Source organism: Collinsella sp. CLA-JM-H32B, from assembly GCF_040098065.1.
Lineage (GTDB): Bacteria > Actinomycetota > Coriobacteriia > Coriobacteriales > Coriobacteriaceae > Collinsella.
This window is the reverse complement of the sequence record NZ_JBBNNA010000019.1, coordinates 1-44289: the sequence shown is the minus strand read 5'-3', so window position 1 is coordinate 44289 and position 44289 is coordinate 1. Positions and strand designations below refer to the sequence as shown.

The window sequence follows — 44289 nt, the reverse complement described above, 5'->3', positions numbered from 1 at the left end:
GAAGCTAAGCCCCATCGCGCCGAGAGTACTGCGGGGTCAGCCCGTGGGAGGCCAGGGCGCCGCTGACCGGTGGACGGCACCGAGCCGTGCGCTTGAATTGAGAAGGGGGAGGCCTCGCGGCCTCCCCTTTTTTTGCGTTTACACTTCACAATGTCGTTGCATTTCACCTGTAACCCGGTTGGGCTTATGGGTAATGAGCTTTTATTTAAAGACAATAAATCGAATCATAAGTGCAACTGCTATGACCACAATGATCAAAAGCAGGATTGTCAGTCGATGCTGCTTGCGTCGTTTATTTGACGAAACGAAGATTGATTTTCCCTGTTTTGGCGTTTCGAGATAACGAGCCGAATGCGTTAAGGTTTGCTTAGGTCGGGGACCTCTTTGCTGCCGAGTTATGGGCGTTTTCGTCGGGTCGTCATTGATTGCGCTGTTTTTTGATAACGGTGCATCTTTTAGATATACGGGATCGCCCGATGCGACGCCCATATGCTTACGTCCCGTTTGGGCATCCTCGAGCGTTTGATATCGATTTCTCGTCACATATTCGGGCTCTGCATCATTAATGGGCTCTTGCGAGATGTGGGGGCGATGGAACCGTGGCGGCTGCGTGGAAATATCTTCCCCCTGCGTCGGCATAAACATATTGTTCTGGTTTTGGTCGTCCATGATGCCCTTTAGCTCGTTACCAACAACGTGTACGCGCTCATTGTAAGCCCCTTGTAATTTGTAGCTGTGGACATACTCGTTATTTAAGCTCTGGTTCAAAGAACCTTAACCTTCCTAAAATCTTAGTGCTACACACTTAGATATGCTTATGGTACTGGACTCAAAAAACTTTATAGTCGATGTATATATGAGCATCGGGTGGGCATATATAAGAGCGTCAAAAGAAGTCCCAGTCACCTGGAAGATGACTCGGCAGTCCTATAAAGGAGTGGTAAACATGGCAAGCATGGTTCCTTATCGTTCGGTTTTTGGCGTTCGTCCCTCTGCAAGCTCGCTGTTCGATCTGTTTGATGATATGAGCGACCTAGCGAACAGCTCGATTGCCTCTAAGGCGTTCCCCGTTGACGTTGAGGATAAGGGCGATGGCTATGAGGTTAAGGCTTATCTGACCGGCGTCGCCAAGGACGATATCGATGTCGAGCTTAACGAGGGCCGTCTGTCCATTAGCGTGAATGTCGAGGAAGACGAGGAGAACGAGGGTAAGAACTTCCTGCAGAAGGAGTTCAGCTCGTACAGCGCGACGCGTGGCGTGTATCTTAAGGACGCTTCGAGCGAGGGTCTCTCGGCTAAGTACGCTGACGGCATCCTTACCGTTACGGTTCCCAAGATCGTCGAGAAGAAGAACGTTACGAAGATCTCCATCGACTAGCTTCGTTGGTGTTCTTCGCTATTAAATGACAACAAAAGGGGCTGGGAAGCGATTCCCGGCCCCTTTTGCTGTTTAGGACAGTCTATTGAATGGTTGCTGGCCGATACTGGCTTGCGGGGCGTATCGAGAGATTTCGCGATCCTTGGAGAAGGGTGGCGGAGCTGCCGACCTCGTCATCCAGGGTTGCGGCTAGAGCTTTGGCATAGTTTTTGACGGTAAGACTCGGGCGATTGTTATCTTGGCTGATATGCATGGCAATGAGCTGTTCGGTGCGATCGGTAACAAGCTCGCGTGCGGCTTCGGCGGCCTGATCGTTGGACAGATGCCCTTTTGTAGATAGGATGCGCTCCTGAAGAAAGCGGGGATATTCTCCCTCGCGCAGCATGGTCACATCGTGGTTGCTTTCGAGCGCGAGGACTCGACAATCTTTGAGGGTGTTCATGGCCTGGCTCGATAGCTCTCCGGTGTCGGTGGCAAAGCCGATGGAATCATCGAGGGCGTCGAATCGATAGCCGACTGGATTTATGACATCGTGTGATGTTGAGTAGGTTTGCACCTGGATGCCGGCAATGGATAGGGTGTCACCGGGATCGAATTCCTCGACAGACAGATGCGAAAGATTTTCTTTGCTCGAAAGTGTGCCCCTGCTGGCAAAGAGGGGGCCGTGCCAGTGCTTGCACCAGACATCGAGGCCCTTGATGTGATCGGTATGCTCATGAGTAATGAGAAGAGCCGAGACGTTGTCTGCCGAGAGTCCCAGTTCTGTCATGCGCTTTAATGTCTCGCGGCGAGAAAGACCGTCGTCAATCATGATGAGCCCCCGGGGGCCTTCGATGAGCGCGCAGTTGCCTTTTGAGCCGCTGCCAAGGATATGAAGGTGCAGACGAGACATAAGATTCCAAAGGATACAATGGGTGCGAACGAATAGAGGAGGAAGCAAATGCCAACGGTATCTCAGCATTATGGACACCATGCTGCATCGTGGGCTGATGATAAAGCTCTGGCAACGCGGCAGACGGCTGCCCCCGTGGTGCTCATGGTATCAGGTGGCGCGGACTCGACGGCTTTGCTCCTTATGGCGTGCACATCAAAGTTGGATATTCAGGATGGGCGTGGTGTAGCTCCCATCGCGCGCGAGCGACTGCACGTGCTGCATGTGAACCATCATCTGCGCGGTGAGGCATCCGATGGCGACGAGGCCTTTGTGCGCGGCCTATGCGCACAATATGGCTTGCCGCTGTGTGTTGAGCATGCCTATTTTGATGATGAATCGGGCAATATCGAGGCGGCTGCCCGCGAGGTGCGCTATGCCGCGGCGCGGAGGTATGTCCGCGAGCTCTGCGACCAGACGGGGGCACCGCGAACGGCGGCTCGTATCTGCACTGCGCACACGTCTTCTGATCGGGCGGAAACGTTTTTGATGAACGCGATTAAGGGTTCGGGCCCCGCTGGCCTATCGAGCATTCCTCGCCGGAGGAACATCGTGGTGCGTCCCTTGCTCGACCTGACTCATGATGAGCTCGTGGGCTATCTGCAGGTGCATGGTCAGCCGTGGCGAGAGGACGAGAGCAACGAGGACGTGTCGTACTTGCGTAACTACGTGCGCCATCGAGTGATGCCGGTGGTGGCGCAGCGCAACGCGAGCGTCTGCAAGACGATTGGCGCCGCCTGCGAGATCTTAGGCGATGAGGATGCCTTTCTTTCCCAGCTTTCCGCACAGGCGTTTCGAAGCTGCCTGCGTAAGGAGGCGGTGGGCGCACTGGTCCTCGACGCTCGCCGACTGGCCGCGGCCGAGGTGGTGATTGCTCGGCGCATGGTGCGACTGGCAATTAAGCGTATCGACCCCGACGCTCGCCCGGAGATGCGGCATGTGGAGCGCGTGCTCGCCTGTGTCGCCGAGGGCTCGGGTTCGGTCACGCTGCCGGCGGGAATCGATGCGCGCGTGGAGTTTGGCATGCTGTCATTCAAGGCCCCGGCGGCGCGCGAGGGGTTAGTTGCCGATTGGGTCACCATTCCCGGTCGATTGCCGCTGGGGGCGGGCCGCATCCTGGTGGCAGAGCCGATGGCTGTGGAGCCGGGGTGTGATATTGTGCGCCGTGCCCGCGAACTTGCGGGTGCCGGAGGGGTGGTCGCTATGGTGGATGCCGCGACGCTGGGCTTTGCCGATCGCGATAGCGAACGGATGCTCGCCGGCTCGCGCGGGGAGATTCCCGCCGAGGCGCGTTTGGCGCGTCTGTGGGTAGACGGTCCCGTGCCGGGGGATGTGATGTGTCCGTTGGGCATGAGTGGGCGAAGTAAGAAGGTATCCGACCTACTCAACGAGGCTCGTATTCCCGTTTCTGAGCGCGCAGGCGTTCCCGTGGTGAGAACGGCTCCGGGAGGTGCCGTGGTATGGGTCGCAGGCGTTCGCACGGACGAACGTTTTAAATGCACGGCCGCAACGCGCGTGGCGTATCTGCTTCGTGTGGTCGATGCGGAATAGCGTCCCACGCCAGCTATTCTGTGCGACGTTGACGGTATTCCCGCGCTGATGGCGTACGGGCTGGAAAATATACCCCGTGCGCTGCTAGAATGTGAAGTTCGCGTCCATACGGCGGTGTGTGGGCGATAAGCACAAGAAAGGGTTGTCATGGCTTCTCAACATCCGGATATCGAGAAGGTTCTGTTTACGCAGGAGGATATCGACGGTATCGTCTCTCGCCTAGGCGAGCAGATTACTCGTGACTACGCGGGTAAGGATCTGGTGCTGATTGCGGTCCTGCGCGGCGCCGTGGTCTTTATGGGCGACCTGATGCGCAAGATCGAGCTGCCGACCAACATCGATTTCATGGCTGTTTCGAGCTATGGCGACGGCGTGAAGTCCTCGGGTATCGTGCGTATCATTAAGGACCTGGATATCGACATCCGCGGTCGCGACGTGCTGATCGTCGAGGACATTCTGGACTCGGGCCTGACGCTCAAGTATCTGATGAAGAACCTCGAGAGCCGCAAGCCCGCTTCGCTGGAGGTCGCTGCCTTCCTGTGGAAGGACGTTGAGGACCGCACCTCGGCCATCACGCCCAAGTATGTTGGAACCCATTGCCCCGATGCCTTTGTGGTGGGCTACGGCCTCGACTATGCCGAGCGCTATCGTAACCTTCCGTATCTGGGCATTTTGAAACCGGAGGTTTATTCGTAAGATGCCCGACGACCGTAACGATAACAATTCCCAGACTCCCCGGGAGCCTAAGATCCCGGGGATGCCCGGAGGCAAGAAGCCCACGCGTACGGGCTGGCTGTATTTTATTTTGGCTTGCGCGCTTCTGGGCTACGCCTTCTTTAACATGGGCTCCGGCTTTGCCAATTCTAGCAATACCGTAAAGCTCGCGACGAGCGAGATGGTGAGCGCCATCAAGCAGGATCGCGTCGAAGATCTGACCTATACGGTTCAAGACGGAAGCGTGACGGGTCATTACTGGAAGACGAAGAAGGACAAGGGCGATACGAGCGAGCTCAAGAGCTTCTCCTCGACCTATGTCGGCTCCGATTCGCTTGCCGAGCTCATGGCGGAACACCCCGATACCAAGTACATCGTCAACACCAATGACCCCGATTTTTGGGGCGACTTGGCGATGAGCGTGCTTCCGACGATCGCCCTGATCGCCATCATGTTCTACTTTATGCGCCAGATGATGGGCGCCAACAACAGGAACATGCAGTTTGGCAAGACCAACGCCAAGACCAACGAGGCCACGCGCCCCAAGGTCAAGTTTGAGGACGTTGCCGGCGTGGACGAGGCAGTCGAGGAGCTCGAGGAGATCCGTGACTTTTTGAGCGATCCGGACCGCTATCGCAAACTGGGCGCCAAGATCCCGCGTGGCGTGTTGCTGGTGGGCCCTCCGGGCACCGGTAAAACGCTGCTGGCCAAGGCCGTTGCCGGCGAGGCGGGCGTGCCGTTCTTTAGCATCTCGGGTTCCGACTTTGTCGAGATGTTCGTGGGTGTCGGCGCCAGCCGTGTGCGCGACCTCTTTAAGGAGGCCAAGTCCCAGGCCCCGTCGATCATCTTCATCGATGAGATCGATGCTGTGGGACGTCAGCGCGGAGCTGGCTTGGGCGGCGGTCACGACGAGCGCGAGCAGACGCTCAACCAGCTGCTGGTCGAGATGGACGGTTTTGAGGAGAGCGAGTCGGTCATCCTGATTGCTGCGACCAACCGTCCTGACATCCTGGATCCGGCGTTGCTGCGCCCCGGTCGTTTTGACCGTCAGGTTACGGTTGACCGTCCGGATGTGAAGGGCCGCGAGCAGATCTTGCGCGTGCATGCCGAGAACAAGCCGATGGACGAGGACGTGAAGTTTGAGAAGCTCGCCCAGATGACCGTTGGCTTCACCGGCGCCGATCTGGCAAATCTGCTCAACGAGTCTGCGCTGCTGGCTGCCCGCCGCCATCGTTCCGTGATCTCGATGGACGAGGTCGAGGAATCGATGGAGCGCGTGATTGCCGGTCCGCAGCGCAAGGGTCGCGTGATGACCGAGGCCGAGCGCACCACGATCGCCTACCACGAGAGCGGCCACGCCCTGGTGGGTCACATCCTGGAGCATTCCGATCCGGTTCACAAGATCTCGATCGTCAGCCGCGGCCAGGCGCTGGGCTACACGCTGCAGCTTCCGCAGGAGGACCACTTCCTCAAGACCAAGAACGAGATGCTCGACGAGCTTGCCGTGTTCTTGGGCGGTCGTGTTGCCGAGGAACTCATGTGCGACGATATCACGTCGGGCGCGAGTAACGATCTGGAGCGCGCGACCAAGATGGCACGCGAGATGGTCACGCGCCTGGGCATGAGCGAGGAACTGGGCACGCAAGTGTTTGGCGAGGCGCAGCACCAGGTATTCCTGGGACGCGATTACGCCGATCATCAGGATTACTCCGAGGAGACGGCGCGCCGCATCGATATCGAGGTTCAGCGCATTATGCGTGAGGCCCATCGTCGTGCGGCCGAGATTTTGGATGCCCGTCGCGATCAGCTTGACCTGATGGCGAAGGTGCTGCTTGAGCGTGAGACCGTCGAGGGTGACGCCGTAAACGCCCTGCTCGACAACAAGTGGGACGCCTACCTTGAGCGTGAGGGCGATATCCTGGCGGCCAAAGAGGAGCGCAACGCTAAGGCGGCCGGCATGCCGACCAAGAAGCGTGCGCCTCGCATGAGCGAGGAGGAGCTGGCGGCTGATGCCGCGGCATTTGCGCAGGCGGCTATGCAGGAGGATGCCGAAGCCACATCCGAGACTGCCGATGATGACCGTGCCGTCAATGCCGGTGCCGACACCGACGACGACAAATAGTCTTTGTGGTGAAAGCCTCCGCGGGGAAACCTGCGGAGGCTTTTTCTTTTTGTTGATTGGGGACAGACTTAAATGAGCGTTTTCACGCATTTAAGTCTGTTCCCAATCAACATTGCTGCGGCGCTTTGCTCGGCTAAAGCGTACAATAGCGCCTATGCGAAAGGGGAACAGATGATCAACGAAACTATGTATGCTCGCGGTGCGGAAAGCTCCATCATCCGCGAGATTTTTAGCTATGGCCTTGAGCGCAAGGCGCAGATTGGTGCGGAAAATGTATTCGATTTTTCGCTGGGTAACCCGAGCGTTCCGGCGCCCGCTGCCGTGGCGGAGTCCATTAAGAAGGCCTTGGAGCTGCCGAGTGACCAGCTGCACGGATACACGCCCGCACCGGGCCTGCCGCAGTGCCGTACCGCCGTGGCTGAGTCGCTCAACCGCCGCTTTGGTACGAGTTATGAGGGCAAGGATGTCTTTATGACCGTGGGCGCCGCGGCTTCGCTCACCTGCACGCTCAACGCCGTTACGAACCCGGGCGATGAGGTTATCGTCATTGCACCGTACTTCCCGGAGTATCGCGTGTGGATTGAGAAAGCCGGCTGTACGTGTGTCGAGGCGCTCGCCAATGAAGATACGTTCCAGCTGAGTGTGGACAACGTGCTCAAGGCGATTACCGATAAGACGACTGCCGTCATCATCGACTCGCCGAATAACCCGACCGGCGCCGTGTATACGCGCGACACGCTGACGCGACTGGCCAGTGTTTTACGCGAGGTCAACGCCAAGCGCGATCCCGAGAACCCGATTATGCTCATCTCGGATGAGCCGTATCGCGAGATTGTCTATGGCGCCGAGGTGCCTTGGGTGCCTTCGATCTACGAGCACACCATCGTGTGCTACTCGTATTCCAAGTCGCTGTCGCTGCCGGGCGAGCGCGTGGGTTGGATTTTGGTTCCCAACACCAATCCGCAGGCTGCGCGTCTGATGCCGGCTGTTGCGGGTGCCGCCCGTACGCTGGGCTTCGTGTGCGCGCCGGCGCTCTTCCAGCGCGTAATTATCGACTGCATCGATGAGCCGAGTGACGTTGAGGCCTATGCACGCAACCGCACCGCGCTTACCGATGCACTAGCGGAGTACGGCTACACCTATGTTGAGCCGGATGGTGCATTCTACCTGTGGGTGAAGGCGCTGGAGCCCGATGCGAACGCTTTCTGCGAGCGCGCGAAGAAGTATGAGCTGCTCGCGGTGCCCTCGGACAGTTTTGGTATGCCGGGCTGGTTCCGCTTGGGCTACTGTGTGAGCTACAAGACTATTGTTAACTCACTGCCCGCCTGGAAGCAGCTGGCCGACGAGTATCGTTAAAAGTAAAGCGCTCTGCTTACAATGTTTTACGTGAAACGGGGTTTGGTTTAAAGCCAGACCCCGTTGTCTGTGCCGTTGTGTGGTTGGGATGAAGCAGTTTTACGACTGCCGAAAGCTATGCGTACAATGAATATACGCGACGGCCATACCGGATAAGGAGACCCGATGCCCTACCTTCTTTCTTGTGATATTCATACTCATACGCTGTTCTCCGCGCACGCGTACTCAACCATTGAGGAGAATGTGTACTGGGCGGCGGAACGTGGCCTGCAGGTGCTCGGATCTGCCGACCATCTGAGCTCTATGGTTACGGCTTGCCCCAACGACCTGCGCAGTTTCCAGTTCTTTATTAACCAGGATATCTGGCCGCGCATTTGGAGCGGCGTGCTGGTGCTTCGCGGCGCCGAGGTCGATATCGTTTCGCTGGACGGAAGCTTGTTTGGCGAGGACATTCCCGTGTCGCTCGATATTGCCGGCGATTCGTACAGTCGCCAGCATTCGCTGTTCGATTTGGTGACGCGTAATTTGGATTATTTGGTGGCAAGCGTGCATAATCCACAGTTTGCCGAAGGCGCGACGCTCACCCAAACGACCCAGATGTACATCAATGCCCTGGAGCACCCCAAGGTGTTCATGCTTGGGCATACGGGTCGTTCGGGCGTGCCGTTCGATATCGATGAGGTGCTGCTGGCGGCCAAGGCCAAGCACAAGATCATTGAGATCAATAACCATAGTCTTGAGCACGGTGCCGACACTGAGCATTGGGCCGTATGCCGCAAGATTGCCGAGCGCTGCGCCGAGCTGGGCGTGGGTATTGGTGTGTCGACCGATGCCCACATTGGTATGGCCATTGGCAAGCTCGAGCACGCCCGCAAGTTGCTCGACGAGATTCACTTCCCGCTGGACCTGATCGTGACGCGCGACCGCGAGACGCTGCTGCGCGAGATGGCGGCAGCCGGCGTATGCGACCTGCGCAAGGGGATGTAACGAGACTCATATGCCCAATGAAAGGGGGCGGTCCAGGCGGGCCGCCCCCTTTCCCGTGCCGGAGAATTAGCGGCGCTCGAGGACCGCGACGGTCTCGGTGTGGTCGGTATGAGGGAACATGTCGACCGGCGTGATCTTGAGCAGGCGATAGCCACCGTCGAGGAGCTGGTGTAGGTCGCGCTCTTGGGTCACGGGATTGCAGCTGATATAGGTGATGCGGCGCGGCTTAAGTGCGCAGGCGGCCTCAAGAAACTCGGGCGTTGAGCCGGCGCGCGGCGGGTCGATGGAGAGGACGTCGACGCGCTCGTTGTTATCGGCGGCATCTAGGATGTAGTCGGTGGCATCGTCGGCCATAAACCAAGCGCTGCGGGTGAGGCCGTTGAGCTCGGCATTGCGACGTGCGTCGGCAATGCCCGCCGGGTTGCGCTCCACGCCGAGCAGCATAATGCCGACACCTCTGTCCCGGGCATCCTTCGCGGCGCACAGACCGATGGTGCCGCTGCCGCAGTAAGCGTCCATAAGAATGTCACCCTGCTGCAGGTCCATGCCGTCAATCGCGAGCTGATAGAGTAGCTCGGTCTGCTGCGGATTGGTCTGATAGAACGCGGTAGGGGAGATATCGAATTCGCAACCGAGCAGCTGGTCGCGCATGCACTCGGCGCCATAGACGATACGAGTCTCCTCACCCAAGATGGCGTTACCGGGACGGCCGTTGATATTTTGGGCAACGGTGACGATATGCGGATCGAGCGCCGCGACGGCCTCAAAGAACTCCTGCGCATGCGGTAAGTCACGCTGGGCGGTCACGAGCGTAACCATGACCTGGTCGGTACGCCAACCGCAGCGGACGACGGCATAGCGAAGCAAACCAAGATGCTTGTCCTCATTAAAGGCGGGAATATGCAGACGCTCAGCTTCGCGTGCGATGCCGTTGAGAATCTGACGGGCACCCGGCGCCTCGACAGGACACTCGGGTACGGCAACGATCTTGTGCGTGCCGCGCTCAAAGAAACCGCAACGGACAGCGCCCTCCTTACCGGGAGCAAAGGGAGTGGCAGCCTTATGGCGAAAGCCACGCGGCGCAGGATATTTACCCGGGTCGCCCAGGGTGACGCCCATACCGCGAATAGGATCAACGGCGATACCCTCACGCTCACAAAGCGAAGAAAAAAGCTCCTCCATAGCAGCTTGCTTGGCTGCCAACTGCTTTTTATAAGGACGATTGAGCGCCGTGCACCCACCGCAAGATTTCATGATCGAACAGGGAGACTTGGGGTCCACAGCCTTACGTGCAGACGAAACCGGATCTTTATGCGGGCGCTTGGTGCGAGTCTGAGGTGACTTGTCCTCACCCCGACGAGAGCCGGGACGCTTGGCCTTAGCTCTGCTCTTGGTCGATTTGCTTTTTGCAGTTTTGGAAGACTTGGATTTCGTAGAAGATTTCTCCTCCTTCGACCCCTCAGCCGCCTCCACCAAAGCACGACGAGCCCTACGCTCCGCACGAGATTCTGCCATGAATTAACCCCACTAATTTATAAATTTAAAGCCACAAGCATTGTACCGTGCCAAGCCAACAGACGATATGCAAGCGGTTTATTGGTATCAGTGATAGGTACAACGATGATTGCCCGCTGGGCTCCGGGGCGGGGGTTAAGTTTATCGCGAGTTCCGCACGAACAGGAGGCCACTTAATGTGGCCTCCGTCGTGAGCAGGACTGTAGAGCAGGAAACTTAACCCCCGCCCCGGAGCCCAGCGGGCAAACCCTCCCTTGTACTCCATCTCACTAAAGTGTATGATTCTGAACGTTACATGATTCACTTTACCTAACTAAAGTGCTACCAAGGGGGATACCATGAATGCCGATATGTCTCGTCGTCAGTTTGTTGGTCTAGCCGGCTCACTCGCTACGGTTCTAGGCCTTGGCCTGGTTGGCTGTGGCGGTGCCGATAAGGGCACTGCTGCCGGTTCTGCCGCAGCCAAGGACATGAAGGGTGCTGCGGAGTCCAAGAAGCTCGTGGTGGGCTTTGACAAGTCCTATCCTCCGTACGGCTTTGTAGGCGACGATGGCGAGTACACCGGCTTTGACCTCGACCTTGCCAAGGCCGTTGCCGACAAGCAGGGCTGGGATGTTGAGTATGAGGCCATCGACTGGGACGCCAAGGACACGCTGCTCAACTCGGGTGCCATCAACTGCATCTGGAACGGCTTTACCATGGAGGGCCGCGAGGACGACTACACGTTCTCCGAGCCTTATATGCTTAACGAGCAGGTGCTCGTGGTCAAGAAGGACGCGGGTATCAAGAGCTGGGACGATCTTGCCGGCAAGACCGTGATTACGCAGACTGATTCCGCTGCACAGGATGTGCTCGAGGGCGACCAGAAGGATCTGGCCGCGACGTTTGCCACGCTCGATACCATCGGTGAGTACAACACGGCATTTATGCAGCTCGAGAGTGGTGCAGTCGATGCCGTTGCCTGTGACCTCTCGATCGCTCAGTATCAGCTTGCCGCCAAGCCCGATGCCTATACGCAGCTCGACAAGCCGCTGTCCAGCGAGCACTACGCCGTTGGCTTTAAGAAGGGCGACACCAAGTCCGCCGATGCCGTGACCGAGTCGCTCAAGGCGCTCTACGAGGATGGCACGGTCAAGGACCTCTGCGATAAATATTCAAGCTATGGTCTATCTTTCGATAATTGGGTGCTCAAGTAATGTCTATCCAAGTAATGATGCAGATGCTCGGCCAGGGTTTCTTGGTCAGTTTGCAGTTGTTTGTGCTGACGCTGTTGGGGTCGATTCCGCTGGGAATCCCCGTGGCGTTCATGCGCATGAGCAAAATTGCGCCGCTTCGCTGGATCGCGCGTATCTATATTTCGGTGATGCGTGGCACGCCGCTCATGCTACAGATGTTCGCCATCTACTTTGCTCCGTACTACGTGTTCGGCATCTCGCTCACGCCCGATTCCAAATGGACGGCATGCGTCGTGGCGTTCATCATCAACTACGCCGGCTACTTTGCCGAGATCTATCGCTCGGGTTTGCAGTCCATTCCGCGCGGTCAATACGAGGCTGCCGAGGTGCTGGGCTATTCGCGCGTGCAGACGTTTCTGTATATCGTGATGCCTCAGGTCGCCAAGCGTATTCTGCCGGCGATGGGCAACGAGATCATCACGCTGGTCAAGGACACGTCGCTGGCGTTTGCCATTGGCGTGGGCGAGATGTTCTCGACGGCCAAGGCCCTGGTTGCCTCGCAGGTGAGCATGGTACCGTTTGCGATCGCGGCGCTGATTTACTGGGTCTTTAACTTTGTGGTCGAGATGCTGCTGGGCGCCGCCGAAAAGAAGCTGGACTATTATCATGACTAGATCGTTCCGCCGTTCTAACGAACGGCGGACTGCTCGACGCTGCGCGTGTGCCTGACGGCCAATCTGCTCCTCAAACCGTCGCTTGCGTACAGAAGTACGCGGCGCTCCTCTTTCGGAGCACATTGTCTCGCCAGTCACACGCTCGCTGTCTTTTTAAACACATGGAGGTTCCCGTGTCCGGAACGGTAATGAATATAGCGAACGCGCGCAAGGCGTTTGGCGGCAATGAGGTGCTCAAGGATATCTCGCTTGAGGTGAAGCGTGGCGAGGTCGTGGCGATTATCGGGCCTTCGGGTGGCGGCAAGTCCACGCTGCTGCGGTGTGCCACGCTGCTCGAGACACTCGACGGAGGCTCGCTCTCGTTTGGTGACCTTGCCGTTGCGACGGATGCGGGTTCGGGCGCAGTCTATGCGAAGGGCGATGTGCCCAAGCGGGCACGCTCGCGATTCGGCCTGGTGTTCCAAAATTACAACCTGTTCCCGCACTATACCGTGATGAAAAACATCATCGACGCGCCGATCCGCGTGCTCAAGCGCCCGCGCGAGCAGGCGGAAGCTCGTGCGCGCGAGTTGATCGCGCAGATGGGGCTTACGGGCAACGAGAACAAGGTTCCGTGTGAGCTTTCGGGCGGTCAGCAACAGCGCGTGAGTATTGCCCGCGCCCTGGCGCTCGATCCGGAAATCTTATTCTTTGACGAGCCAACCTCGGCACTCGATCCCGAGCTGACGGCCGAGGTGCTGCATGTCATTAAAGACCTTGCCGCGCAGAATATGACGATGGTAATCGTGACCCACGCGATGCAGTTTGCGCGCGATGTTGCCGACCGCGTGGTCTTTATGGATGGCGGCCGCATTGTCGAGGAAGGTCCTGCCGAGCAGGTCATCGACCATCCGCGTGAGCAGCGCACCCGTGAGTTCTTGAGCCGTATCGAGGGATAGGCTCAGGTATTTACTCAACTATTAATTGAGGTGAAGCCGTCGCAGGTCTTACGGTCTGTGGCGGCTTTTTGTTTGCATCGACGGGGTTCAATAATCGCCTCACAAGCTTGTCTCTTCCTCTCGCCGCCTGTATTCATACGTGCGCCGAAAGGTATGCATGGACGGCCGCCCGTGAGGGTAGGGTGGTGGCATAGGACATTTGGAGGGTGAGTCGGCTCGGTTGCCGACCATGCTGCTCCCGGGATGGCACCGACCGCGAACTCTCCCCGTTGGCGTCGCGCATTGCGCGCGGCCCTGCAAGGAGGTCATCATGGGTGCTCCCAAGACCGGCAATGTAAGGAACGTGGTGCTCGTAGGCCAAGGCGGGGTGGGCAAGACTTCACTCGCCGAGGCCATGCTCCACCTTTCCGGCAAGACCGCCCGCCTGGGCGGCCACGACGGCACCAAGCCCACGCTCGACTATGACCCTGAAGAGGTCAAGCGTTCATTCTCCATCTCGACGACCATCGCGCCGATCGACTGGAAGGGCGCGCGCATCAATGTGCTCGATGCCCCGTGCTACCCCGATTTTATCGGCGACGCCTTTGCCGCGATGAGCGTCTGCGAGACGGCTCTGTTTGTGGTCGACGCCGAGGCCGGCCCGCAGCCTACGACGGTTAAGCTCTGGTATGCCGCTGAGGACCTGCGCTTGGCGCGTGCGGTGTTCGTAAACCGCCTGTCGCGCTCCGAGGCCAGCTTTGCGACCACGATGGACCTGCTGCAGGAGCGCTTTGGCACGCGCCTGGGCGCCGTGACCCTTCCCTGGGGCGAGGGCGAGGACTTTGACGGCATCATCGACCTGGTGCGCATGAAGGCGCGCCATTGCAACGGCACCGAAGCCGTTGAGTCGGAGATTCCCGAGGAGTATCGTGCCCAGGCCGAGGAAGCCCATGACCATCTGTGCGAGCTGGTGGCCGAGACTGACGACGAACTGATGATGAAGTACTTGGAAGGCGAGGAGACGCTGACGCAGGAGGAGCTTGAAGGCCTGCTGTCGAAGGCGATCGCCGAGCGCGTCTTTGTGCCGGTCTTTGCGGGCGATTGCATTAAGGAGCAGGGCGTCAACTCGCTGATGGACGACATCGCCACATACTTCCCGGCGCCGACCGACTACGGCGAGATGCCGCTTATCGGCGGCGATTCGCTCAAGATCTCGAGTGACGATGACCGTCCGGTGGCGTTTGTGTTTAAGACGCTGGCCGATCCGCAGCAGGGTCGCATCAGCTTTATCAAGGTGCTGACGGGCACGCTTGAGCCGGGCCTTGAGCTGATCAACGCGCGTACCCGCAAGAGCGATCGTCTGGCCCACCTGTATGTGATGTGCGGCCGCGATATGACCGAGGTTGGCCACGCTTATGCCGGTGACATCATCGTGGCACCCAAGCTGGCGGCCGAGACGGGCGATACGCTCTCGATTACCGGCAAGGTCGAGGCTGCGGCGTTTAAGTTCCCCAACTCGCAGTACCGCATTGCCATCGAGGCCGAGAATCGCGGGGACGAAGAGAAGCTCTACACGTTTATTGAGAAGGCCTGCAAGGCCGATCCGACCATGAGCATCGATCGTGACGAGGAGACCGGCCAGACTATCATCTCCGCCGTGGGTGAGGCGCAGGTTTCGGTCCTGCTCAATCGCCTTGAGGATCGCACCAAGGTCGTGGCCAAGAGCGTGCCGATCCGCATCCCGTATCGCGAGACTATTCGCCGCACGGCAAGTGCCCAGGGTCGCCATAAGAAGCAGACAGGCGGCGCCGGCCAGTATGGTGACTGCTGGCTGCGCGTTGAGCCGCTCATTGGACCCGACGGCACGAGCGATGGCTATGAGTTTGTGGACGAGGTCGTGGGCGGTCGCATTCCGCGCTCGCTGATCCCCGCCGTGGACAAGGGCGTCCAGGAGACCATGAAGGACGGCATCATTGCCGGCTATCCGCTCACGGGCATTCGCGTGGCTGTGTACGACGGCTCGTATCACAGCGTCGACTCCAACGAGATGGCGTTCCGCGCGGCAGCTCGCATCGGCCTGCGCAAGGCGTGTGCCGATGCCGACCCGGTGGTGCTGGAACCCATCGAGGAAATCACGGTGACGATCCCCGAGAGCTACGCCGGCGCCGTGATGGGCGACATCTCGGCCTCGCGCGGTCGCGTGACGGGTATGGAGACCGATGAGCGCGGCGATACCGTGGTCATCGCCCAGGCGCCTCTCGCCGAGCTGACGGATTACTCGACGCGTCTGCGCTCTATCACGCGCGGCACGGGCGACTTTACCATGAAGCCTGCAGGCTACGAGCAGGTGCCTTATGACGTTCAGGCCAAGCTGGTTGAGCGCTATGAGGAGGGCCGCGCCAAGTAGCGTGTGACTTTGCCTGTAATATACATGCCGATGCAAGGGCCGCTCTGGGCAATCCAGGGCGGCCCCTTTTGATCCCTAGGGGGCGGAGGAAAACGGATCATGGTAGGTTTTGGGGCAGCTTGGTCGGCCCTAGTCTCCCGAGGCCTGATTGCGGCCGGTGGCGTAGTCGATCTGCACATGCGGCTGCAGGTTGTAGCAATATACGTGGAAACAGAGGGTCCTGCCGTGGTCCTCGACCGATTGCGCCTCAAGGCGCACGCCACGGCAGACGAGTTCCTCTTCGTTATACATGGGCGTGACGCGATAGAGAACATGGTTGCCCGTGTCGTGGATGTAGTTGAGAATCTGCTCTTCAAACGGTAGCATGCCCGTCTCGTTGAGATAGCGCGTGCCGGTGAGGAGATTCTTGCGATTGGCGTTTTCGCCGCAGAGCGACCAGGCGATAAGGTGGCAGCGGTTGTAGAGGCTCTGGCCCGGAATAAAGTCGTAGCGCTGCTGGCGCCAGCCGGCGGGGTGGATGCGCGAGATATCGCCGCGCTTGCCCTGGCCGAGCGATTCGGGGCCTACGCAGGCGAGCGCTTTGCGGGTGCGGCCCAAACTGTCGAGCTTGGAGAACTTCTTAAAGCAACCCTCTTCTGTAGCGCGCTCGTATTCATCGAGCGTGAATGATGGTGTGCCGAGCGGGTGCGTGCTGTCGGCGCGAAGGGCAACGTAGGGGTTGCCGGCGTAGTCGGGAATGCTGCTGAGATAAACACCGCGGGCGCGGTTGAGGTCGGGGTTTTCGACCTCGTCGATGGGGGTGGCGGCGCTGCCTGTGGAAGTGTCGTCACCGGTGTCAATTGCGGCGGATTCAGAGCCATCGTCGGAGTCCTCGGAGCTGGCTGTTCCCGATTCGAGCCGGGCGACCAGGTCTGCCTCGTTGCCGGTGCGCTTGGGACTCTCGTTTTGCTTCTCGGCCAGAGCTACCGCCTGTTCATCGCTTTGCGGCGACAGCAGCTTGGGAGCTCCGTCGAGCGATCCCGTAAACAGCGCAAACCCCAGCACCACGGCGGTGCCGATGGAAAGGACTTGCTTGTAGGCGGACTTGCGCGACATTGAGGCTCCTGGATGGACGGTTGGGAATCTACCAGTCTAGCAGGAGCCGCCGAGGGTCGTTCTATCGAACAAATACTCAAGATTTGGGATAGACGCTACAGATTCATTTGTCTCATATGGAGCTGCGGCAGTTGTTGATGTGGGGCTATTCGGCGTTTCCCCAGATAAAACCTGCCAAAATAAGCCTGTCCCTTTTTGGCAGGTTAATCGTGAGTTATTTCACCGCAGCTTAAGGTACGGTTGGGATGTGCGCACTTTAAAGAGAGGAACCCATGATTAGAGAGGTCGCGTTCGTCTCTCTAAATGTCTCTCTAAAATAAGATGCTTATCTCTCTAAAGTTAGAGAGATAAGCTATACTTTAGAGAGATAAATCTATCGTTTTAGAGAGACGGAATGCCAATGCTGCTGGATGAACCTCTTGGCCTTATTGTTGAGCGCCTTCGCAGGCGGGGGACTGATGACGCATCGGTAGAAGTTAAAGCCTGCACGAATAAATTGAGCGCAGACGTATGGGAGACAGTGAGCGCTTTTGCGAACACTGCGGGTGGGCTCATTATTTTGGGCCTGAACGAAGCCGAAGGATTTGTTCCTTCGGCTAACTTTGCTATCGATAGGGTGCGCGATCAGTTTGTTTCGGGTATCGGAGACGGAGGCTCAGCGGCAGTGGTGACCCATGCGCCGCGGTACGAGCTTGATCGAGGCGAGGTCGACGGGCTCCAGGTGCTTCTGGTGCGCATCTTTGAACTTGAGCTTAAAGCGAAGCCTTGCTATATCGGCGCGCGCGGCGTGCAGAACGGTAGCTACAAGCGCGTGGATGATAAAGATATCAAGATGTCACCCGCTGAGCTATATGAGCTGCAGAGTGCGTTGCTTCCGAGCGATGCAGACGGCACGGTGGTTTCGGAGGCAACGGTCGAGGATTTGGATCCAGATGTCGTGCGGTCTATTATCGCAAATCGCCGGCTGCAGACCCCGCGCGTTTTGCGCGGGGCCGATACGCTGGAAAAGCAGCTGGTCAGACTCAATATCACTACAAAGGATGGTGCCGTGAAGCTCGCGGGGCTTCTGTCGGCGGGAATTTACCCCCAGCAGTTCTATCCCAAACTGATGATCGATGTCGCCGTTCATTCCGATGTGGAAAAATCTGCACCCGGGCAACCCCGGTTTATTGACCGCCAGTTGTGCGATGGCCCGATTCCGGCTTGCATCGAAGATGCCCTTGCCGCGATTGGACGAAACTTGCGCAAAGCGACGATAGTGCAAGGCGCTGGCAGAAGGGAGGATTGGGAAGTTCCCCAGGAGGTTTTGCGCGAGGCCTTGGCAAATGCCTGCATCCATCGAGAATATTCGCCCGTGTTTGTGGGGCAGGCCGTGAGTGTCGATATCTATCCAGACAGAATAGAGATCAAAAACCCTGGCGGGCTTTGGGGCGGAAAGACGGTGGACAATCTTGCAGACGGGGAATCGCGCTGCCGAAACCCAAAGCTCATGAGCCTAATGGGGGCGACGCCGTTAGAGCATGCCGAGGGGGCCGTTGCGGAAAGCCAGGGATCTGGTATCCCGGCTATGATTCGCGAGATGGAGTCTCGTTCGCTTGGCAGGCCGAAATTTATCGTTAAGGCTGATTCGTTTACGGTGCTGCTTTCCCGGCACGGGGCGGAGCTTGCTGAAAACCGCACGTGGATTCAGAGCCATGTGGGCGCCGAGCTGACGGATCGCGAAGAAACATTGCTCATGTTTATGCGGGAGCATGGGTGCGTATGCGATGTTCAAAAAATACGAGAGGCCCTGAAGTGGGATTCGGATGACATTCGTCTGATCTGCGGGGACCTTGTCGATAAACATGTCCTGTCAAAATGTGGCAAAGACACGTTTGAGATTATCGATATGAGCAGAGAACCGTCAGCTTCGACAGCGGATAGGATCCTGGAGGCTCTCAGCGCCGAAGTGGATATGACGGCGCGAGAAATAGCGGTTGCATCGGGGGTCAAAATTTCGTCCGTCCGCTACCATCTGCCAAAAATGGCGGATAAAGGGCTCATCGAAGTAATGGGTTCATCGACGAGCCGCAACCGCCGCTATCGGAAGAAGTAGATGCAGCCGAGTCGCCCCTCTTGTGTCTCTCGAAGTTAGATGGGTGCTAGGGGGGCGACTGCCTCGCGATATTTCCCCAGATAAAACCTGCCAAAACAAACCTGTCCCTTTTTGGCAGGTCAGTTAACGCAGCGCAGGTTGAGCATATGCGAGCGAGCGGGCTCCGGGTGCGGCAAGGTGACGTGAAACAAGCGGGCGCTGACCTTTTGGTCGCGCCCGTGAAGTTGAACGTCAGATTGCCGTGCCCGGAGCCCGTGCAGCGCCGAGCAGTTGCGCCGTTTGTAAAACGGCGCAACCTACAGGTTCATGTTGCCGTGGATGTAGGGGGTGACCTCAGGGGAGATATGGTCGCAGCCCAGCTCGCGCAGCGCGGACTCGATAACGGCGGGCAGCGGGGTCTTGCCCTTGTCGTCGATGGCGGCACCGCCGAGGGCGGCAATCTTGGCAACATCTGCGGGTGCGGCCTCGATATGCATGCAGCCGCTGATCAAGCGCGCGCGTACCTGTGCCAGATCAAGATCGTGCAGGTAATCCTCGCAGGCGCGGATTAAATCGACCTTCTCGCGCGTAAGCTCCTCGCCCGTGGGAACGCGCGTGGCAAGACATGCTCCCGCCGGCAGGTTCCAAACGGGATAGCCCCATGCGCGCAGCAGCTCGCGCTCTTCGTCCTTGGTAAAGCCGACCTCCATAAGGGGTGAGCGTACGCCGAGCTCTTCTGCCGCACGCATGCCGGGGCGGTAGTCACCGCGATCGCTTGCATTGCTGCCATCGATGACGGTGGGAAAGCCGAGCGACTTGGCGTGGTTGACGATGGCGGTAAAGCCGGCGTGCTTGCAGTGGTAGCAGCGATTGGCATCGTTGCAGGCTACCTGGGGGAGCTGCAGCTGATCGACCGAAAGATTGAGCACGGGGAGCTTAAAATGCGGCCCCTCATTGGCCTGTCCATCAACGGACTGCTCAAACGAAGCCTGTTCGGGCGTGCCGATGAGCGGCGTGGTGAGATGGACGAGGAGGGTATTGGTAGGCATGATGCGGGCGCAGACCGCGGCCAAAAAGCTGCTGTCGACACCACCGGAAAAGCCGATGGCGACGCGTCCGTATGCCAAAAGCAGCTGCTCGAGTGCTGCGAGTTTGCCCTGAAGCTCCTCTGCGGGTGCGGCGGTGTCTGAAAGCATGAAAGTTCCTTACAGTTATTAAAGCTCGGATGAAACTATAATCCCACCGAGCTGCTTGTCATAAGACTTCCAGCTATGTAACGAAAGTGCAATATGCTATATACGTTATATACAAGCTTGTAAAGTGCGGTAGAGTGGCAGTAATGCAATCCGGCGAGGGGGACCGATATGATCAAGGCTGTTATTTTTGACATGGATGGAACGCTGGTCGATACCGAGCGTTTGGGGATTAGGGCCTGGAAGGCAGGCGCCGCTGAGCTGGGGCTCGCGATTGATGATGCGCTGATCCATCAGTTTATCGGTCGCACGCTACCCGATGTCATGGACATCCTCGATAAGCATTACGGCAGCCACGAGACCGCCGAGGCGATCTATGTCCGCCACAAGGAGATTCGCGACGAGATGGTCAAGACCGATCTGGAGCTTAAGGCCGGCGCCGCCGAGTGTCTAGACGAGCTGCTGGCGGCGGGCTATCACGTGGGCCTTGCGACGTCGTCGCGCCACGTTACCGCCGAGCGCAACCTTAAATCATTCGGTCTCTTTGACAAGTTTGAAACGGTGACCTGCGGCGAGGACGTCGTGCACGGCAAGCCCGACCCCGAGATGTATCTGCTCGCCTGCGAGCGCGCGGGCTTTACTCCCGAGGAATGTGCCGTGGTCGAGGATTCGCGCAACGGCTGCGTCTCGGGCATTACGGCTGGCTGCCACGTCTTTGCCGTTCCTGATATCGTGCCGCTGCCGCAGGACGTGGTGGATGGCTGCGAGGCCGTGCTCGATACGCTGTTCGACCTGGCGGCGGCAGTCAAGGCCGTGCGCTAGACAATTGCGGTGTTGAAACGAGCGATTGCTCACGTTTGCGCTCAAGCAAAAGGGGCCCGGCAATGGTCGGGCCCCTTTTGCTTGAGCGGCGACTTAGCATACTTGCGTGCGTGCTATAGATACGCACCGAGGTTGATGGCCGTGGCGTCGGTCTGGCTGCTTGCCTGGGTGCTGGCGCGTTCCAGCAGGAACGGCCGCACGAGTTCTTGGCGGTTGATGTCCTCGATGGCCGTGACCGCGGTGACGGTGCGCGCGGCAGAGCCGATGTGGACGTGCTTGGTCTTTGCCGGGGCCTTGTTCTCGATTTGCTCCATGAGCAATTGAACGCCCTTGCGGCCAATCTCGTAGCCCGGGGGCGCTACCGTAGTGAGCGGGACCGATCCACTCCAAGCGAGCGGGTTGCCATCGCAGCCTGCTACGCGTACTTGCCCGGGGACAGAGATGCCCTTGTCGACCAGCGCCGAGATAACGCCCGAGGCCAACACGTCGGTCAGGCCGACGACAAAATCGGGGCGTTCGTTCGCGGGGCGCTCGGCGATTTGGGCACCGATGCCGTAGCCGTCGGCAGCGGTATTCCATTCGCCAGCGTCGATGACTTCGATCTTGATATCGGGGTGCAGGGCGAGGGCCTTGTGAATGCCAAGCACGCGTAGGGTGAGCTGCATAAATGCTGCTCGGCCGACGACGACAATATGGTGTGCGCCGCGGGCGATGGCGAGCTCGGCAATGATGCGACCTTGGGCCTCGTTGTCGGCCGCTACGTAGTAGCCGGGCTCGGAACAGTGGATGTCCAGATGGACGATCGGCACGGGCATTTTAGTCATGGCCGGATGCCAGTCGGGGGACGCCATGGGCTGAACCATGACGCCGGACATCTGCGTGCCCATAAAGTAGCGCAGGTAATGGTCCTCGAGAATATCGTCGTTATCGGCGTTGGCGATGAGCAAGTCGTAGCCGTGCTTGCGGGCCTCGTTGTGGGCGCCGCTGGCGATTTGGAGCGAAAAGCCGTGATCGAGACGGGGGAGCACCAGGCCAAAGGACTTGGTGGCGCCGCCCGCGAGCTGACGGGCGCTTTGGTTGGGCAGGTAGCCAAGGCGATTGATGGTCTCGTTGATGAGCTTGAGGGTCTCGGGGCGCAGCTTTTCGGGGTGGTTGAGCGCGTTGGAAACCGTGCCCAACGAAACCCCGGCCTCGCGCGCGACGTCGCTGATTTTTACCTTTGCCATAGCGGCCCCTTTGATGCGTTTCAAGTACAAGCCAGATTGTAGCATCCCAAACCTACCAAAAAGGGACAGGTTTATTTTGGCAGGTTTTATCTGGGGAAACGCCGTTGCTAGCGCGACCACCACGAAGGTGCCTGTCCCCATTGTGGTGGTTTGGACCGGCTGGACGTGTGTGCATCGGGTGGTATCTAAGTTGAGATACCACTTCTGGTATATCAGCTTGCGTTTGCGTGAGTACAATACTCGAACGTTATACGTCTCAGCGCCCCCTGTGCGTGGACGTCTTGCAGTCACGCGAACGAAGGGATTTATCCTATGTGCGGAATCGTCGGCTACACCGGCTCTGATATTGCAAAGAACATTCTGGTCACGGGCCTTAAGCGTATGGAATATCGCGGTTATGACTCCTCGGGCGTCGCGCTCGAGGTGGGCGAGGGCGCCGCGGCTCACCTCGACGTCATCCGCCGCGTGGGTAAGGTTGCGGGCCTGGAGAGCGAGCTTTCCAATATCGACAGCGACGCTACCTGCGGTATCGGCCATACCCGCTGGGCCACTCACGGCAAGCCTTCCGTTGTCAACGCCCATCCCCACACCAGCTGCGATGGTCGCATCGCCATCGTCCACAACGGCATCATCGAGAACTTCGCCGAGCTGCGCGAAGAGCTGGAGGGCCGCGGCCATCACTTTAAGAGCGAGACCGATACCGAAGTTTTCGCGCACTTGATCGAAGAGGCCTATGCCGAGACGCGCGACCTGATGGCTTCCGTGCGCGAGGCCTGCACCCACGTGGTGGGCGCCTATGGCCTGGCCGCCGTGTGCGCCGACGAACCTGGCGTGATCGCCGTTGCCCGCAAGGACTCCCCGATTGTGGTCGGCGTGGGCGAGACCGGCTCCTACGTTGCCTCCGATGTGATCGCGCTTATCGATGCCACCCGCGATGTCGTGGTGCTCGAGGACGGTCAGTTTGCCAAGCTTACGCCTGCGGGCGTCGAGTACACCGACGAGGCCGGCAATGTCATCGAGCCCAAGGTCACCCACATCGATTGGGATCTGGACATGGCCGAAAAGGGCGGCTATCCCGACTTTATGCTCAAGGAGATTCACGAGCAGCCGCGCGTCGTGCGCGACACGCTGGTTGGCCGTATGACGCCTGCCGGCGAGCTCGATATCGATGAGCTGGGCCTGTCCCTCGAGGAGCTCAACGACATCGACCGTGTCTACGTGATCGCCTGCGGCACCAGCTATCACGCAGGACTCATCGCAAAGAACCTTATTGAGGGCTGGGCTCGCATTCCCACCGAGGTTGAGGCTGCCAGCGAGTTCCGCTATCGCAACCCCATCATCACGCCGACGACGCTCGTCGTTGCCGTGTCCCAGTCGGGCGAGACGGCCGATACCCTCGCCGCCATTCGCGACGCGCGTATCAAGGGCGCCAAGGTCTTTGGCATCACCAACGTGGTGGGCAGCCCCGTGGCGCGTGAGAGCGACGGCGTCATTTATACCAAGGCCAACAAGGAGATCGCGGTCGCCTCGACCAAGAGCTTCATCGGCCAGGTTGTGAGCCTGACGCTGCTGGCTCTGCTGCTGGCGCAGGTCAAGTACCGTCTGACCACTAAGCAGACGCGCATGATGTTCCGCGAGCTTTCCGATACGGCCGAGCAGATCCAGTGGATTTTGGACACGCAGACCGAGGCCGTGCACGAGGCCGCCCTGCTATGCAAGGACGCGCAGTCGGCGCTGTTCGTGGGACGCGGTATGGGCGCTGCCATCTCCTACGAGGGCGCACTCAAGCTCAAGGAGGTCAGCTACCTGCACGCCGAGGCGTATGCTGCCGGCGAGATGAAGCATGGCCCCATCGCGCTGATCGATCCGGGCTTCCCCGTCATCGCCGTGGCCACCAAGAGCGCCACCTACGACAAGACCGTGTCGAACCTTATGGAGTGCAAGGCGCGCGGTGCCAAGGTCATCGTCGTTGCTACCGAGGGCGACGAGGAAATCAACAAGATTGCCGACTGTATCATTCGCGTGCCGGCCGTCCGCGACGTGTTCAGTCCCATCACCGCGAGCGTCCCGCTGCAGCTGCTCGCCCGCGAGGTTGCCATTCTGCGAGGTTGCGACGTCGATCAACCCCGTAACCTGGCGAAAAGCGTTACTGTCGAATAATCGAGTTCCGTCATCCTTACGATTAAGGCCCGACTCCGCGTCATCAGACGGAGCCGGGCCTTTTTGTGTGGAGAAACCACTACAAAGGTGCCTGTCCCCTTTGTGGTGGTTTTGGCAGGTTAGCGGAGCTTGCTGGTCTCGAAGTACTTGGGATATTGGTCCAGGACCTCGGTCTGGTTGCGGAACATCATATGCAGGTGCTTGCTGACCAAAAAGCTCGCCTCGATGGGGTCGCGGCCGGCGATGGCGCGGCGGATTTGCTTGTGCTCGTTAACAATCTCCTGATTGTCGAGCGTCTGCGTGGCGGCGCGCAGCCAGCGGAAGCGCTCCAGGTCGGCATTGGTCTCTTCGAGCCACGACCATACGGTGCTGCGGCATGCGATGCTAAAGATCATGCGGTGCATGAGGTTGTCGCTTAAAAAGAAGCCGATGCGATCCTCCTCGGCCATGGTCTTTTCCTGCAGCGCGATGGCTCGGTCGAGCTGCTCGATGCCTGCCGAGGTGGCACGGGCGCAGCACTCCACAATCACCTGCTTTTCCAGATGCTCGCGAATGTAGCAGGCGCTCTCGGCAAGAGTGAGGTTGATGGGCGAGACATAGGTGCCGCTTTGGGGCACGGTGCGCACCAGGCCCTCTTGCGCCAGACGCACCAGCGCCTCGCGCACAGGGGTGCGCCCCATATCCAGGTCGTCGCAAAGCTGCTTGACGCCCAGCTTTTCGCCCGGCTTGTAGTCCAGGTAGACGATTTTGCGTCGAATGGTGTGGTAGGACTGATCCTGTAGGCTCGTTTCCTGCTCGCCGACGTGCATCGATTCTTCCATAGTGCCTCACAACCGTTCTATCACACTCATATATCAGCTGTTAATTATGCCGCGAATCAGCTTTCCGCGGTGGGTAATTCGGCTGTCGCCCGAGAACTATTGCGGCATCTTAGTCTGTATTTGCGCAGGGCTGTGCTCAATGTTGCCGTATCATAAGCCGTCGCAAACGTGAAATAGAAAGAAGGAATCCCATATGCAACTGGCGAATATCGTACGCGAGCGCTGGAAGGGTGTCTTGTTCTGCCTGATCATCGCTATCCCCGCGACGTTACTCGGCAAACAGGTTGAGGTGGTCGGCGGGCCGGTGTTTGCCATCCTCTTTGGCATGGTTCTGGCGCTTGTCTTTCCCAAGAATCGTCGCGAACAGCTCGCCGCCGGTGTCACCTATACGTCTAAAAAAGTCTTGCAGTACGCGGTAATCTTGCTTGGCTTTGGCATGAACCTCTCGCAGATTCTGTCCAAAGGCGCTCAGTCGCTGCCGATTATCGTGGCGACGATCTCGACCTCGCTTGTCATTGCCTTCGTGCTCTGCCGCGTTATGAACGTGCCGGGCAAGATCGCGACGCTTGTGGGTGTGGGTTCGTCGATTTGCGGCGGTTCTGCCATCGCCGCGACCGCGCCCGTCATCGACGCCGACGATCGTGAGATTGCCCAGGCTATTTCGGTCATCTTCCTGTTTAACGTTATCGCGGCGCTCGTGTTTCCGACGCTCGGCGGCATGCTCGGGCTGACTAACGAGGGCTTTGGCCTGTTTGCCGGCACCGCCATCAACGACACCTCGTCGGTAACGGCTGCGGCGAGCGCCTGGGACAGTATGCATCCCGGCGCCAATGTGCTCGAGAGCGCCACGGTGGTCAAGCTCACCAGGACGCTGGCCATTATTCCCATTACGTTGGTTCTCGCATGCTGGCAGATGCATCTGGCGCGCAAGGCCGGCGGCGACGCCAAAAGCACGTTCTCGCTTAAACGCGCGTTTCCCATGTTCGTGCTGTTCTTTGTGCTGGCGAGCGTAATCACCACGGTGCTTCAGCTTCCTGCATCCATTACGGCGCCCATCAAGGAGCTGTCGAAATTCTTTATCGTGATGGCCATGGCGGCTATTGGCTTTAATACCGATATCGTCGAGCTGGTCAAAAAGGGCGGCAAGCCCATCGCATTGGGCTTTTGCTGCTGGATTGGCATTGCGTGCATGAGTTTGGGAATGCAGCACGTGCTGGGAATCTGGTAGGGAAGTAGCTTATTTGCGTGCTGCGTGCTGGCGAGCGCATCCTTACGGTGGAGCGATAGGAGCTCTTGCGGGTATGGCTTGTCCGCAGGTTTATAGGTCCCGAAGAGCTCTTATCGCCCCGCCAGGATGGCGATGCGGGGCAACTCATATACTCGCAGGACGGCGGCTTCTGCCCTATAGTGTTTGGTGAGCAATATCGTTCAATTTTGAAACACTCGCCCGCGCGGCCGTCGCCGGCGGCGTGGCGCCGAGGACGGGGCGCAATATGAACAGTGACGCCAAGCTACAAATCTTGATCGAGGCCTTGGCTGCTGCCGGGGCCTCGGCGTTGGCAATCGATGGGCATGGACACGTGGCGATTTCGACCATGGACGATGTCGCGCTCGAGCAAGATGTCGCGGCATTTGTCGCCGAGCGCCTGGGGCGCGTGGGCAACGGCACGCGCCTGGTGATGGGGCATGCGGGAGGGCGCTTAAGTCTCACGGTGCGTCCGGTCGCCAAGGAATACGGCGCGCTGTGGGTGGTCGTGGTCCGCGAGGTGCACGGTGCGGCGGCACACGCGGGTATTGAGTGGCTTAACGCAGATGAGGTCGAGGCGCGCTACGAGGCAAGCGCGTACGGCATTGTCGAGGGCGCCGCTGCGGTCGCTGGCCTCGTCTGCGAAAGCTATGCCCGCGGCGTGCCCCTCATGTTGGAGGGCGAGCTGGGTGCTGGCCAGGCAGAGATTGCAAAACGCCTCTATCTGGATGGGCCTTATGCTGACGAACCCTTTGTGTCCGTGGCACTTGACGAGCTCACAGATCGCGGCTGGCGCCATCTGCTCAAAAGCTCGGAATCGCCGCTGTTCCAGGCAAGGTTGACCCTTTGTATTGACGGCTGGCATGCACTTTCGCCGCAGCGTCTGCGCGAGCTTGTCTCTACGATGACCGACACGGCGCTGGCCACACGTTGCCATGTGGTTCTGACGGCAAACGATATGCCGGGCGGTGGCGAAAGCGATCAGGCCGCTTTTGTAACCGAGCGCTTGGCGTGCGCAGTAAGTGTGGCGCCTGCGATTGCCGAGCAGGGTGGCGCATCGAAAAAGGTTGCGCAGTATTTGTCATATCTGTCAGATGTCTTTGGAACTGCCGCTTCAAGTATGTCCGAGGAGGCTGCTTCGACGCTCAACGGCTATCGCTGGCCGCGCAACTATCTGCAGCTTCGCGAGGTCTCGGAACGACTCTATATATTAGTAGGGTCGGGTGTGGTGGAGCGCGCGGTGGCGGAGGAGGTGCTCGCCCAGGAGGACGTCATCAAAACCGCAACCTTTGGCGCTCCGACGCTCGACAGCGACCTGTATATCCTGCGCCCACTGGCCGATACCGAGCGCGACATCGCGCGGCTGGTCGTGGGCTACCTTCAGGGCAACCGGACCCGCGCCGCCGAAGTGCTGGGAATAAGCCGCACGACCCTGTGGCGCTTGTTGAAGGACGACGACCGCTGAGCGAGGCGCCCGTGACCGCGTGCGGCGCGTGTGCTACAGTCCAAAGCAGTAATGTTTCGATTGTGTTACGGCGTGCGGGGGCGTATGGCGGAGACTTCAAAACCAAACCGGAATAGACGGAGCGCGGCTCCAGTTAACCGCCGCACGACGTCCCGGACGTGGGGCAAGCACGCGTCGGGGTTCGACGGTTCGTTCAAGCGCACCAAATACGGCTATCCTTCGGCAAGCGCTCGCTTGGCCATGCAGGCCGAGTCGACGCTGTGGGGGCGCAAGCGCGTGGTGGGCTCTAAGCTTAAGCACGACGGAACGCTGGGCTATATCAGCCGCGGTGCGGCTCGCCGCAGTGGCCTCAATCCTGCAGGCTGGCATCGTTACGTGCCGATTGCAGTTGTTGTTGCGGTGATTGTGATCGCACTTGCCGCACTCGGCTACGCTGGCGGCGGCGTCGACCTGAGCGCGATGTTCAAGCCTGCTGAGCTCGAGCGTGCCGGCACGGAGCTTGTCGAGGGCGCTCAGGCCCAGACGGGCGTGGCGCCTCAGCGCGGTATTGTTGCCGCTGCCGCAACGATCGCCGATGCCCAAAAGGGCGAGGATACGGACAGCGAGGATAGCGAAACCGGTGCAAACGGCGTGGATTCGCAGGTCACGCCCGTGACGCAAGGCCAATAAGTCACAGAACCATCACACTGAGTCGCTGTTTGGGGCCAATGAGTGAGCAAAAAAGCAGCAATGTAGTTTCATATAGAACTCATTAGTCACAATTTGTAAAAAAGGGCTATACTACTAGGCACTTAAAGGTCCACAAGCTGCAAGTTGAGGAGTACCTAACATGAAGAAGAGATTCATGGCAGCACTGAGCGTTCTCGCTCTTGCCCTGGCTCTGCCCGTGGCTGCTTTCGCCGCCCCGAGCCCTGCCAACACCACCGCCACCGGCGCCAACAACGTGACCGCCAGCGTTAACAACGCTAACGTCAAGGTTGTTTCCACCACCAAGAACGCCGAGGGCACCCCTGCCGGCGCCAACGTGGTCGCTTCCTTCGAGATCACCGAGACCGTCGAGGGTACCGTTTCTGAGTCCAACCCGCTGACCGTCACCTTCACCCTTGGCAAGGCCTACGCCAACGCTAAGGTTACCGTCTATGTCCAGCACAACGACGGTAGCAAGGAGACCCTGAACCTCACTGCCGACAACAACGGCAATGTTACCTTTAAAGTCACCAAGCTCTCCACCTACACCATCGTGGCTGAGAAGACCGCTGCTGGCGCTGCTACCACCGACAACGGTGCTAAGTCCCCGGCTACCGGTGTGAACACCACCGCTGTTGCCGCTGTGGCTGCTGTTGCCGCTGCTGGCGCTGCCTGCGCTTTTGTTGCTCTTCGCAAGAACAACTAGCACACACACGGTTTCAACCGTAAGATTTGAGGACCCGTACTTGTGCGGGTCCTTTTTTTGACCGATTTACAGGGTAAGGGAACACCATGGCACAGCAGCCGCAGGGCAAGCATATGGAAGTCAAGCATATGGGCGACTCGGACAAAAAGCGTCGCGCCACGATACTCAAGGGCGTTTTCGTAGTGTTGTTACTGGTTGCAGTCGGCTGCGGCGGCTACGTGCTCTATATGAATCATCTAGAGCAGCAGCGCGCCGAGGAGATGAGTGCAACAGGCAAGCCCGCCACGAAGGTCGAATCAAAGGGCAAGGAGCTGCCGGACAACCCCATCGACTTTGCACCGCTCATTCAAGAGAATGCCGATATCTATGCGTGGCTCTACATTCCGGGTGCGGATATCAACACGCCCTTGCTGCAGAGCACGACGGACGACCTGTTTTATCTGGACCACGACAAGGACGGCAAGTACGACCCGTATGGCACAGCATTTAGCCAGATGGCAAACGCGCGCGACTTTAGCGATCCCGTCACGGTGATCTACGGCCATGTGAACGGCGGTGTGTTCCACAACTTGCATAACTTTGAGGACGCGGACTTCTTTAACGAGAACACCGAGTTCTATATCTACACGCCGGGCCATATTCTGAAGTACAAGATTGTCTCGGCCTATCAATATGACGATCGCCACATTCTCAACTCGTTTAACTTTGCCGACCCTGCCGTGCGTCAGGACTACTTTAATTCGGTCTGTAATCCGGACGCATTGCTCAAAAATGTACGTGACGGCGTGACACTTGATGCAGATAGTAAGATTGTACAGTTGAGCACCTGCATGCTCGATAGCTCGCAGGGCAACTCGCGCTATATTGTGAGCGGTGTGTTAACAAGCGACCAGGAGACAAAATAGTCATGAACCCCCGTGGCAAGCACTTTATCGATGCGGTGGATCCCGACGAAAATCAAGTAAACAATCCCGAGCAGCAGGTTCGGGATGCGGCGGAGCCTGTCGAGCCTCAATGGGAGACCAAAGGCACTCCGACACCTCAATCTGACGAAAAATCCCAGGGCAAGGCCGAGGCTCCGTCCGACGCATCGGCAAAGACCGATGAAGCTGCGGCGCAGCCTGTTGATGAGGTAGAGTGGCCTTCGCTTGATGAGGCGGGACCTCAGCGTCGTCGACGCTCCAAAGAGTCGATTAAGCGCATCAAGCGCCGCCGCCGTATCCGCACGCTGCTGATCGTGCTGCTCGTGATTGGTGCGGTTGCTGCTGCCGGCTGGGGCTTTGTGAATCACAGCGTGAACCAAGGCAAAAAGAAGATTGAGGAAAAGACCGAAAAGGTCATTAAGGCCAAGGGCGACACCATTACCTATAACGGCAAGAAGTATGCGCTCAACAAGCATATGGCCACGGTGGCGTTTATCGGCTTTGATGGCCGCAATAACGATGACGGCACCCAGAAGGGCCAGTCCGATACTGTGATGGTCGTAGCGCTTAATACCGACACGGGCGAGGCCCGCGGCATTATCATCCCGCGCGACAGCATGGTTGCCGTAGATACGTATTCCAATGGTTCGTTTGCCGGTCAGGTGACCGAGCAGCTGTGCTTGCAGTTTGCCTATGGCACCGATGGCGACAACTCATCGGCGCTGACGGCCGCCGCTGCCTCGCGTGTGCTCGATAACATTCCGGTCGACTATTACTACACGCTCAATATCGAGGGCGTGGCTCCCATTAATGACTCCATCGGCGGTGTGACGCTGGTGCCTACGCAGACCGTGCCGGGCACGTCGGTTGTCGAGGGCCAGGAGACCACGCTGTTTGGTACAACGGCGGAAAAGTACGTGCAGTGGCGCGACACGACGAATCTGACGTCTTCGCTGGATCGCACAGCGCGCCAGGTGAGCTACGTGCAGGCGTTTGCGTCGAAGGTACTCAGCAGTGCCAAGAGCAACCCCGCCATGCTCATCAGCCTGTATCAGGCCATGGGCGACTATACGTGGACCAATTTGGGTCTCGATGAGTTCAGCTATCTAGCGACTACGATGCTCGAGCACGGCCTGACTTCGTTTGATGTCGTGACGCTGCAGGGCACCATGCAGCAGGGCGACACCTTCGCCGAGTTCTACCTGGACCAGGACAACGTAAAGCAAACGGTCGTCGATACCTTCTATCATCCAGTCGACTAGATGTCACCAATGGCTCACTCGATGTCAGGCACCAACAGCGAGCGGGCCGCATTTGCGCCAAGGTGACGTGAAATGAGAGGGCGCTGACCTTTTGGTCGCGCCCTCGAAATTGAACGTCAGATTGGCGTGAATGCGGCCCGCGCAGCGTCAACGGGTCCGCCGTTCGTTAGAACGGCGGAACATACACCACGTTGTCGCGGCGCGGCTTTGCCTCGGGGAGTACGTCCTCGGCGTAGCCCAGAATGCAGTTGCCCACACCGCGCAGGCTTCCGTCGGCGGGCAGACCCCACTTGGCCAGCAGTTTCAGTCCCTCGGGTGAGTCAAAGACCTCGTGCGCGCGGTGGATCCAACACGAATCGACGCCCAGCGCATAGGCTGCGTTGAGCAGGTTGCCCATGGCGAGCGAGCCGTCTTCCAGGTACGTGGGCACGCTGCGGTCGACGAGCACCACCACAACGGTCTTGGCGCCGTAGAAGGGATCTCCCTCGCTGCCCATAACTTGGGCGTTGAGCTGCGAGAGGCGCTCGACGGTTGCGGGGTCGGTAACGGCGACGAACGTGACCGGCTGGCGTCCCATGCCGCTCGGCGCGTACTGGCCGGCTTCGATAATGCGTGCGAGCTTCTCGGCCTCGACAGGGCGATCGCTGTATTTGCGGCAGCTGCGGCGGTGGATGAGTGCTTCGATGGTCTCCATGGGTCCTCCTGACGTTGGTTTCGATGCCTCGTTCTTACCCGCCGAACCAAAACCGTAATCGCGCAGTCGGCCCCAAACAATGCAAACTACCAAGTGGAAAAGTTGGTTTGCATAAAACTTCAGCCAGAATGTGATAAACCGGTGGGATGGTTAAACGTTTTATCCCGTCTACCCTGCGGTTTTTTTACCACTTGCCTAAATGATGCGCGCATAAGCTCTGATAAAGGTTTTACTAAAGGAGCACCAACGTTTATCAACGCGCCATGGTGGCGCCGGGCCAGGAGGTAACATCATGTTCCAGGCTGGAGATGTCGTCGAGACCGACTTCGAAGGATTTCTGAAGCTGCTGCGTTCCAAGACGCGCGCTTTCGTGTCGATTAACGATCACGAGTACTACATCACGCACACCGATGGCTATTGGCGTGTCCAGGATTGCGAGGCCCTCAACGATAAGGGCCACTTTACTGACTGCTCCGAGCTGGTCAACACGGTCTGCGAGGTCGTCGAACTGCCGTGGATCTGCGGCAAGAGCCTGCACGACAGCTTCTCGGGCGCCACGGTCTACGAGGCCGTCGCTGCTTAACAGCCAACACTCGATATTCTCTCGCAACCGCCGGCGCCGCCCCCGCGCCGGCGGTCTTTTTTGTCGATATGCTTATGTAGAGCCGACCATAGACAACGAGCTTATTGACGATAGTCAAAACTCGGACTAATGTAGAGATATGAATTGGTCAAAACTCGGACTATCGAATGGCGGGAGAGATGAATAGTACAGTTAGCCCGGTCGATTTCGACCGGATGCTCAACGGGCTTGATCGTATCTATTCGGAGTTCGCGCGCACTTGCGGTCTTTCGGACTGCGCCTACTGGATGCTCGTCGACACGAGTGCAGCGGGCGGAAGCGTTGCCGTGAGTCGGCTGACGAGTGAATGGTTCTACAGCAAACAGACCATCAATTCGGCGATTAAGACGCTTAGGGCGCGAGGGCTTGCGACGTTGGAGTTTGCCGAGGGCAGTCGTAAGAACAAGGTTGTGCGACTGACCGAAGAAGGCGTGCAGTTTGCCAAGCGCTACGCGTTGCCGGCGCAAAAAGCCGAGCAACAGGCATTCGAGGCGCTCGAGCCGTGGGAACAGCGCGAGATCATGCGCTTGGTCGGTAAGTTCTCCCACGTTCTGAACGAAGAGTGCGAGGCATTTAAACGGCAAGTGGTCGCCGAGAACGAGGCTGACGATAAGGGCGAGGGGGACACATGCGACTCTTAATGAGGTTTATGAGGCCGTACCGCGGTCTGATTGCGGTGACGCTGTTTGCGGTGCTGATAGATAACGTCGGTACGCTGTTGGTTCCCACGATGCTGGCGAATATGGTCAACACCGGTATTACCACGGGCGATGTCGACTATATTTTACGCAACGGCCTGTACATGCTTATCGCGACCGGCATGGCCAGCGGCGGCACGGTGCTGGGCTGCTATCTTTCGGCGCGCCTGGCCGCCAACGTGGCCTGCGATATCCGCAATGCCGTGTACGACAAGTCGCTCGAGCTGTCCGCCAGCGACTTTGAGCGCTTTGGCACGGGTTCGATGATCACACGCTCGCTCAACGACATCAACGTGATTCAGCAAGCTGTCCTTCAGACGATTCAGTTGGTGCTGCCGGTGCCGTTCTTGGCCGTGGCAGGCATCATCTTTGCCTGGTTCATCGATCCCGCCATGGGCACGCTGCTGGGCGTGGTGGTTGCGATCGTGCTGGTGGCGGCGGTCTTTACGGTGGCTAACGCCGCGCCGATCTTTATGCGCCTGCAGAGCTTTATCGACCGCATGAACGTGGTGCTGCGCGAGAACATCGTGGGCGTGCGCGTCATCCGCGCATTTAACAAGGAGCGCCACGAGGAGCGGCGCCTGGACGAGGTGTTTAGCGATTACGCGGCCAACGCCATCAAGGTCAACCACCTGTTTGTGGGTCTCGACAGCTCCAGCTTCTTTTTGATGAACATCGCCGAGGTGGCGGTGCTGTGGGTGGGCGGCAACCGCGTGGGCGTCCACGCCATGCAAATCGGCAGCATCTCGGCCGTGCTGGAGTACGCGATCTTGATCCTGTTCTTTGTGATGATGGCGCAGATGGTGATTCTGACGCTTCCGCGCGCCGCGGCGTGCCTCAACCGCGCGCAACAGGTGCTCGAAATCGAGCCGAGCATCGTGGACGGCAAGGCAACGCTGGGCGACGGGGCGCCTGAGTCCGCAGATGGTGCCGACGCGGTTGCCGTGTTCGACCATATGTCGTTCCGTTTTGACGATGCCGACGAGGACACCCTGTGCGACCTGAGCTTTGCCTGTCGCCGTGGCCAGACCACGGCGATTGTAGGCTCAACGGGCTCGGGCAAGTCAACGGTGGCCAAGCTCTTGTTGCGTTTCCACGATGCCACGAAGGGCGCCATTCGCCTGAATGGCATCGATCTGCGCGACCTTTCGCAAGGTGAGATTCGCGGGCATATCGCTTACGTGCCGCAGAAGGCGTGGCTGTTCTCGGGTACGGTGGCGAGCAACCTGCGCTTTGGCAACGAGGGCGCGACCGAGGCTGACATGCTCCATGCGCTGGAGGTTGCCCAGAGCACCTTTGTGCTCGATCAGCCCCAGGGGCTCGATACTCCGGTATCCCAGGGCGGCACGAACTTCTCGGGCGGTCAGCGCCAGCGCCTGGCGATCGCCCGCGCACTCATGAAGCATGCCGATCTATATATCTTCGATGACAGTTTTTCGGCCCTGGACTTTAAGACCGATGCCGCCCTGCGCCATGCGCTGCAGGACGAGACGCGCGATGCCGCGGTGCTCATCATCGCGCAACGTATCTCGACTATTTTGCATGCCGATCAGATCGTGGTGCTCAAAGACGGCGAGATCGTGGGCCTAGGCACGCACGACGAGCTCATGGAAACCTGCGAGGTGTACCGCGCTATCGCGGAATCGCAGATGAAGGGAGGTGAGTAGCATGACCGAGGGGCTCAAGAAGCAGGGCATCGCCGATGATGCCTCGGTTGCAGAGGCAGTCGAGGAGACGGGTGTCGCGCCCGACCTGGACGAAGCCGCCAAGGCGGCGGAGCGCGAGGCTCGCCGCCAGGCACTCTACGAGGAAAACGAGCGCGCCGAGGACGAGCGCGCCCGCGCCGAGGCGGAGCGCATGCGCGACGTTGACGACGAGGACGAGGACGAGACGCCCCGCGACACCTGGGCGACGGTGCGCCGCCTGTGGAGCGAAGCCGCCGGCGACCATTGGCGCTTCTATATCGTGTTCGCGAGCATCGTGTTCTATGTCATCTTTAACACCGCGGCGCCGGCTTACAGCGCCCGCGTGATCGATGAGCTGTGGGGGCACATGAAGCTGGCGTTTGCCAACAACACTACCTTCAGCATTACCTGGGAGAATTGCGGCAGGACCATCTTCATCTACTTTATGATCTGGACCGCCGCCGCCTCGTTCTACGCACTCCAGAGCTTTTTGATGTCGAGCGTTGCCGAGCGCCTCAACCTGCGCCTACGCAACCGCATCGCACAAAAGCTCAACCGTCTGCCGCTTGCCTACTTTGACGCGCATCGTCCCGGCGAGGTCGTCAGCCGTGCGACCAACGACTTGGACAAGATGTCCGAGAGCATGCAGCGCGGCTTGCTGCAGCTTCTGGTGTCAATCGGTACCGTGGTGGGCGCCGTGAGCGTGATGTTCGTGTTTAGTGTGCCGCTCACGCTTGTATTTTTGTTCTTTACGGCGCTTTCGCTGCTGGTGACGAAGGTCGTTTCGCGCCGCACGCACGATGTGACGGGCGAGCGCCAGGAGTGGGTGTCCAAGATTACGAGCGCGGTCGAGGAAGGCTACTCGGGCCGTCTGGTAATCCGTGCGTTTAACCGCGAGCGCCAGAGCTCTGCCGAGGTGCACGAGGCTTCGAAGGAGCTGGCGCGCGTGAGCACCAAGGCCGACTTTATGATTAACGCCGTCGGTCCCGCAGTGCGCTTTATCGGCCGCTTGGCGCAAATCGTGATTGCGCTTGTGGGCTGCAGTATGTTGGTTGCCGGGCATATGACCGTCGGCGTGTTCCAGGCGTTCTTCCAGTTTATCTACGAGGCATCCGAGCCCATGACGCAGCTGTCGTTTACCTTTAACTCGCTGCAGAGCGCGCTGGCGAGCGCCGAGCGCGTGTTCGACCTGCTCGACGAGCCCGAGATGGAAGCCGATCCGTTGCCGGCGGCCGCCGCCAAGCTGCCGGGCAAGGTGGAGGGCCGTGTTGCCTTTGAACACGTGCGTTTTGGCTATGCGCCCGACAAGCCGCTCATGCGCGACGTGTCGTTTGCCGCCGAGCCGGGCCAAAAGATCGCGGTGGTGGGAACCACGGGCGCGGGCAAGACCACGCTCATCAATCTGCTCATGCGCTTCTACGAGATCGACGGTGGTCGCATTACCCTCGACGGCGTGGACACGAGCCGCATGGATCGTGGCGAGCTGCGCCAGCAGTTTGGCATGGTGTTGCAGGACGCCTGGCTGTTCGATGGCACCATTGCCGAGAACATCGCCTATGGCTGTCCCGAGGCGACGCGCGAGGAGATTGTCGCGGCCGCGCGTGCCGCTCAGGTCGACTTCTTTGTGCGCACTATGCCGCAGGGCTACGACACGCGTGTGGCTAACGATGCCGAGAGCATCAGCCAGGGCCAACGTCAGCTGCTGACCATCGCGCGCGTGCTGCTCAACAACCCGGCGATCCTCATCCTGGACGAGGCGACGTCGAGTGTGGACACGCGCACCGAGCTCGCCATCGGCCGCGCCATGGACGCGCTTATGCGCGGGCGCACGAGCTTTGTGATCGCGCACCGTCTGTCGACGATCGTGGATGCCGACCTGATTCTGGTCATGGATCACGGCAACATTATCGAGCAGGGCACGCACAAGGAGCTGCTGGCTGCCGAGGGCGCTTATGCCGACCTCTATCTAAGCCAGTTCGCATAAGGTGGCAAAGGGGCAGTCCCGCATGTCACATCGAAAAGAAGGCGCGCCGGGGGCGGATTCCCTGGCGCGCCGTTTGTGTTGGCGTTCATGCTGTGGCGGTTGCCCGCGGCCCTAGCGTTCGTCCACAAGTTTGGCGACGAGGGCTTTGAGCTCGGCCACCTCTTGCTCGAGTTCCTTGACGCGACGGGCGTTTTCGGTGATGCCCTGACGGTTGAGGGCGCTCTGCTCGGCGGCATCGTCGGGCATGTACTCGCGATGCTGCTTGGCGTCGAAGCTCTCCTCGAACACGCGGCAGCCGTTGCGCTTGATGATGCGCCCGGGCACGCCCACGACGGTGCAGTTGTCGGGGACGTCCTTAACGACGACCGAGTTGCCGCCGATCTTGACGTTGTTGCCAATGTGGATGTTGCCAAGCACCTTTGCGCCCGTGCCCACCGTGACATTGTTGCCCAGGGTGGGGTGGCGTTTGCCGGTCTCGTTGCCGGTGCCGCCGAGCGTGACGCCCTGGTAGAGCACGCAGTTGTCGCCCACGATGGCAGTCTCGCCGATGACGACGCCCATGGCGTGGTCGATAAAGAAGTGCTTGCCGAGCTGCGCGGCGGGATGAATCTCGACGCCGGTGATATGGCGGGTGATTTGCGAGAGCACACGGGCGAGTGAGCGATGGCCGTGTTTCCAGAGCCAGTGCTCGGGCACGTGGTTCCACTTGGCGTGCAGACCAGGATAGGAAAGGAAGATGACCAGACCGTTTTGCGCGGCGGGGTCCTGCGCCTGGACGGTCTTGATGTCCTCGCGAATGGTATTGATAAAGCTCACTGGCCGCCCTCCCTTAGCGCCATGGCAATGCGATTCACTAAAGTATAGCGATTCGCTAGGGATTAGGAAGGGCGATCTTGCTTCGCTTTGGGCGACAAGTGTCAGTTATGCAAACTTGCTGGTAATGAAGTAAGACTTTTGAGGGGTTTGGCCCGTGCTCGCGCCGCAACCGTATACTGGTCAACTTGGACGTGTCCGCGCCCACAACTGAGAGGTTTTACTTCATGGGTTTCATCAATTTTATCGCCGAGCTGCTTAAGGACCCGCGCACCGCGATCGCCAGCTGGATCGCCGCCGGCCCGCTTATGGCCTACGGCTGCGTGTTCCTAATCATCTTTATCGAGACGGGCGTGGTGTTCTTCCCGTTCCTTCCCGGCGACTCGCTGCTGTTTGCCTCGGGCTTCTTTGCCCACAACGGCGGCTTTAACATCGTGGCGCTTCTGGCCACCGCATGGGCCGCAGCCATCCTGGGCGATCAGTGCAACTTTATGATCGGCCACTTCTTTGGCCGCAAGATCATCGCCTCGGGCAAGGTAAAGGCCATGACGCCCGAGCGCATCAAAAAGTCCGAGGATTTCCTGGATAAGTGGGGCCATCTGGCCATCTTCCTCGGTCGCTTCTTCCCGTTCATCCGCACCTTTGTGCCTTTTATCGCCGGCATGGGCGGCATGCACTGGCGCAACTTTGTCATCTTTAACGTGCTGGGTGGAATTACCTGGTCAACGGTCTTTACGCTGCTGGGTTACTTCTTTGGTGGCATTCCGTTTGTGCAGGAGCATTTTGAGCTGCTGATTATCGGCATCGTCGCCGTGTCGATCATCCCGACCGTGGTCGGCCTGGTTAAGGCTAAGCTCGGTAAAAAGAACGCCTAGTCCGAGTTTGTTTTCGGACGTTAATTCCAAGGCCCGTCATCGGATTCGATGGCGGGCCTTTTGTGTTGAAGGCAAATGAAAATACTTTACTTAGTTAAAGAAAAACGTTTTATCCAAGGCGTGCGGGGAGTACAATCACCTGCATGCGAATCGACGTGCCATCGGCTTCGATGCTGCCCGCGTGTCCTGCCCGGCTCTACGCTTCCGGGTATGCGACGTTGCGACGCGGCCGGCTTCGGTCCTTGCGTGCGGGTTCGCGAGTATGCAACCGTGTATGTAAGGAGCGACATATGACTGTCGAGAAGAAGGATATCGATTGGGGTAGCCTCGGCTTTGGCTACATGAAGACCGATTACAGCTACGAGGCCCATTGGAAGGATGGCGAGTGGGACGAGGGCGGCCTGACCACCGACCACACCCTGCATGTCTCCGAGTGCGGTGGCATCTTCCATTACTGCCAGGAGGTCTTTGAGGGCCTGAAGGCCTACACCGCCGAGGACGGCAGCATCGTCTGCTTCCGTCCCGACATGAACGCCGAGCGTATGTATAACTCCGCGCAGCGCCTCGAGATGCCCCCGTTCCCCAAGGACAAGTTTGTCGAGGCCGTCAAGCAGGTCGTCTCTGCCAACGCCGCCTGGGTTCCGCCCTTCGGCTCTGGCGCAACCCTGTATGTGCGTCCGTTTATGATCGGCTCCGGTGACGTGATCGGCGTGGCTCCCGCTCCTGAGTACACGTTCCGTATTCTCGTGACCCCGGTCGGTCCGTACTTTAAGGGCGGCCTCAAGCCTGTCAAGCTGCGCGTTTCCGAGTACGACCGCGCCGCACCGCACGGCACCGGCAACATCAAGGCCGGCCTCAACTACGCCATGTCCCTTAAGCCCACGATGGAGGCTCATCGCGAGGGCTATGCCGAGAACCTGTATCTCGACTCCGAGTCCCGCACCTATGTCGAGGAGACCGGTGGCGCCAACGTCCTGTTCGTGAAGGAGGACGGCACGCTTGTCGTCCCGCAGTCGCACACCGACTCCATCCTGCCCTCCATCACCCGCCGTTCGCTCGTTCAGGTTGCTCAGGACCTGGGCATGACCGTCGACCAGCGTCCTGTCGAGTGGGCCGAGGTCAAGGCCGGCACCTTTGTTGAGTGCGGTCTGTGCGGCACCGCTGCCGTTATCTCCCCGGTCGGCGAGATCGACAACAAGGTCTACGGTGCCGACGAGACTGTGACCTTCCCGGCTGGCTACACCGAGATCGGTCCTGTGATGAAGAAGCTCCGCGAGACCCTGACGGGCATCCAATCTGGTGCTGTTGAGGATAAGCACAACTGGGTTTACACCGTCGCGTAAACTGTCTTAGCTGTCCGGCCCGAGGGCGACCTTCCTTTCCGGCGCGTCCTCGGACATGAAAGAACCCCCGCTGCGTACTACGTGCGGCGAGGGCTTCTTGCGTCCTGCGGAATGCGCCGGAAAGGAAGGTCGCCCTCGGGCCTGCGTTACCTCGGCGCTGCCGTTACGGGCAATATAGATCTGAATTAAAGATGGTGCGCGGCCTATTGACCGCGCTTTTGTTTTGGTTCGCGCCATGTGGGGGGGGTGGTGGCGACGTGCATTTTTGCGAGTATTCTGCAATCGAAGGCCCCTGCATACTGACCTCGGGCGAAAAAATCGGGATTTCTCGATGTTTTCTACGAATGATGGGCGGGGTTATGGGCTGACAGCGTTTGATTTGCGGGGATATTCGCGGTCTTTGGCATTTATCGTGGCGTCCGAAGCTCCTGGTTATGCTGAATACTCCCAAAAATGCACGGCGCCTTGAGGGGGACCTTCGCGACAAAGGAAACCGCCCCGTCGAAATATGCATTTGACGGGGCGGTTTATGCATATACCCGATTAAGGATACGCTGCGGATCTGTTAGAACTTGACGGTCGGTGCCTGGCGGGCGGCTTCGGCGGCCTCGAAGCCCTGGCGCTCCTTAAATTGGAAGATGCCGGCAAAGATGACGGCCGGGAAGGTCTGGATGGCGTTGTTGTAGCTAAGCACGCAGTCGTTGTAGCTCTGGCGTGCGTAGCTCACCTTGTTCTCGGTGTCTTCGAGCGTGGCTTGGAGCTGCGTAAAGTTGGTGTTCGCCTTAAGATCGGGGTAAGCCTCGGCCACGGCGAAGAGCTGGCGCAGGGCGCCGGTCAGCACGTTGTCAGCTTCCATCTTGGCTTCGGGTGTGGTGGCGCTCACGGCGGCGTTGCGCGCGTTGACCACGGCTGCAAGCGTGTCCTGCTCGTGTTTGGCGTAGCCCTTGACGGTCTCGACTAGGTTAGGGATCAGGTCGTTGCGGCGCTGCAGCTGCGTGTCGATGTTCTGCCAGGCGTTATCAATGCGATTGCGCTTGGTGACCATGTTGTTGTAGATGCCGGCGATGGCGCAGACAATCACAATGACAACAACGATACCGATGATGACGGGAATCATGGTGTCTCCGTTTCGAATGGCCGCGGCGTCTTCCGCCGGCTGCCGTTGGTGTAACGCTACTAGTATACCCGCAACCTTTGGCGATACCGAACTTTCCGGTAAGCGTTATGTTTCCACCAAGGTAAGGCCATTCGCCAGGGGGCGGGCGATACAGGTGTAAGATATGCGACAGATTAGTGAGCGTTGTCTTCTCCTTGAGGAGGGCGATATATATGGACCTTCGTATCAAGAAAACCTATCGGGCCTTGTTCGAGGCCTTTACTGAGCTGCTCGAAGAGCATCGGTTTGAGGACGTGACGGTTGCCATGCTGTGCGACCGCGCTATGATTCGTCGGACGACGTTCTACAAGCACTTCCGCGACAAAAACGATTACTTTGCCTTCTATATCGATGAACTCATGTCGGGCCTGCCGCAAAAGCGGGCCGATGCGGATGGCGCGGAGGGCGCCGAGGACGTGCGCGCGCTTCGCCACGAAGTGTTCGCCGATGCCATGGACCTGATTCTGGCGCATGAGCAGCTCATGGATAACATTTTGGCGAGCAGCATGTCGGGTATGCTGACCAGCATGATTTGCGACCGCATCGCGCGCTCCATACGCGGGCGCGTGATGAGTGCGCTTGACGAGGACGCGCTCGCGCCCGTATCGCTCGAGACAACGTCTGAGTTTGTCGCCGGCGGCATTATTCGGCTCTTTACCATGTGGTGGGAATCGGGCCACGTGCTAGAGCGCCGATCCGAAATCGCCGACGTGGTTGATGCGCTGTTCGAGCGGACCATGACGCCGGTGGGTCACTAGAAGTGGCGGAGAGAGGGGGATTCGAACCCCCGGAACGCTCTCGCGCTCAACGGTTTTCAAGACCGCCGCATTCAACCGCTCTGCCATCTCTCCGTGAGTCGTAATGATAGCATCGTTTTGGATTTGCAACAGGGGAGGCGAACGATGACGAGCACCGGAATCGATGAGAAGTTCATGTGCGAGGCGCTGACGGAGGCGCGCGCAGCCGCTGCGGTGGGCGAGGTACCGATCGGTGCCGTAGTGGTGCGCGCGGGTGAGATCGTCGCGCGGGCGCATAATCGCCGCGAGCTCGACCAGGACCCTTCGGCACATGCAGAGTTTGCGGCCCTATGCGCCGCCGCGCAGTCGCTCGGTCGTTGGCGCCTTTCCGATTGTACGGTCTACGTGACGCTTGAGCCCTGCTGCATGTGCGCGGGGCTTATGGTTAACGCGCGCGTGGGGCGCTGCGTGTACGGCGCGGCCGATGCTAAAGCGGGCGCTCTGGGGTCGCTATACGACCTCAATGCCGATTCGCGCCTGAACCATCGGTTTAATGTGACCGCCGGCGTGCTGGCAGAAGAGTGCCGCGCGGTGCTAAGTGGTTATTTTAGTGGGCTGCGTGGCGCCGATGGTGCTGGCCGCGGTTGTGGGGCCGATCTTGAGGCACATGCCGCTCATGCCGAGGCGCTCGCGTGTGTCGAAGATACTGCCGTTGAGGCGGTCGATTTTGGTGCCGCGTGCCGCCGGCCCCGCCGTGTGCTGCTGGCGATTGATTCCTTTAAGGGCAGCGTTTCGAGCGCGCAGGCGGAGGAGGCCGTTGCCGAAGGTGTGCGCCGCGTGTGGCCCGATGCCCAGGTAAGCGCGCTGCCGCTGGCGGATGGTGGCGAGGGAACGCTCGATGCCGTTGCCGCGTGCGGCGGTGAGGTCGTGGCATGTGAAGTCGCAGGCCCTCTGGGCGACTGTGTGTCTGCCCGGATGCTGGTGGACGGCGAGCACGAGTCGGCTGTAATCGAGATGGCCGAGGCGGCGGGTATTGGGTATTCGCCTTGCACAGAGCCGGCGGCGTTGGCCGCTACGACCTATGGCGTGGGCGAGCTCATGCTTCGAGCGGTTCGTGCTGGGGCAAAGACTATCTATATTGGTCTGGGCGGCAGTGCCACCAACGACGGTGGCGCCGGCATGCTGCAGGCGCTGGGCGCGCGTGTGGTCGATGATCAGGGCTGCGATGTCGCCCCTGGTCTCGCGGGGCTTGAGCAGGTGGCGAGTATCGATTTGGCACCGGCGCTTCGGGCGCTGAATAGCGCGCGTATCGTCGTGCTCTCTGATGTCGAGAACCCGCTCGTGGGGCGTCGTGGGGCACTTGCAGTGTTTGGCGGGCAAAAGGGCCTGCCGACAGACGATGTCGAAGCGCTGGGCAGGTACGACAGCTGGATGGTCGGCTACGGCCGCCTGCTCGATGCGGCGATTACCGGGGTGCGGGCTCAGGGGTTGTTGCGCGTGCCCGAGGGCGTGCGGACATTTGGCTCGGTGCTCGGCGTGCCTGGCGCGGGCGCGGCAGGTGGCTTGGGCGCCGCGCTGCTGGCGCTCGGTGCTGAGTTGCGTTCGGGCGTGGAGACGGTGCTCGATCTGATTGGGTTTGACGAGCGCGTGCGCGATGTCGACCTGGTCATTACAGGCGAGGGCAACATGGACGAGCAATCCGCTGCCGGCAAGGCGCCGGTGGGCGTGGCCCGCCGTGCCAATCGCTATGGCAAGCCGGTAGTCGCCGTCGTGGGCGGTCGTGCGGATAATTTGGATGCGGTGTATGGTCAGGGCATCGACTTGGTCCTGCCGGTCTGCCGCAGGCCCATGCCTCTTGACCAAGCGCTCGACCCCCAGGAAGCCACAACCAACCTCATCTGCGCCGGTGAAGCCGCCGCCCAAGCCTACGACCTCGCCCGCCTCTAAAACCATTCCCTCAATAACTTGCGGTGAAATACGGAGTGTTTTTGCCTTTAAGGTGCCAATTCAGTCCGTATTCCACCGCAACTTCGAGAATGGCTATCCGAGGCTGACTGCCTTGGGTCTCGAGCCGGACCGCTTGCCACGAAATGCGGCCATCTACTACGTTTAGCCGAGCACCCTCGACCATCCCGGAATATGCGAAAATAAAACCGACGCTCCTATAAGTTGTCAATAGGCAGTTTGCGGGAGCGCTCCCTTCAATTCGCACAGGAGCTCGTAATACCTCCTCTCCAGTTTCGTCGACCGCCGTCTCCCATGTTCCAGGTGACCG

Annotated in this window: 37 protein-coding genes and 1 tRNA gene; 27 read left to right on the top strand and 11 right to left on the bottom strand. The window is 59.3% G+C overall.

The window, feature by feature from the left end:
• Positions 1–201: 201 nt before the first annotated feature.
• Positions 202–768 (bottom strand): hypothetical protein, encoded by a 567-nt coding sequence (locus AAA138_RS09175; RefSeq protein ID WP_349090577.1) that lies wholly within the window; start codon positions 766–768, stop codon positions 202–204.
• Between the two features lie 178 nt (positions 769–946).
• Between AAA138_RS09175 and AAA138_RS09170 the strand changes: the two genes are divergently transcribed.
• The gene (locus AAA138_RS09170) at positions 947–1378 is read left to right on the top strand and encodes an Hsp20 family protein (protein WP_035138719.1); all 432 of its coding nucleotides are present in this window, start codon (positions 947–949) and stop codon (positions 1376–1378) included.
• Positions 1379–1460: 82 nt separating this feature from the next.
• On the opposite strand, the gene AAA138_RS09165 is transcribed toward AAA138_RS09170, so the two are convergent.
• Positions 1461–2270 (bottom strand): MBL fold metallo-hydrolase, encoded by an 810-nt coding sequence (locus AAA138_RS09165; protein ID WP_349090576.1) that lies wholly within the window; start codon positions 2268–2270, stop codon positions 1461–1463.
• A gap of 48 nt (positions 2271–2318) precedes the next feature.
• Between AAA138_RS09165 and tilS the strand changes: the two genes are divergently transcribed.
• The 5 genes from tilS to AAA138_RS09140 all read left to right on the top strand — a co-directional run bounded on the left by tilS (position 2319) and on the right by AAA138_RS09140 (position 9039).
• On the top strand, positions 2319–3860 hold the full coding sequence (tilS, locus tag AAA138_RS09160; protein ID WP_349090575.1) for a tRNA lysidine(34) synthetase TilS: 1542 nt from the start codon (positions 2319–2321) through the stop codon (positions 3858–3860).
• Between the two features lie 147 nt (positions 3861–4007).
• Complete coding sequence (gene hpt, locus AAA138_RS09155; protein ID WP_117774133.1) at positions 4008–4556, top strand: hypoxanthine phosphoribosyltransferase; 549 nt, start codon at positions 4008–4010, stop codon at positions 4554–4556.
• A 61-nt stretch (positions 4557–4617) separates the two neighbouring features.
• Entirely contained in the window at positions 4618–6696 is a 2079-nt protein-coding gene (ftsH, locus tag AAA138_RS09150) for an ATP-dependent zinc metalloprotease FtsH (protein ID WP_349090574.1), read from the top strand.
• 171 nt (positions 6697–6867) lie between these two features.
• Positions 6868–8052 (top strand): pyridoxal phosphate-dependent aminotransferase, encoded by a 1185-nt coding sequence (locus tag AAA138_RS09145; protein WP_349090573.1) that lies wholly within the window; start codon positions 6868–6870, stop codon positions 8050–8052.
• A 165-nt stretch (positions 8053–8217) separates the two neighbouring features.
• Positions 8218–9039: a phosphatase gene (locus AAA138_RS09140; RefSeq protein ID WP_349090572.1), complete on the top strand. Its 822-nt coding sequence runs from the start codon at positions 8218–8220 to the stop codon at positions 9037–9039.
• A 66-nt stretch (positions 9040–9105) separates the two neighbouring features.
• Here AAA138_RS09140 and rlmD read toward each other — a convergent pair whose 3' ends face one another.
• Positions 9106–10320 carry a 23S rRNA (uracil(1939)-C(5))-methyltransferase RlmD gene (gene rlmD / locus AAA138_RS09135; protein ID WP_349090578.1) on the bottom strand — a complete coding sequence of 405 codons (1215 nt, stop codon included), beginning with the start codon at positions 10318–10320 and terminating at the stop codon, positions 9106–9108.
• Positions 10321–10892: 572 nt separating this feature from the next.
• On the opposite strand from rlmD, the gene AAA138_RS09130 reads away from it, so the two are divergent.
• From AAA138_RS09130 to AAA138_RS09115, 4 genes are all read left to right on the top strand, one after another.
• Positions 10893–11750, top strand: coding sequence for a transporter substrate-binding domain-containing protein (locus AAA138_RS09130; RefSeq protein ID WP_195622349.1), 858 nt, complete (start codon positions 10893–10895; stop codon positions 11748–11750).
• The gene (locus AAA138_RS09125; protein ID WP_006235606.1) at positions 11750–12403 is read left to right on the top strand and encodes an amino acid ABC transporter permease; all 654 of its coding nucleotides are present in this window, start codon (positions 11750–11752) and stop codon (positions 12401–12403) included. Before AAA138_RS09130 ends, AAA138_RS09125 begins: the two co-directional genes overlap by 1 nt.
• Positions 12404–12576: 173 nt before the next feature.
• Positions 12577–13341, top strand: a complete 765-nt coding sequence (locus AAA138_RS09120; protein ID WP_349090571.1) for an amino acid ABC transporter ATP-binding protein — start codon at positions 12577–12579, stop codon at positions 13339–13341.
• 310 nt (positions 13342–13651) lie between these two features.
• Positions 13652–15727, top strand: coding sequence for an elongation factor G (locus tag AAA138_RS09115; RefSeq protein WP_349090570.1), 2076 nt, complete (start codon positions 13652–13654; stop codon positions 15725–15727).
• 129 nt (positions 15728–15856) lie between these two features.
• On the opposite strand, the gene AAA138_RS09110 is transcribed toward AAA138_RS09115, so the two are convergent.
• Positions 15857–16822, bottom strand: a complete 966-nt coding sequence (locus AAA138_RS09110) for a DNA/RNA non-specific endonuclease (RefSeq protein WP_349090569.1) — start codon at positions 16820–16822, stop codon at positions 15857–15859.
• Between the two features lie 400 nt (positions 16823–17222).
• On the opposite strand from AAA138_RS09110, the gene AAA138_RS09105 reads away from it, so the two are divergent.
• Positions 17223–18917: an ATP-binding protein gene (locus tag AAA138_RS09105; protein WP_349090568.1), complete on the top strand. Its 1695-nt coding sequence runs from the start codon at positions 17223–17225 to the stop codon at positions 18915–18917.
• A 296-nt stretch (positions 18918–19213) separates the two neighbouring features.
• Here the strand turns inward: AAA138_RS09105 and AAA138_RS09100 are convergent, their stop codons facing one another.
• On the bottom strand, positions 19214–20092 hold the full coding sequence (locus tag AAA138_RS09100) for an ATP-dependent sacrificial sulfur transferase LarE (protein WP_349090567.1): 879 nt from the start codon (positions 20090–20092) through the stop codon (positions 19214–19216).
• A 168-nt stretch (positions 20093–20260) separates the two neighbouring features.
• Between AAA138_RS09100 and AAA138_RS09095 the strand changes: the two genes are divergently transcribed.
• Positions 20261–20911 (top strand): HAD family phosphatase, encoded by a 651-nt coding sequence (locus AAA138_RS09095; RefSeq protein ID WP_349090566.1) that lies wholly within the window; start codon positions 20261–20263, stop codon positions 20909–20911.
• Positions 20912–21024: 113 nt separating this feature from the next.
• Here AAA138_RS09095 and AAA138_RS09090 read toward each other — a convergent pair whose 3' ends face one another.
• Positions 21025–22137 (bottom strand): LacI family DNA-binding transcriptional regulator, encoded by a 1113-nt coding sequence (locus AAA138_RS09090; RefSeq protein ID WP_349090564.1) that lies wholly within the window; start codon positions 22135–22137, stop codon positions 21025–21027.
• Between the two features lie 312 nt (positions 22138–22449).
• Between AAA138_RS09090 and glmS the strand changes: the two genes are divergently transcribed.
• On the top strand, positions 22450–24297 hold the full coding sequence (gene glmS, locus AAA138_RS09085; RefSeq protein ID WP_349090562.1) for a glutamine--fructose-6-phosphate transaminase (isomerizing): 1848 nt from the start codon (positions 22450–22452) through the stop codon (positions 24295–24297).
• Positions 24298–24416: 119 nt separating this feature from the next.
• On the opposite strand, the gene AAA138_RS09080 is transcribed toward glmS, so the two are convergent.
• The gene (locus AAA138_RS09080) at positions 24417–25118 is read right to left on the bottom strand and encodes a GntR family transcriptional regulator (RefSeq protein WP_343007642.1); all 702 of its coding nucleotides are present in this window, start codon (positions 25116–25118) and stop codon (positions 24417–24419) included.
• Between the two features lie 193 nt (positions 25119–25311).
• Between AAA138_RS09080 and AAA138_RS09075 the strand changes: the two genes are divergently transcribed.
• The 6 genes from AAA138_RS09075 to AAA138_RS09050 all read left to right on the top strand — a co-directional run bounded on the left by AAA138_RS09075 (position 25312) and on the right by AAA138_RS09050 (position 31407).
• Entirely contained in the window at positions 25312–26346 is a 1035-nt protein-coding gene (locus AAA138_RS09075) for a YeiH family protein (RefSeq protein ID WP_215693544.1), read from the top strand.
• 265 nt (positions 26347–26611) lie between these two features.
• Positions 26612–27829 (top strand): helix-turn-helix domain-containing protein, encoded by a 1218-nt coding sequence (locus tag AAA138_RS09070; protein ID WP_349090560.1) that lies wholly within the window; start codon positions 26612–26614, stop codon positions 27827–27829.
• 84 nt (positions 27830–27913) lie between these two features.
• A complete protein-coding gene (locus AAA138_RS09065; protein ID WP_349090558.1) occupies positions 27914–28498 on the top strand; it encodes a hypothetical protein in 585 nt (194 codons plus the stop codon).
• A 160-nt stretch (positions 28499–28658) separates the two neighbouring features.
• A complete protein-coding gene (locus tag AAA138_RS09060) occupies positions 28659–29222 on the top strand; it encodes a hypothetical protein (RefSeq protein ID WP_349090556.1) in 564 nt (187 codons plus the stop codon).
• Positions 29223–29308: 86 nt separating this feature from the next.
• A complete protein-coding gene (locus tag AAA138_RS09055; protein ID WP_349090554.1) occupies positions 29309–30127 on the top strand; it encodes a class B sortase in 819 nt (272 codons plus the stop codon).
• 2 nt (positions 30128–30129) lie between these two features.
• Positions 30130–31407, top strand: a complete 1278-nt coding sequence (locus tag AAA138_RS09050) for an LCP family protein (RefSeq protein WP_349090552.1) — start codon at positions 30130–30132, stop codon at positions 31405–31407.
• 166 nt (positions 31408–31573) lie between these two features.
• On the opposite strand, the gene AAA138_RS09045 is transcribed toward AAA138_RS09050, so the two are convergent.
• The gene (locus tag AAA138_RS09045; protein WP_349090550.1) at positions 31574–32101 is read right to left on the bottom strand and encodes a nitroreductase; all 528 of its coding nucleotides are present in this window, start codon (positions 32099–32101) and stop codon (positions 31574–31576) included.
• Positions 32102–32393: 292 nt separating this feature from the next.
• Here AAA138_RS09045 and AAA138_RS09040 point away from each other — a divergent pair, with 292 nt between their 5' ends.
• From AAA138_RS09040 to AAA138_RS09025, 4 genes are all read left to right on the top strand, one after another.
• Positions 32394–32684, top strand: a complete 291-nt coding sequence (locus AAA138_RS09040) for a CDP-alcohol phosphatidyltransferase (RefSeq protein ID WP_118260475.1) — start codon at positions 32394–32396, stop codon at positions 32682–32684.
• Positions 32685–32863: 179 nt separating this feature from the next.
• Positions 32864–33364 carry a MarR family winged helix-turn-helix transcriptional regulator gene (locus tag AAA138_RS09035; protein WP_349090548.1) on the top strand — a complete coding sequence of 167 codons (501 nt, stop codon included), beginning with the start codon at positions 32864–32866 and terminating at the stop codon, positions 33362–33364.
• Positions 33352–35088, top strand: coding sequence for an ABC transporter ATP-binding protein (locus AAA138_RS09030; RefSeq protein ID WP_349090546.1), 1737 nt, complete (start codon positions 33352–33354; stop codon positions 35086–35088). The genes AAA138_RS09035 and AAA138_RS09030 overlap by 13 nt, the downstream gene beginning before the upstream one ends.
• A 1-nt stretch (position 35089) precedes the next feature.
• Complete coding sequence (locus AAA138_RS09025; protein WP_349090544.1) at positions 35090–37090, top strand: ABC transporter ATP-binding protein; 2001 nt, start codon at positions 35090–35092, stop codon at positions 37088–37090.
• A 111-nt stretch (positions 37091–37201) separates the two neighbouring features.
• On the opposite strand, the gene cysE is transcribed toward AAA138_RS09025, so the two are convergent.
• Positions 37202–37906: a serine O-acetyltransferase gene (gene cysE / locus AAA138_RS09020; RefSeq protein ID WP_349090543.1), complete on the bottom strand. Its 705-nt coding sequence runs from the start codon at positions 37904–37906 to the stop codon at positions 37202–37204.
• Positions 37907–38130: 224 nt separating this feature from the next.
• Here cysE and AAA138_RS09015 point away from each other — a divergent pair, with 224 nt between their 5' ends.
• Both AAA138_RS09015 and AAA138_RS09010 read left to right on the top strand, forming a co-directional pair.
• The gene (locus AAA138_RS09015; protein ID WP_346978742.1) at positions 38131–38778 is read left to right on the top strand and encodes a VTT domain-containing protein; all 648 of its coding nucleotides are present in this window, start codon (positions 38131–38133) and stop codon (positions 38776–38778) included.
• 290 nt (positions 38779–39068) lie between these two features.
• Positions 39069–40121, top strand: a complete 1053-nt coding sequence (locus AAA138_RS09010) for a branched-chain amino acid aminotransferase (protein WP_035138743.1) — start codon at positions 39069–39071, stop codon at positions 40119–40121.
• A 565-nt stretch (positions 40122–40686) separates the two neighbouring features.
• Here the strand turns inward: AAA138_RS09010 and AAA138_RS09005 are convergent.
• Positions 40687–41238 carry a LemA family protein gene (locus AAA138_RS09005; RefSeq protein WP_349090541.1) on the bottom strand — a complete coding sequence of 184 codons (552 nt, stop codon included), beginning with the start codon at positions 41236–41238 and terminating at the stop codon, positions 40687–40689.
• A 212-nt stretch (positions 41239–41450) separates the two neighbouring features.
• On the opposite strand from AAA138_RS09005, the gene AAA138_RS09000 reads away from it, so the two are divergent.
• A complete protein-coding gene (locus tag AAA138_RS09000) occupies positions 41451–42035 on the top strand; it encodes a TetR/AcrR family transcriptional regulator (RefSeq protein WP_195645365.1) in 585 nt (194 codons plus the stop codon).
• A 3-nt stretch (positions 42036–42038) separates the two neighbouring features.
• Here the strand turns inward: AAA138_RS09000 and AAA138_RS08995 are convergent.
• Positions 42039–42128, bottom strand: a tRNA-Ser gene (locus AAA138_RS08995).
• Between the two features lie 51 nt (positions 42129–42179).
• Between AAA138_RS08995 and tadA the strand changes: the two genes are divergently transcribed.
• Positions 42180–43961, top strand: coding sequence for a tRNA adenosine(34) deaminase TadA (gene tadA / locus AAA138_RS08990; protein WP_349090538.1), 1782 nt, complete (start codon positions 42180–42182; stop codon positions 43959–43961).
• Positions 43962–44289 lie beyond the last annotated feature (328 nt).

Coding starts and splice junctions, on each gene's coding strand:
- glmS (WP_349090562.1), top strand. CDS start 22,450: ATGTGCGGAATCGTCGGCTACACCGGCTCTGATATTGCAAAGAACATT.
- AAA138_RS09130 (WP_195622349.1), top strand. CDS start 10,893: ATGAATGCCGATATGTCTCGTCGTCAGTTTGTTGGTCTAGCCGGCTCA.
- tilS (WP_349090575.1), top strand. CDS start 2,319: ATGCCAACGGTATCTCAGCATTATGGACACCATGCTGCATCGTGGGCT.
- AAA138_RS09070 (WP_349090560.1), top strand. CDS start 26,612: ATGAACAGTGACGCCAAGCTACAAATCTTGATCGAGGCCTTGGCTGCT.
- AAA138_RS09165 (WP_349090576.1), bottom strand. CDS start 2,270: ATGTCTCGTCTGCACCTTCATATCCTTGGCAGCGGCTCAAAAGGCAAC.
- AAA138_RS09025 (WP_349090544.1), top strand. CDS start 35,090: ATGACCGAGGGGCTCAAGAAGCAGGGCATCGCCGATGATGCCTCGGTT.
- AAA138_RS09000 (WP_195645365.1), top strand. CDS start 41,451: ATGGACCTTCGTATCAAGAAAACCTATCGGGCCTTGTTCGAGGCCTTT.
- AAA138_RS09090 (WP_349090564.1), bottom strand. CDS start 22,137: ATGGCAAAGGTAAAAATCAGCGACGTCGCGCGCGAGGCCGGGGTTTCG.
- AAA138_RS09095 (WP_349090566.1), top strand. CDS start 20,261: ATGATCAAGGCTGTTATTTTTGACATGGATGGAACGCTGGTCGATACC.
- AAA138_RS09075 (WP_215693544.1), top strand. CDS start 25,312: ATGCAACTGGCGAATATCGTACGCGAGCGCTGGAAGGGTGTCTTGTTC.
- AAA138_RS09105 (WP_349090568.1), top strand. CDS start 17,223: ATGCTGCTGGATGAACCTCTTGGCCTTATTGTTGAGCGCCTTCGCAGG.
- AAA138_RS09110 (WP_349090569.1), bottom strand. CDS start 16,822: ATGTCGCGCAAGTCCGCCTACAAGCAAGTCCTTTCCATCGGCACCGCC.
- tadA (WP_349090538.1), top strand. CDS start 42,180: ATGACGAGCACCGGAATCGATGAGAAGTTCATGTGCGAGGCGCTGACG.
- hpt (WP_117774133.1), top strand. CDS start 4,008: ATGGCTTCTCAACATCCGGATATCGAGAAGGTTCTGTTTACGCAGGAG.
- AAA138_RS09055 (WP_349090554.1), top strand. CDS start 29,309: ATGGCACAGCAGCCGCAGGGCAAGCATATGGAAGTCAAGCATATGGGC.
- AAA138_RS09045 (WP_349090550.1), bottom strand. CDS start 32,101: ATGGAGACCATCGAAGCACTCATCCACCGCCGCAGCTGCCGCAAATAC.
- AAA138_RS09030 (WP_349090546.1), top strand. CDS start 33,352: ATGCGACTCTTAATGAGGTTTATGAGGCCGTACCGCGGTCTGATTGCG.
- AAA138_RS09010 (WP_035138743.1), top strand. CDS start 39,069: ATGACTGTCGAGAAGAAGGATATCGATTGGGGTAGCCTCGGCTTTGGC.
- AAA138_RS09065 (WP_349090558.1), top strand. CDS start 27,914: ATGGCGGAGACTTCAAAACCAAACCGGAATAGACGGAGCGCGGCTCCA.
- AAA138_RS09125 (WP_006235606.1), top strand. CDS start 11,750: ATGTCTATCCAAGTAATGATGCAGATGCTCGGCCAGGGTTTCTTGGTC.
- AAA138_RS09080 (WP_343007642.1), bottom strand. CDS start 25,118: ATGGAAGAATCGATGCACGTCGGCGAGCAGGAAACGAGCCTACAGGAT.
- AAA138_RS09060 (WP_349090556.1), top strand. CDS start 28,659: ATGAAGAAGAGATTCATGGCAGCACTGAGCGTTCTCGCTCTTGCCCTG.
- AAA138_RS09035 (WP_349090548.1), top strand. CDS start 32,864: ATGAATAGTACAGTTAGCCCGGTCGATTTCGACCGGATGCTCAACGGG.
- AAA138_RS09050 (WP_349090552.1), top strand. CDS start 30,130: ATGAACCCCCGTGGCAAGCACTTTATCGATGCGGTGGATCCCGACGAA.
- AAA138_RS09100 (WP_349090567.1), bottom strand. CDS start 20,092: ATGCTTTCAGACACCGCCGCACCCGCAGAGGAGCTTCAGGGCAAACTC.
- AAA138_RS09115 (WP_349090570.1), top strand. CDS start 13,652: ATGGGTGCTCCCAAGACCGGCAATGTAAGGAACGTGGTGCTCGTAGGC.
- AAA138_RS09145 (WP_349090573.1), top strand. CDS start 6,868: ATGATCAACGAAACTATGTATGCTCGCGGTGCGGAAAGCTCCATCATC.
- AAA138_RS09040 (WP_118260475.1), top strand. CDS start 32,394: ATGTTCCAGGCTGGAGATGTCGTCGAGACCGACTTCGAAGGATTTCTG.
- AAA138_RS09005 (WP_349090541.1), bottom strand. CDS start 41,238: ATGATTCCCGTCATCATCGGTATCGTTGTTGTCATTGTGATTGTCTGC.
- AAA138_RS09015 (WP_346978742.1), top strand. CDS start 38,131: ATGGGTTTCATCAATTTTATCGCCGAGCTGCTTAAGGACCCGCGCACC.
- AAA138_RS09140 (WP_349090572.1), top strand. CDS start 8,218: ATGCCCTACCTTCTTTCTTGTGATATTCATACTCATACGCTGTTCTCC.
- ftsH (WP_349090574.1), top strand. CDS start 4,618: ATGCCCGGAGGCAAGAAGCCCACGCGTACGGGCTGGCTGTATTTTATT.
- AAA138_RS09170 (WP_035138719.1), top strand. CDS start 947: ATGGCAAGCATGGTTCCTTATCGTTCGGTTTTTGGCGTTCGTCCCTCT.